This window comes from Salinibacillus aidingensis (assembly GCF_055393355.1).
The window spans coordinates 1,946,383-2,004,053 of sequence record NZ_AP043759.1; the positions used below are offsets into that span (position 1 = coordinate 1,946,383).

Annotated in this window: 58 protein-coding genes (2 of these 58 only partly in view); 10 read left to right on the top strand and 48 right to left on the bottom strand. The window is 41.3% G+C overall.

What is annotated here, in order from left to right; genetic code table 11:
• From spoVAD to ACZ5OK_RS10625, 17 genes are all read right to left on the bottom strand, one after another.
• Positions 1 to 104 carry the 5' portion of a stage V sporulation protein AD gene (spoVAD, locus tag ACZ5OK_RS10545; RefSeq protein ID WP_343836712.1) on the bottom strand. 910 nt of this gene lie to the left of the window's left edge, so the window shows 104 of its 1,014 coding nt (coding positions 1–104); its start codon is at positions 102 to 104; its stop codon lies off the left edge, out of view.
• 14 nt (positions 105 to 118) lie between these two features.
• The gene (spoVAC, locus tag ACZ5OK_RS10550) at positions 119 to 568 is read right to left on the bottom strand and encodes a stage V sporulation protein AC (RefSeq protein WP_343836715.1); all 450 of its coding nucleotides are present in this window, start codon (positions 566 to 568) and stop codon (positions 119 to 121) included.
• A gap of 17 nt (positions 569 to 585) precedes the next feature.
• Positions 586 to 1,005, bottom strand: a complete 420-nt coding sequence (locus tag ACZ5OK_RS10555) for a stage V sporulation protein AB (RefSeq protein ID WP_343836718.1) — start codon at positions 1,003 to 1,005, stop codon at positions 586 to 588.
• A complete protein-coding gene (locus ACZ5OK_RS10560) occupies positions 992 to 1,609 on the bottom strand; it encodes a stage V sporulation protein AA (protein WP_343836720.1) in 618 nt (205 codons plus the stop codon). Before ACZ5OK_RS10560 ends, ACZ5OK_RS10555 begins: the two co-directional genes overlap by 14 nt.
• Positions 1,610 to 2,423: 814 nt before the next feature.
• Positions 2,424 to 3,179, bottom strand: coding sequence for an RNA polymerase sporulation sigma factor SigF (gene sigF / locus ACZ5OK_RS10565; protein ID WP_343836723.1), 756 nt, complete (start codon positions 3,177 to 3,179; stop codon positions 2,424 to 2,426).
• A 16-nt stretch (positions 3,180 to 3,195) separates the two neighbouring features.
• On the bottom strand, positions 3,196 to 3,633 hold the full coding sequence (gene spoIIAB, locus ACZ5OK_RS10570) for an anti-sigma F factor (protein WP_044157900.1): 438 nt from the start codon (positions 3,631 to 3,633) through the stop codon (positions 3,196 to 3,198).
• Complete coding sequence (spoIIAA, locus tag ACZ5OK_RS10575) at positions 3,630 to 3,983, bottom strand: anti-sigma F factor antagonist (protein ID WP_044157902.1); 354 nt, start codon at positions 3,981 to 3,983, stop codon at positions 3,630 to 3,632. The genes spoIIAB and spoIIAA overlap by 4 nt, the downstream gene beginning before the upstream one ends.
• Before the next feature lie 114 nt (positions 3,984 to 4,097).
• The gene (locus ACZ5OK_RS10580) at positions 4,098 to 5,270 is read right to left on the bottom strand and encodes a D-alanyl-D-alanine carboxypeptidase family protein (RefSeq protein ID WP_343836726.1); all 1,173 of its coding nucleotides are present in this window, start codon (positions 5,268 to 5,270) and stop codon (positions 4,098 to 4,100) included.
• A 179-nt stretch (positions 5,271 to 5,449) separates the two neighbouring features.
• On the bottom strand, positions 5,450 to 6,751 hold the full coding sequence (locus tag ACZ5OK_RS10585; protein WP_343836728.1) for a pyrimidine-nucleoside phosphorylase: 1,302 nt from the start codon (positions 6,749 to 6,751) through the stop codon (positions 5,450 to 5,452).
• A 30-nt stretch (positions 6,752 to 6,781) separates the two neighbouring features.
• Positions 6,782 to 7,588 (bottom strand): purine-nucleoside phosphorylase, encoded by an 807-nt coding sequence (locus ACZ5OK_RS10590; protein ID WP_343837732.1) that lies wholly within the window; start codon positions 7,586 to 7,588, stop codon positions 6,782 to 6,784.
• A gap of 21 nt (positions 7,589 to 7,609) precedes the next feature.
• Entirely contained in the window at positions 7,610 to 8,788 is a 1,179-nt protein-coding gene (gene deoB, locus ACZ5OK_RS10595) for a phosphopentomutase (protein ID WP_343836729.1), read from the bottom strand.
• Between the two features lie 99 nt (positions 8,789 to 8,887).
• Entirely contained in the window at positions 8,888 to 9,775 is an 888-nt protein-coding gene (xerD, locus tag ACZ5OK_RS10600; RefSeq protein WP_343836731.1) for a site-specific tyrosine recombinase XerD, read from the bottom strand.
• A gap of 3 nt (positions 9,776 to 9,778) precedes the next feature.
• Positions 9,779 to 9,997 carry a DUF4227 family protein gene (locus ACZ5OK_RS10605; protein ID WP_343836732.1) on the bottom strand — a complete coding sequence of 73 codons (219 nt, stop codon included), beginning with the start codon at positions 9,995 to 9,997 and terminating at the stop codon, positions 9,779 to 9,781.
• Between the two features lie 235 nt (positions 9,998 to 10,232).
• Positions 10,233 to 10,700, bottom strand: a complete 468-nt coding sequence (gene fur / locus ACZ5OK_RS10610) for a ferric iron uptake transcriptional regulator (RefSeq protein WP_343836733.1) — start codon at positions 10,698 to 10,700, stop codon at positions 10,233 to 10,235.
• Between the two features lie 111 nt (positions 10,701 to 10,811).
• Positions 10,812 to 11,456, bottom strand: a complete 645-nt coding sequence (spoIIM, locus tag ACZ5OK_RS10615; RefSeq protein WP_343836735.1) for a stage II sporulation protein M — start codon at positions 11,454 to 11,456, stop codon at positions 10,812 to 10,814.
• Positions 11,457 to 11,565: 109 nt separating this feature from the next.
• Positions 11,566 to 12,741: an endonuclease Q family protein gene (locus ACZ5OK_RS10620; protein WP_343836738.1), complete on the bottom strand. Its 1,176-nt coding sequence runs from the start codon at positions 12,739 to 12,741 to the stop codon at positions 11,566 to 11,568.
• 3 nt (positions 12,742 to 12,744) lie between these two features.
• Complete coding sequence (locus ACZ5OK_RS10625) at positions 12,745 to 13,290, bottom strand: NUDIX hydrolase (protein ID WP_343836739.1); 546 nt, start codon at positions 13,288 to 13,290, stop codon at positions 12,745 to 12,747.
• 123 nt (positions 13,291 to 13,413) lie between these two features.
• Between ACZ5OK_RS10625 and ACZ5OK_RS10630 the strand changes: the two genes are divergently transcribed.
• Positions 13,414 to 14,334 carry an aldo/keto reductase gene (locus tag ACZ5OK_RS10630; protein ID WP_343836742.1) on the top strand — a complete coding sequence of 307 codons (921 nt, stop codon included), beginning with the start codon at positions 13,414 to 13,416 and terminating at the stop codon, positions 14,332 to 14,334.
• Between the two features lie 162 nt (positions 14,335 to 14,496).
• On the opposite strand, the gene ACZ5OK_RS10635 is transcribed toward ACZ5OK_RS10630, so the two are convergent.
• Positions 14,497 to 15,015, bottom strand: a complete 519-nt coding sequence (locus ACZ5OK_RS10635) for a YbaK/EbsC family protein (protein WP_343836744.1) — start codon at positions 15,013 to 15,015, stop codon at positions 14,497 to 14,499.
• A 148-nt stretch (positions 15,016 to 15,163) separates the two neighbouring features.
• Positions 15,164 to 16,447, bottom strand: coding sequence for a Y-family DNA polymerase (locus tag ACZ5OK_RS10640; protein WP_343836747.1), 1,284 nt, complete (start codon positions 16,445 to 16,447; stop codon positions 15,164 to 15,166).
• Positions 16,448 to 16,640: 193 nt separating this feature from the next.
• On the opposite strand from ACZ5OK_RS10640, the gene coaA reads away from it, so the two are divergent.
• Positions 16,641 to 17,570, top strand: coding sequence for a type I pantothenate kinase (coaA, locus tag ACZ5OK_RS10645; protein ID WP_343836750.1), 930 nt, complete (start codon positions 16,641 to 16,643; stop codon positions 17,568 to 17,570).
• 165 nt (positions 17,571 to 17,735) lie between these two features.
• Here the strand turns inward: coaA and ACZ5OK_RS10650 are convergent, their stop codons facing one another.
• The 4 genes from ACZ5OK_RS10650 to ACZ5OK_RS10665 all read right to left on the bottom strand — a co-directional run bounded on the left by ACZ5OK_RS10650 (position 17,736) and on the right by ACZ5OK_RS10665 (position 21,580).
• On the bottom strand, positions 17,736 to 17,912 hold the full coding sequence (locus ACZ5OK_RS10650) for a hypothetical protein (protein WP_343836752.1): 177 nt from the start codon (positions 17,910 to 17,912) through the stop codon (positions 17,736 to 17,738).
• 30 nt (positions 17,913 to 17,942) lie between these two features.
• Entirely contained in the window at positions 17,943 to 18,728 is a 786-nt protein-coding gene (locus tag ACZ5OK_RS10655) for an SDR family NAD(P)-dependent oxidoreductase (protein ID WP_343836754.1), read from the bottom strand.
• Between the two features lie 179 nt (positions 18,729 to 18,907).
• Positions 18,908 to 19,867: an MBL fold metallo-hydrolase gene (locus ACZ5OK_RS10660; protein ID WP_343836757.1), complete on the bottom strand. Its 960-nt coding sequence runs from the start codon at positions 19,865 to 19,867 to the stop codon at positions 18,908 to 18,910.
• Positions 19,868 to 19,918: 51 nt separating this feature from the next.
• Positions 19,919 to 21,580 (bottom strand): M20/M25/M40 family metallo-hydrolase, encoded by a 1,662-nt coding sequence (locus ACZ5OK_RS10665; protein ID WP_343836760.1) that lies wholly within the window; start codon positions 21,578 to 21,580, stop codon positions 19,919 to 19,921.
• Between the two features lie 110 nt (positions 21,581 to 21,690).
• On the opposite strand from ACZ5OK_RS10665, the gene ACZ5OK_RS10670 reads away from it, so the two are divergent.
• The 5 genes from ACZ5OK_RS10670 to ACZ5OK_RS10690 all read left to right on the top strand — a co-directional run bounded on the left by ACZ5OK_RS10670 (position 21,691) and on the right by ACZ5OK_RS10690 (position 27,484).
• Positions 21,691 to 22,467, top strand: coding sequence for a glycerophosphodiester phosphodiesterase (locus tag ACZ5OK_RS10670; RefSeq protein ID WP_343836763.1), 777 nt, complete (start codon positions 21,691 to 21,693; stop codon positions 22,465 to 22,467).
• A 136-nt stretch (positions 22,468 to 22,603) separates the two neighbouring features.
• Complete coding sequence (namA, locus tag ACZ5OK_RS10675) at positions 22,604 to 23,623, top strand: NADPH dehydrogenase NamA (RefSeq protein ID WP_343836765.1); 1,020 nt, start codon at positions 22,604 to 22,606, stop codon at positions 23,621 to 23,623.
• A 95-nt stretch (positions 23,624 to 23,718) separates the two neighbouring features.
• On the top strand, positions 23,719 to 24,636 hold the full coding sequence (gene rnz / locus ACZ5OK_RS10680) for a ribonuclease Z (protein ID WP_343836767.1): 918 nt from the start codon (positions 23,719 to 23,721) through the stop codon (positions 24,634 to 24,636).
• 10 nt (positions 24,637 to 24,646) lie between these two features.
• Positions 24,647 to 26,020, top strand: coding sequence for an aldehyde dehydrogenase (locus ACZ5OK_RS10685; protein WP_343836769.1), 1,374 nt, complete (start codon positions 24,647 to 24,649; stop codon positions 26,018 to 26,020).
• Positions 26,021 to 26,191: 171 nt separating this feature from the next.
• A complete protein-coding gene (locus ACZ5OK_RS10690) occupies positions 26,192 to 27,484 on the top strand; it encodes an NCS2 family permease (RefSeq protein WP_343836771.1) in 1,293 nt (430 codons plus the stop codon).
• 33 nt (positions 27,485 to 27,517) lie between these two features.
• On the opposite strand, the gene ACZ5OK_RS10695 is transcribed toward ACZ5OK_RS10690, so the two are convergent.
• Positions 27,518 to 28,111 (bottom strand): class I SAM-dependent methyltransferase, encoded by a 594-nt coding sequence (locus ACZ5OK_RS10695; protein WP_343836774.1) that lies wholly within the window; start codon positions 28,109 to 28,111, stop codon positions 27,518 to 27,520.
• 167 nt (positions 28,112 to 28,278) lie between these two features.
• Here ACZ5OK_RS10695 and ACZ5OK_RS10700 point away from each other — a divergent pair, with 167 nt between their 5' ends.
• Positions 28,279 to 28,998 carry a phosphoadenylyl-sulfate reductase gene (locus tag ACZ5OK_RS10700; RefSeq protein ID WP_343836776.1) on the top strand — a complete coding sequence of 240 codons (720 nt, stop codon included), beginning with the start codon at positions 28,279 to 28,281 and terminating at the stop codon, positions 28,996 to 28,998.
• 119 nt (positions 28,999 to 29,117) lie between these two features.
• Here ACZ5OK_RS10700 and ACZ5OK_RS10705 read toward each other — a convergent pair whose 3' ends face one another.
• Positions 29,118 to 31,298, bottom strand: a complete 2,181-nt coding sequence (locus ACZ5OK_RS10705; RefSeq protein ID WP_343836779.1) for a DNA topoisomerase III — start codon at positions 31,296 to 31,298, stop codon at positions 29,118 to 29,120.
• 212 nt (positions 31,299 to 31,510) lie between these two features.
• Positions 31,511 to 33,184: a peptide ABC transporter substrate-binding protein gene (locus ACZ5OK_RS10710; protein ID WP_343836781.1), complete on the bottom strand. Its 1,674-nt coding sequence runs from the start codon at positions 33,182 to 33,184 to the stop codon at positions 31,511 to 31,513.
• Positions 33,185 to 33,513: 329 nt separating this feature from the next.
• Between ACZ5OK_RS10710 and ACZ5OK_RS10715 the strand changes: the two genes are divergently transcribed.
• Complete coding sequence (locus ACZ5OK_RS10715) at positions 33,514 to 33,978, top strand: coiled-coil domain-containing 22 family protein (RefSeq protein WP_343836783.1); 465 nt, start codon at positions 33,514 to 33,516, stop codon at positions 33,976 to 33,978.
• A 47-nt stretch (positions 33,979 to 34,025) separates the two neighbouring features.
• Here ACZ5OK_RS10715 and ACZ5OK_RS10720 read toward each other — a convergent pair whose 3' ends face one another.
• The 11 genes from ACZ5OK_RS10720 to ACZ5OK_RS10770 form a co-directional block, all read right to left on the bottom strand.
• Positions 34,026 to 35,276: a DNA polymerase IV gene (locus ACZ5OK_RS10720; protein WP_343836786.1), complete on the bottom strand. Its 1,251-nt coding sequence runs from the start codon at positions 35,274 to 35,276 to the stop codon at positions 34,026 to 34,028.
• A gap of 130 nt (positions 35,277 to 35,406) precedes the next feature.
• Positions 35,407 to 36,531: a M20/M25/M40 family metallo-hydrolase gene (locus tag ACZ5OK_RS10725; RefSeq protein WP_343836788.1), complete on the bottom strand. Its 1,125-nt coding sequence runs from the start codon at positions 36,529 to 36,531 to the stop codon at positions 35,407 to 35,409.
• A 122-nt stretch (positions 36,532 to 36,653) separates the two neighbouring features.
• Positions 36,654 to 38,195 (bottom strand): acyl-CoA carboxylase subunit beta, encoded by a 1,542-nt coding sequence (locus ACZ5OK_RS10730; protein WP_343836790.1) that lies wholly within the window; start codon positions 38,193 to 38,195, stop codon positions 36,654 to 36,656.
• Entirely contained in the window at positions 38,195 to 39,019 is an 825-nt protein-coding gene (gene mce / locus ACZ5OK_RS10735) for a methylmalonyl-CoA epimerase (RefSeq protein ID WP_343836793.1), read from the bottom strand. Before mce ends, ACZ5OK_RS10730 begins: the two co-directional genes overlap by 1 nt.
• 43 nt (positions 39,020 to 39,062) lie before the next feature.
• Entirely contained in the window at positions 39,063 to 40,712 is a 1,650-nt protein-coding gene (locus tag ACZ5OK_RS10740) for an acyl-CoA mutase large subunit family protein (RefSeq protein ID WP_343836796.1), read from the bottom strand.
• Positions 40,713 to 40,923: 211 nt separating this feature from the next.
• Positions 40,924 to 42,069: an acyl-CoA dehydrogenase family protein gene (locus ACZ5OK_RS10745; protein WP_343836798.1), complete on the bottom strand. Its 1,146-nt coding sequence runs from the start codon at positions 42,067 to 42,069 to the stop codon at positions 40,924 to 40,926.
• A gap of 54 nt (positions 42,070 to 42,123) precedes the next feature.
• Entirely contained in the window at positions 42,124 to 43,104 is a 981-nt protein-coding gene (locus tag ACZ5OK_RS10750) for an NAD(P)H-dependent flavin oxidoreductase (RefSeq protein ID WP_343836800.1), read from the bottom strand.
• A 21-nt stretch (positions 43,105 to 43,125) separates the two neighbouring features.
• Positions 43,126 to 43,377 (bottom strand): CoA transferase, encoded by a 252-nt coding sequence (locus ACZ5OK_RS10755; RefSeq protein ID WP_343836803.1) that lies wholly within the window; start codon positions 43,375 to 43,377, stop codon positions 43,126 to 43,128.
• Positions 43,319 to 44,077 (bottom strand): CaiB/BaiF CoA transferase family protein, encoded by a 759-nt coding sequence (locus ACZ5OK_RS10760; protein ID WP_343836805.1) that lies wholly within the window; start codon positions 44,075 to 44,077, stop codon positions 43,319 to 43,321. Before ACZ5OK_RS10760 ends, ACZ5OK_RS10755 begins: the two co-directional genes overlap by 59 nt.
• An 88-nt stretch (positions 44,078 to 44,165) precedes the next feature.
• Entirely contained in the window at positions 44,166 to 45,323 is a 1,158-nt protein-coding gene (locus ACZ5OK_RS10765; protein ID WP_343836807.1) for a thiolase family protein, read from the bottom strand.
• A 46-nt stretch (positions 45,324 to 45,369) separates the two neighbouring features.
• On the bottom strand, positions 45,370 to 45,975 hold the full coding sequence (locus ACZ5OK_RS10770; RefSeq protein ID WP_464758177.1) for a TetR/AcrR family transcriptional regulator: 606 nt from the start codon (positions 45,973 to 45,975) through the stop codon (positions 45,370 to 45,372).
• Between the two features lie 203 nt (positions 45,976 to 46,178).
• Here ACZ5OK_RS10770 and prli42 point away from each other — a divergent pair, with 203 nt between their 5' ends.
• The gene (prli42, locus tag ACZ5OK_RS10775) at positions 46,179 to 46,340 is read left to right on the top strand and encodes a stressosome-associated protein Prli42 (protein ID WP_343836811.1); all 162 of its coding nucleotides are present in this window, start codon (positions 46,179 to 46,181) and stop codon (positions 46,338 to 46,340) included.
• A 58-nt stretch (positions 46,341 to 46,398) separates the two neighbouring features.
• Here the strand turns inward: prli42 and ACZ5OK_RS10780 are convergent, their stop codons facing one another.
• The 11 genes from ACZ5OK_RS10780 to ACZ5OK_RS10830 all read right to left on the bottom strand — a co-directional run.
• Positions 46,399 to 47,352, bottom strand: a complete 954-nt coding sequence (locus ACZ5OK_RS10780) for an aromatic acid exporter family protein (protein WP_343836813.1) — start codon at positions 47,350 to 47,352, stop codon at positions 46,399 to 46,401.
• Between the two features lie 106 nt (positions 47,353 to 47,458).
• Positions 47,459 to 47,896, bottom strand: coding sequence for a BrxA/BrxB family bacilliredoxin (locus ACZ5OK_RS10785; protein ID WP_343837734.1), 438 nt, complete (start codon positions 47,894 to 47,896; stop codon positions 47,459 to 47,461).
• A 565-nt stretch (positions 47,897 to 48,461) separates the two neighbouring features.
• Positions 48,462 to 48,641: a hypothetical protein gene (locus tag ACZ5OK_RS10790; protein ID WP_343836815.1), complete on the bottom strand. Its 180-nt coding sequence runs from the start codon at positions 48,639 to 48,641 to the stop codon at positions 48,462 to 48,464.
• Between the two features lie 108 nt (positions 48,642 to 48,749).
• A complete protein-coding gene (locus tag ACZ5OK_RS10795) occupies positions 48,750 to 50,027 on the bottom strand; it encodes a dihydrolipoamide acetyltransferase family protein (protein WP_343836818.1) in 1,278 nt (425 codons plus the stop codon).
• Positions 50,028 to 50,114: 87 nt separating this feature from the next.
• The gene (locus ACZ5OK_RS10800) at positions 50,115 to 51,098 is read right to left on the bottom strand and encodes an alpha-ketoacid dehydrogenase subunit beta (RefSeq protein WP_343836820.1); all 984 of its coding nucleotides are present in this window, start codon (positions 51,096 to 51,098) and stop codon (positions 50,115 to 50,117) included.
• 15 nt (positions 51,099 to 51,113) lie between these two features.
• Positions 51,114 to 52,106: a thiamine pyrophosphate-dependent dehydrogenase E1 component subunit alpha gene (locus ACZ5OK_RS10805; protein WP_343836822.1), complete on the bottom strand. Its 993-nt coding sequence runs from the start codon at positions 52,104 to 52,106 to the stop codon at positions 51,114 to 51,116.
• A 33-nt stretch (positions 52,107 to 52,139) separates the two neighbouring features.
• Positions 52,140 to 53,561, bottom strand: a complete 1,422-nt coding sequence (lpdA, locus tag ACZ5OK_RS10810; RefSeq protein WP_343836824.1) for a dihydrolipoyl dehydrogenase — start codon at positions 53,559 to 53,561, stop codon at positions 52,140 to 52,142.
• Positions 53,562 to 53,581: 20 nt separating this feature from the next.
• Positions 53,582 to 54,673: a butyrate kinase gene (gene buk / locus ACZ5OK_RS10815; RefSeq protein ID WP_343837737.1), complete on the bottom strand. Its 1,092-nt coding sequence runs from the start codon at positions 54,671 to 54,673 to the stop codon at positions 53,582 to 53,584.
• 41 nt (positions 54,674 to 54,714) lie between these two features.
• Entirely contained in the window at positions 54,715 to 55,809 is a 1,095-nt protein-coding gene (locus ACZ5OK_RS10820) for a Leu/Phe/Val dehydrogenase (RefSeq protein WP_343836826.1), read from the bottom strand.
• 15 nt (positions 55,810 to 55,824) lie between these two features.
• A complete protein-coding gene (yqiS, locus tag ACZ5OK_RS10825; RefSeq protein ID WP_343836829.1) occupies positions 55,825 to 56,736 on the bottom strand; it encodes a phosphate butyryltransferase in 912 nt (303 codons plus the stop codon).
• A gap of 122 nt (positions 56,737 to 56,858) precedes the next feature.
• On the bottom strand, positions 56,859 to 57,671 hold the final stretch of the coding sequence (locus tag ACZ5OK_RS10830; protein ID WP_343836831.1) for a sigma 54-interacting transcriptional regulator. Its footprint extends 1,269 nt past the window's final position; 813 of the gene's 2,082 nt are visible here — the last part of the coding sequence; the start codon falls outside the window, past its right edge; its stop codon occupies positions 56,859 to 56,861.

Sequence of the window (57,671 nt, forward strand, 5' to 3'; positions counted from 1 at the left end):
TCGCTAAGAGGACCCTGTGCTTCCATGGGACCTGCAACAGTTGCGGTTTCATTAATGTATACTTGATTTTCAAATATCCATGTCTGCTTCCCTAATTTACCCATGTAAATCCTCCTGTTTATTGCATGATTAAGTACCGGATAATCCCAACCAGATAAGCAGAAACCGTTCCATAAACAATAACAGAACCAGCCAATTTAAACATATTACCACCGACACCCAAAACTAAGCCTTCACTCTTATGCTCTAAAGCTGCACTTGTTATTGCATTGGCAAATCCAGTGATAGGCACAGCTGAACCTGCACCGGCAAACTGGGCTAACTTATCATATACACCAAAGCCGGTCAGAAGAGATGAAATCAGAATCAGCGTAGCAGCCGTTGGACTGGCTGCATCCTTTTCACTGTATCCAAAAACGCCAATATAAAAGTCGGTTAAGGCTTGACCAACGACACAAATTAATCCACCGATAATGAAGGCTTTAACACAATTAAGGAATAAATTTGGTTTGGGTTGATAAGATTTAACCGTATTTTTATAATTTTGCTTATCAAATTTTTTACTCATATCACCACTCCAATAACTCATTTCACAAAAATCATCCACTGGAATAGGGACCCTAAAACTTTTCCCAGAACAAGTGCCATTAAAAATCCCAAAATATACCCATCCATACCAACTCTTTTGGCAAGGATAGGAAATACATTAAGGACTTCTGTTAATGCAGCCGCCAGCATACCGATAAAAATGCCATGAAATAACCCCCACACCATTTCAATAAATACGGGGAGGCTGAAAACAAAAGAACTGAAGGATAAGAACGTGCCAAATAGTGCACCTGCAATCACGCTTGTTTCATAATATTGTGTAAAGACATGTGTTTTACTTAGCTGGATCAGCCTGGGAATTACTCCTAAAACCGTTAAAAAGGCGACAAATCCCGCTCCTACCGCTAGCCCGGAAGCAAGTCCAATCATCACTTCCAGCAGCTTAATCATGATCATCGTTTTTACTCATTTCGTTTTCATGTAGGATCACGTAATTATCCAATTCCTGCTGATATTTATGGATTTCTACTTCCAACGGACTTGGTTCTTCGTTAATTCGTTTCTTAAAGACATGATTAAAAAACAGGATCATGCCCAGCCCCAGGCCTATGGAATATGGGATTTGAAGCCACAGAGGATAAGGATTGCTCTTGCCTGTCAACAAATAATGGAGATGCTGCTGGACCTCCTGCATGCTCACATCATAGTGAAAGTTCATAATAGCCATTCCGGAACCAATAAATAACAATAGCCAGATAAAACCGACGATGAACAAACGAGGCTTTTTTGGCGAAACATCTATATAGGCAATGGTCTGATTAGGTCCAATCGATTGAAATTCCAAATTAGGGTGTTGATTTCCAAGAAGTTGAATAACCGAGTAAATGTCCAGTACCACTATGTTCTTATCGTCCTTTTTCACCTGATAGATAAAGGTATTTTCCAGAAGCTTTCGCCAATGATCATTTGCGGTTATAAAGGCTATATCCTTAAGCAGCAGCTTCTTTTCCTTAGGTATTTTAATTTTATGACGTAATCGTATATAAACCTGTTCCCCCATGGCACAACACTCCTCTCTTGTTGAGAAGTTTACGTTTATTATGTGTAACTGCCGGTTTGTTCATGCAAAAAGTTAGCAGGTGAAAAACAAAGGCGGAAGCGCCCGTTTGTCCAGCTGCGGCTCCTAGGTCAAGGCGGATATAAGTCAAAGCCATTTCGTGGCCAAAACCATGCCACTCCATGTCTTCGTCTTATCCCGCATGACCTGAACAGTCGCCTCCGCTTTTCTCTGTCCAGCTGCGGCTCCTAGGTCAACGCGGATATAAGCCAAAGCCATTTCGTGGCCAAAACCATGCCACTCCATGTCTTCGTCTTATCCCGCATGACCTGAACAGTCGCCTCCGCTTTTCTCTGTCCAGCTGCGCTCCCAGGCCCAAGCGGTCATAAGCAGAATCCCCTCGCCTCCATGGCCAAAAAGCGGCCACTCCGGATATTCTGCTTATGCCGTCGGGCCTAAACGGTCGCCTTCGCTTTTCTATTAGCGACGTACGGACTGGACTGAGCCGGAGGAGATAAAGTGAAACTTCAATCAGTGGGGGTTGTCCCCCAACTGATTGTTAGTTGAACAAATCGGGTGTTTACTGGCTGTTGACCTCCATTTATTTATTAACAGGGGGTCTTACAGCCAGTTAACACGCGGAAAAGGAAACACGACGAGACTTTGTTGAGTCGATGTTGACTTATCGGACGGAGGTGAAGGAAGTCTCGCTAGTCGCTGGACGCTGGAGCCGGACGTGGCCTCTCCTGATTTATTTTCCACGAGATTTTATAATTACCCACAAAAAATGCCAGCTTTTCAGCTGACATTTTTTAGTTTACGTTTTCATTTGATCACGTATATGATCCAATATTTTCTTTTCAAGCCTTGATACCTGCACTTGTGATATATCGAGTCGATGAGCGACTTCTGACTGTGTTTGATCTTTATAGTATCGCAAATAGATGATGAGTCGCTCTCTTTCGTCTAAATTTCGAATCACTTCTTTCAGAGCGATTTTATCAAACCACTTCGAATCTTCATCGGACATTTGATCCAAAAGTGTAATCGGGTCTCCATCATTTTCATAAACCGTTTCATGTATGGAATGAGGGGATTTTGATGCTTCCTGAGCGAACACAATATCTTCCGGTGAAATATCCATTTCATCTGCTAACTCCTGTATGGTTGGGGAGCGGCCGTATTCCTTGGATAATTCATCCCGTTTCTTCCTGATTTTGTTACCGGTCTCCTTTAATGAGCGGCTAACTTTGACACTTCCATCATCACGAATGAAACGTTGAATCTCACCAATAATCATAGGAACTGCATAAGTGGAAAATTTGACTTCATAAGAAAGATCAAACTTATCAATAGACTTTAACAGACCTATACTGCCGATTTGAAACAAATCATCCGGATCATATCCCCGGTTCAGAAAGCGCTGTACAACTGACCATACAAGTCGCGTATTTTTTTCCACCAGAAAATCTCTTGCATCCTGATCCCCTTGCTGACTTTCATGAATTAGCTGTTTCACCTCTTCATCCGACAACGGCTTGTCGCTATTGGAAGTTTTCAGTTCCACATCCATAGACATATCCCCTTATTCACACAAGGTTTTCGCTTTTTTGAAAATGTTTCCTCAGCTTAACCGTTGTGCCTCTACCTTTTTCAGATTGAATGTCAACTTCATCCATAAAGTTCTCCATGATGGTAAAACCCATTCCGGATCGCTCAAGTTCCGGTTTTGATGTATACAAAGGCTGCTTGGCCTCATCTAAATCGTCAATTCCTATTCCTTCATCCCGAATGGTGAGTTCCACAAATTGATCATGCAGAACACAATCCATATAAACTTTACCGTCTACATCCTTTTCATAGCCATGGATAATCGCATTTGTGACCGCCTCAGAGACAACGGTTTTAATTTCCGTAAGCTCGTCCATAGTTGGATCTACCTGGGCAATAAAAGATGCAATGGTAACCCTGGCAAAGGACTCATTTTCACTAATAGCTGAAAATTCGAGGTGCATCTCATTTTTCATGATGCCACCCCCAGATTTTTGAGCGCTTCAGCTTCATCTTCTTCCAGTCGGACAATTTTAAATAGACCTGACAGCTCAAACAGCCTTTTAACAGATGGAGAAATTGAACATACAACCATTTCTCCACCTAATTCCTGAACCTCTTTATATCTGCCAAGCATAACGCCCAAACCTGAACTATCCATAAAACTCAGATCTTCTAAGTTAACAACGACATGCTGAATATCACTCTTTTTCATTTCTGACTGCCATTGCTGTTTTAAATCTTCAGACGTATGGTGGTCTAATTCACCCGTTAACCTTACGAGCAATACTTGATGTTTACTTTCAAATTGCACAGAAAGACTCAAGATTGAATGCCTCCTTTTTGCTTGCTTTACTTCTCCTTGAGTCTTTCTTCTTTGTCCTTTTGATTTCCTGCTTGCTGACAAAAGAAGTGCAATTTCGTCAAAATGACTTACATTTTAAAACGGTTTGTAAAAATTACTCATTGTGCGCTTCATTAAGGTCCAGATCCCGGCCTGCTGAATATCCTGATTCACAATTAATGGGGTCTCGGATAAAACATCTTCATCATTCATTAATTTAAGGGTGCCCACTTCCTGTCCCTTTTTAAGCGGTAACGACAGCTCCTCTTTATATTCAATGACCTGCTCAAGGTTTTCAGCCTTTTCACCCTTTTTCATTAAGATGGAAACCTGATCACCTGTTACAACTTTAACATTAGCCTTGTCCGCTTTAAGCAGATTCATCTCATCCACTTGCTCAAACCGATCATAAACCGGTTTTGTGTTATATTGCTGAAATGCATAGTCCAGCATAGCTGAAATATCCTTGTTTCTCTTTTTGGTCGTTTCTGCACCCATGACTACAGCAATGACACGCATTTCATCCCTTTTTGCGGTCGCAGTCAGACAATATTTCGCCTCACTTGTATACCCCGTTTTTAATCCATCTACTCCTTTATAAAACTTTACGAGCTTGTTTGTGTTTACTAACCAGAACTCATCCTCTGTTCCTTTACGTAAATAATCATCATAAATGCTTGTATATTCCGTTATTTGTTCATGCTTCAGAAGTTCCTTCGCCATGACAGCCATATCCTGCGCTGTACTGTAGTGACCTTCTGCAGGCAGTCCCGTTGTATTTTTAAACTTTGTATTTTCTAATCCTAACTCCTTCGCCTTTTTATTCATTTGTTCAACAAAGGCTTTTTCCGAACCGGCAATCCGTTCAGCTAAAGCAACGGAAGCATCATTTCCGGATGCAACGGCAATCCCTTTTAAAAGGTCATCTACAGTCATTTCCTCGCCTTCTTCAAGGAAGATTTGCGAGCCACCCATAGATGCAGCATTCTCGCTGATCCGTACCTTTTCATCACGCTTAATTTTCCCACTTTCCAAGGCCTCCATAATGAGGATCATCGTCATGACCTTTGTCATACTGGCGGGTGGGAGACGTTCTTCACTATTTTTCTTATACAGAATCTCACCAGTGTCCTTTTCCATTAAAATAGCTGACTTTGAATTTTCTGCCAAATCCACTTCTGTTTTTTCTGATTGTTCTGCCTGTACGGGTAAAACCATAGTTGATGTGAGTAAACAAAAAATCGATAGCATTGTTGCCATTTTTCTCATTAGTTTCCCTCCATACCTGTTGCATAGGAATTTTTCTGATGCAAGTAAAGGACCTGCATTTTCAAACTGGAACATGGACAAGCTCTTTCATGATTCCTTTCATATTTTTTCCATGATGGATTAAATTTATAAGTATAAAAAAGAAAATCCCGACTGAATCGGGATTTTCTTTTTGAAGACTATTCAATAATTTTGCGTACGAGTTTTGGTTTGTTTACGGAGTCTTTTTGAATCTGGATATTTTTATAAAGCGTTTCTTTAATTTCTTCGATGTTTTCCTGGTTTGAATGAATGGTTACCAGCGACTCACCAGCTTCTGCGTAGTCACCGATTTTTTTGTTTAGCATTAAGCCTACAGCTAAATCAATTTCAGATTCCTTCGTTGCTCTGCCTGCACCTAAATGCATCGCAGCTTTGCCAATCTCATCGGCGGTCATTCCGCTCACATAACCGCTTTCCCGGGCAGGGAGTTCAATTTTATACTTGGCATGGGGCAGTAACTCAGGTTTTTCAACCACTTGACCATCTCCACCCTGAGATTCTAAAAAGGTACGGAATTTTTCAAGAGCATTTCCATTACGGATATTTTGTTCAAGCTTGCTTCTTGCTTCATCCAGAGTTTGAGCCTGGTTTCCTAAAACAGCCATCTGACTGCCCAGTGTCAGACATAGTTCTGTCAGATCATCAGGTCCTTCTCCTTTCAGAGTATCAATGGCTTCCTGAACTTCTAAGGCATTTCCAATGGCATGACCCAGCGGCTGATTCATGTCACTGATAACCGCCATTGTTCTGCGTCCAACCTGATTACCGATAGATACCATGGCTTTGGCTAATTCCTCCGACTCATCTTCTGTTTTCATAAAAGCCCCGGCACCTGTTTTCACATCTAAAACAATGGCATCGGCACCAGCCGCAATTTTTTTACTCATAATAGAGCTGGCTATTAAAGGTATGGAATTTACTGTTGCCGTTACATCGCGCAGACCATAAAGCTTTTTATCCGCAGGTGTAAGATTCCCTGATTGACCAATCACCGAAACCTTATTCTGATTTACTAGTTCTATGAATTCATCCTTGTCCATTTCAACATGGAATCCTGATACAGATTCCAATTTATCAATGGTACCACCGGTGTGGCCTAACCCCCGCCCGCTCATTTTGGCTACCGGAACACCTAGAGATGCTACCAGAGGAGCCAGAACCAGGGTTGTTGTATCTCCTACACCACCTGTAGAATGTTTATCCACTTTTATTCCTTCAATGGATGACAGGTCAATGGTATCTCCGGAGTTGACCATCGCCATCGTTAGATTCGCCCGTTCTTCTTCTGTCATGTCCTGAAAGAAGATGGCCATACACAGAGCGCTGGCCTGATAATCGGGAATATTCCCTTGTGTATATTCCTCAATAAAAAAATCAATTTCCTCTTTCGTCAGGGCTTTCCCATCTCGTTTTTTTGTAATCACATCATACATTCTCATATTCCGTCACCCTTTCAAATTGCGGGTTTATTAAGGTAAAGAACGAACAATTTCTTTTACAAAGGATAAAAAGTCCTGTTTTACTTTTTCCGTCGTTTCTATCACTTCCTGATGGGATAAAGGCTGATCCAGAATCCCCGCTGCCATGTTCGAAATACAGGAAATGCCCAGCACTTTAAGTCCTGCATGATTGGCAACGATAACCTCCGGGACTGTAGACATTCCTACTGCATCTCCCCCAAGGGTTCTCAGCATACGAATTTCGGCACCTGTTTCATAAGAAGGACCCGTATTTCCGACATAAACTCCTTTTTGGATATTTAAATGAAGCTTATCGGCACAGCCTTCTGCAAGTTTGATAAGGTCGTGATCATAGGCCTGAGACATATCCGGAAAACGGGGACCCATTTCATCTGCATTGGGACCAATCAGCGGATTGTCCCCCATCATATTTATATGATCCTGAATAAGCATTAAATCACCGGGCTGGAAGGATTCATTAATTCCTCCAGCAGCATTGGTTACCAACAATTTTTCAACGCCCAATTCCTTCATGACTCTTACAGGAAAGGTTACCTGCTCCATGGCATAGCCTTCATAATAATGAAAACGTCCCTGCATGGCTATGACTTCTTTTCCCTCAAGTGTTCCTATTACAAGCTGACCTTTATGTCCTGCAACTGTGGATTGTGGAAAATGAGGAATATCTTTATAATTAATAACGATAGGATCTTCAATTTCATCAGCTAACACTCCGAGGCCAGACCCCAAAATAAGGCCTGTATCCGGTTGCTTTCCTGTAATCTTATTCGTTATAAATGCTGCAGCTTCTTTCATTTGACTCACAGTGTTTTCCTCCTACTCAATATCCTTTAGAAAACTTTCTCCATGCTCCGGCATTTTAATCTGATAGTTTTCGGCAACGGTTGCACCGATATCAGCAAATGTTTTTCGAACAGAAAGCTCTTTCCCTTCTCCAATTTGATTATGGTAGACGAGAAGAGGAACAACTTCCCGGGTATGATCCGTTCCATGGTGCACAGGATCATTTCCATGATCGGCTGTAATGATAAGTAAGTCATCATCCCTTAATTTATTTAAGACTTCAGGTAGCCTTCTATCATAAGCTTCCAGTGCTTCTCCATATCCTTGCGGGTCCCGGCGATGACCATACTTCGCATCAAAGTCCACTAAATTCAAAAAGTTTAAGCCATGGAAATCTTCATCCATAGATTCAACCAATTTATCCATACCATCCATATTATCTTTTGTGCGAATGGCTTTTGTCACACCTTCCCCATCATAAATATCTGAAATTTTACCGAGTGCAATCACATCATACCCTTCATCCTTCAGGTCATTCATAACAGTTCTTCCAAATGGTTTTAAGGCATAATCGTGACGGTTGGAAGTACGCTCAAATGCTCCTGGTTCACCAACAAATGGACGGGCAATAACACGTCCAACCATGTATTTTTCATCTTTTGTTATTTCTCGGGCAATTTCACAAATTTCATAAAGTTCATCAAGGGAAACCACTTCTTCATGTGCAGCAATTTGTAAAACAGAATCAGCAGACGTATAGACAATAAGTGCTCCTGATTCCATATGTTCCTGACCAAGTTCTTTAATGATTTCCGTACCTGAGGCTGGTTTATTCCCGATAACTTTACGCCCGGTTTTCTCCTCTAATTGCTTGACCAGTTCAGGTGGGAATCCATCAGGAAACGTTCGAAAAGGCTTATCAATATATAAGCCCATAATCTCCCAGTGACCGGTCATCGTATCCTTACCATTAGAAGCTTCCTGCATAATTGTATAATGAGCTTCCGGCTGATTTGCTTGTTCGATTCCAGGAATTTGGCGAATATTACTTAAGCCGAGCTTTCCCATGTTTGGCATATTCAGTCCATTCATTCGCTCAGCAATATGTCCTAAAGTATCAGCACCTTTATCATTAAATTGTTGTGCATCTGGTGCTTCCCCGATTCCGACCGAATCCATGACAATTAAAAAAGTTCGCTTAAAAGTTTTCATCAATAATCCCTCCTATATTATGACATTCCCTAATTCAAGTAAGAATATAATTCAGGCAAGGTTGTAGGATGTCAGACAACCAAAAACAAAAATTAAGGTCTATGCTCTTGGATGATAGTTTTTATAAATATCTTTTAATCTTGCTTTCGTTACATGTGTATACACCTGCGTGGTTGAAATATCAGCATGTCCAAGCATCTCCTGAACCGCCCTTAAATCAGCGCCATTTTCAAGCAAGTGGGTTGCAAAGGAGTGCCTGAGAGTATGGGGAGTAATTTCTTTTTGAATTCCCTTCTCTCTCGCAATCGCTTTTAAAACCTTCCAAAATCCCTGTCTGGTCATCGCCTTTCCCCGATGATTCAAAAACAGTGCATCTTCTTTCTTTTCCTTTAATAAAAGGGAACGTGAATGATACAAGTAATGTTCGACGGCTTTTTCCGCATGAGAACCCAGGGGAATAATCCGTTCTTTGGATCCTTTCCCATAGCACCGGACAAAGCCCATCGTTAAATGCAGATCATTTAACGTCAGCGTTAATAGCTCTGTTACACGTAGTCCGGTTGCATATAACATTTCCAGCATGGCTCGATTTCGAATGGTTAATGCATCATTTCCCTGTAAATCCAGCAGATCTTCAACTTCTTTGCTGGACAGGATTTTAGGTAACTTTCGCTCCTTCTTTGGCGTTTCAATGTGCAGACTGGGATCATGCTCCATATCTGTTTCCCTTATCAGAAACTGATGAAACGCTCTTATTGTGGAAAGAATCCTTGCAGTCGTTGAAGCTGTGCGACCCTTATTATGTAAGTCGCTTAAAAATTGTAAAACATGAATACGCTGGATTTCCTTTGTGTCTGTAATCTCGCATTTTTCCTGTAAAAAAGTCGTATATTGATGTAAATCTCTTTCATAAGATCGAAGCGTATTTTCTGATAGGCCCCGCTCAACTTGCAAATAGTGTAAGAAATCCTTTGTTTCATGTCTCATATTCTATTCTCCTAATCGAAAAAAGATAGATAACCGATCCACCCAATGGGAATCCTCTAACTGAAAAACCTCAGCCGCATTCCCTTTTGGCTGGTCGTAGCGATGGAAATCCTCATATTCCTCATGCATCAATTTCAAGCCATAGTAAAAGAAAAAAGTACAGATTACAAAGACCAGAAAAACCTTTAAAAACTCCTTGAAATATTGGTACCATCCTGTCATCACTAAATCTCCTTTTATAGTTACTGTCTGGTAAAAAGAAACCTAGTACAAGATATGCCAATATCCAGAGGATTTATACGATTTTTCTAAGATTTCCACACAATTCTAACGTAACGGAAAACGGTTCATTTGTAAATAGATGAAACCCGACTACCACATAGTCTGGATTTTATAATTTCCCGGAAAACGAAAAACCTCTTTCCATATAACAGGAAACAGGTTTGCATGAATCTATTTATGAGGATACTTTTTCTTTCTCTTCTGCTTTAGACTGGCAGGCCCGGCAAATTCCGTGGAAGGTTAAACGGTGATCCTTTACTTTGAATCCCCAGTCACTTTCTACAATCCGTTCAACATCGTCGAGTAAATCGTCCTCTATTTCTTCTACAGAGCCGCACTCAATGCAGACTAAATGATGATGAAAATGCTCGGCACCTTCTTTACGAAGATCATATCTGGATACTCCATCACCAAAATTAATTTTATCGACAACTTTCAATTCAAATAACAGTTCCAACGTACGATAGACCGTAGCCAATCCGATTTCCGGAGCTTTTTCCTTTACGAGGAGGTAAACGTCTTCTGCACTTAAATGATCCTCTTCATTTTCCAATAATACACGTACAGTTGCTTCCCTTTGCGGTGTTAATTTATAGCTCTGGGAATGCAGCTGTTTTTTTATTTTTTCAAGACGATGTTCCATATGTATTCTCCCTCCCTCGTAACTCCACTATTATTATAAGCAGACATGTAAAAAGTGTCAAATTAAAATTATTATAATCTGGAGGGAATAATCATTATCATTTGGCTTCTATCATAACACCCATTGAGAGACCATCCTCATTGTGTAAGGGGAAATAAAGGTTTCAATTAAAGCCCCCATAAAGGCAATGACCAGTACAATGAGAAGAACAGTGGAATATTGCATGAATAAATTTCGTATCGATGTTTTTTGTATTCTTGCAGAAAAAAGTCTTCTTATTAAATGAAGAGAAAAAATCATTCCGAAGCTTCCCCCGATAATATAAGCCGGAATAATAAACAAGTTTTGCGGGGCAATGGATACTGTAGCCATTAAAAGCCCATACCAGCCCAGCTGATTAACTAAAAAACCGACTGAAAAACCAATCACAATTCCCTTCATAAATATAAAAATCCAAATGACAGGAATGCCAATAATGGATAGCCCTAGAATAAAAATGAGCAGTATATATTTAAAATGATAAAAAAAGCTTGACTGAAATAAATCCTTCGTTTGCAGGAGACGCTCTCCCTGAATATCTTCCAAAAATTGATGGAGGTAGAAGAATAGATCCTGCTTTTGAATAAAATTCATACTATTTACAAGTATCGCACCAAACACAATGCCGATTAACAGTAAGATAAACACAAACAAATAAATACTGCTATATTCACTTATCTGAATGTTTTTACGTATTCGTTTCCTGTTTTTCCCCATGCTTATCCTCCATTCAATAAGTCTGAAATCTCTATCAAATCCTTTTCTAGTTCTACTCTATGAGATGATTTCTGAAAATAGACCAATTGAATAGAGGAATTCTTTAAGATTAATCCGTCCTTACCCTTCCATATTTTCCTCCACCACCTGCCAGCAGGGAAAGGTTTCCCTCTCTCATTTCTTTAATCATGTGAACGATATGTTCTGAACAAACCGAAAGCAGCTCCCGGTCGGTGGCTTTATGCAGAATATACATTTCGGTACCCACGTTTGTAAGCATCTTTTCAAGTGTTTTGGGGCCAAGCTTTGGCAAATATTCTAAAGGTACCTGGTGAATATAGGGAGGTCTCTTCGGTTCCGGTGCAGTATCTTTTGCATCAGCTAGCTCACGGATACGCTCCGACACACCCTTAATGACTTTAGAGTGACCACAGTTTGGGCAGGGTTCACCAAAAGATGATGGCTGCAAACAATTTGCACATACTGTTGTATAGTATTTTCCAAGCAAAGGATTCATCCCGTAATTGGCTTCAATTGTTCGTTCGTCCTCAAAAGCTAAAGCACGTCGTAATTCATGAAACACAGGTGCCTTCATTCTGATTTTCTGGTACTCCCTGGCCATTTTTTTCAAGGAATGGGCATCTGAATTCGTTAAAAAGGGAAATGTATGCAATTCCGAAATTTGATCAGCCATACTCGTATCAGAGCTTAGTCCCAGCTCAACAGCGTCAATCTGTTCCGGGTTGAGAATTTCTGTCATGCTTTCTTTTACCCCTTTTCCGTATACACTTTTAAATGGAGTGAAGATATGAGCCGGTATAAACAAACCATCAAGCTCTTTGACTTTACTCTGAAGGTTATGGGCATTTTCATAAATTCGTTGTGAACTGAGCGTATAATTTTTAACCCGCTTCTGATACCACTGGGTAAACTGGTTCATTTTCTCCAGTGTTTCAAAAAAGCACAGTACGTGAATGGGGCCTTTGCAATTCTCATCATAAACTTCAATTTCAGACCCTAGAATCAGTGTTGCCTGCCCATATCTGATCCCCCCACCTTCAAGGGGATTGGCTTCCCCGCGGTCCATGAGCTTCAATAATTCTTCCTGAACTTCCGGGACATGTCCATCGATGATTCCAATCATATCCAAACCTTTGCGCTCAGATGCTTCATATAAAATATTGGTTAGTGTTAAAGAATTGGAAGCGGTAATTTTAACAGGACTTCCATACATCGTACGTCCAATATGTACATGTAAGTCAACAAAGTAATCCTTTAGTGTCATTCCTCATTCCATCCCTTGTGCATTGAGATAAGTAATGGCATAAGCGGTTTTTGCATCAAAAATTCTTTGTTCCTCTACTAGTCTGTTCGCTTCCTCCAGAGTACATTCCATTAGTTCCACAAATTCGTCCTCATCTGGTGATGCAGGGTTTTCTACTTTTTCCAGCTCTCTTGCTAAATAAATATGGATCAGTTCATCAGAAAATCCAGGTGAAGTATAGAAGGAAGTCACATGGGATAATTGAGGCGTTCTGTAACCTGTTTCCTCTTCCAGCTCGCGTATGGCGGACTTCTCAGGATCCTCACCCTTTTCCAATTTTCCAGCCGGGATTTCTACAAGGCTTCGTTCGAGAGGCTTGCGAAACTGTTCGACCATTACCAATTTATTTTCCTTTGTAATGGGAATGACAGCGACAGCTCCTGGATGTTTTACAATCTCCCTTTTTGACGTTTTTCCATTGGGCAGTTTCACATCCTCGTGAAAAATATCGATGATTTTTCCTTCAAAAATCGTTTTGGAGCCGATTGTCTTTTCCTCAAATTTTTTCATCTTACCATCTCCTCGTTCGTTTTCCTTTTCCACTGTATCATTTTTAGTATATATCAAAAAGATTTGTCATACTTGCTTTAACTTTTTAGAATGGATATATAAGGTTAAGAAGGAGGAGATTTGATGGAAAAACGGCAGATTGGGACTTCGGATTTATATGTATCGGAAATTTCGCTGGGATGTATGTCCCTGGGTACAGATGAGAAAAAAGCGTCAGAGATTATTGACCGTGCCCTCGATTCAGGCATCAATTATTTAGATACAGCAGATCTATATGACTTCGGAGCAAATGAATCCATTGTCGGTGCAGCCGTAAAAGGAAAACGTGATGAAGTGATTATTGGAACCAAGGTAGGTAACCATTTTGAACCAGGTAAGGAAGGCTGGTACTGGGATCCTTCCAAGGGATACATAAAGGAAGAAGTGAAGGAAAGCTTACGGCGTTTACAAACCGATTATATCGACCTCTACCAGCTTCATGGGGGTACGATAGAGGACCCTATTGATGAAACCATTGAGGCATTTGAAGAGCTTAAGCAGGAAGGACTCATTCGTTATTACGGAATTTCCTCCATACGTCCAAACGTCATTCGGGAGTATATTAAAAAATCCAATATTGTTAGTGTCATGATGCAATACAGTTTATTGGACCGCCGACCTGAAGAAGAAATGCTGGACCTTCTGCATCAGAACCAGGTCAGTGTGATTGCCAGAGGACCTATGGCTAAAGGGATGCTGACGAAAAAAGGGATCGAGCAGGTGGAAAAGAAGGCGCAGAACGGCTATTTGGATTATAGTTATGCAGAGCTTAAATACATTTTACCGAAGTTTCTAGAGCTTGCAAATGACGAAATTACGCCAAACGCCCTTGCCCTTTCTTATATTTTACACCATCCAGCGTTAGCAACCGCAACATTTGGCGCAAGCTCAGTTGATCAATTAAACGCTAACTTAACTTATACAGAATTGACGAACTGGAATAACGACATGTATAAGCAGCTCCAGGAATTAACAAGACCTGTTCAATATGATAAGCACCGTTAACTCGGGACTGTCCCTCACCACTTTAAAGTGATAAAGCGGCAAGGGGCAGTTATAGGGCCATCCCTTCCAGTAGAGGTGAAGGTGTGGCCCTTATGATTGTTCGAGTAACAAAATATTATCCCTCCATGATGACAGGTGAGCATTTCAAAATCTAAATGAGCCTTATTGGGAACGATGAGGAACAGGTTCAGCTTCTTGTTCAACCGCCCCTTCCCAGCCTTTACATACATCCACCCATTCTTTAGCGAAGGAGTACTCAAATAATTCGGAAGTGGACAGTTCAATCGCTGAATTCGTACTTCCACACGCCGGGAATATCGTATCAAATCGTTTCATGGAGACATCCAGATAAACATCCAGTTCCTGTTTTAATCCAAAAGGACAGACACCGCCGATAGCATGTCCTGTCTGTTCCAGCACCTCATCCGGACTTAGCATTCGTGCTTTATAGCCAAAGGTTTTGCGAAACTTTTTGTTATCAATTTTCGCATCTCCTGCAGCAACTACGAGAATGGCCTTTTCCTCCTGTCCGCGAAAAGAAAGTGTTTTTGCAATGCGAGCCGGGATAACACCTATTGTTTCCGCAGCTTCTCCTACGGTTGCACTCGAGGTATCAAATTCCATCACATCCTGTTCACGATCCCATTGTTTGAAATGAGCTTTTACACTTTCAAGAGACATCTGCTTCATCCTTTCTTATATTTGTATAGCATCATAACATAATTTACTCATTAAGATGAATAGAAATTGTTATAATTTATAGAAAACTCCCTTTATTAAGAAAAAATGTGATGTTATGTTGAAATTGCAAGCTATTATCATCGATCCACTAATGGTTTTCCCCTGCATAATGTCCTCCAACAAGTCCGCTTCGATGAACGGCAGTGCCGGCTTTTGTATAGGAAACCGCCCGCAGCAAAGCCGCACTTCCATATTTATTGCGAATATCATCCACTGTATAGGCTAACGCCCGTTTTTTATCCCGATCTTCATCAAACAGACTAAGTTGAATGTAATCATCCTCCATAATGTTCGAAAGTGCAATCGAAATTTTTCTGACCGTTTTCTGCTCATAGAATTGCTGAAAGAGCTGCATGCAAACAGAGAAAATATCTGAAGTGATATTCGTCGGTTCATCCATCGTTCTTGAACGATAAAAGCCTCCTCCCCCTTCATCTTTGCTATAACCGATTCCAAGGCTTACTGTCCGGCCAATTTTATGACTTTCCCGGGCACGTTTGGCCACCTCCTCACACATTTCTAAAATGACATAGCGCACTTCCTCGGGATCAGTATAATCGCGAAGTAAAATCTGGCTTTTTCCGAAGCTGATCTGTCCATCTAAAATGGGTGCTCCTAATTCCGATAGATCCACTCCATTGGCATGATAGAACAGCTGATTCCCCATGACTCCAAATGTTTTCTCCAATTTTTCGAGTGGATAATGAGCAAGCTGACGGACGTTTGTAATCCCCATTCGATTCAGTCTTCGCTCCAGCCTTGAGCCAATTCCCCACATTTGACTTAAGGGAGAAACCGGCCAAAGCCTCTCTGGAATATCCTCATAGGTCCATTCAGCAATCCCGGTTTTTTTGGCATCTAAATCCAGACACAGCTTTGCCATTAACATGTTGGGTCCAATTCCTACAGCTGACGGAATTTGAAAGGTCTCCAGCAGCTCCTGTTTAATCCGTCCGGCTAATTCCTGTGCGCTACCCCACATTTTCTCCGTCCCGGTCACATCAAGAAAGCTTTCGTCAACACTATAGGTATGAATGGATTCTTTCGGTACAAACTGGTGGAACAGACGGGTGATTTCCACAGAGATTTCCAGATACATCTTCATCTGTGCGGGGACAACAACAATCTTCGGGTCATCCGGAATTTCAAACAAACGATTCCCCGTGCGAATTCCAAAATCCTTTTTTAACGCAGGAGACGCTGCCAGCACCACACTGCCCGGACGATCCACATTTCCAACAACCGCAAGATGACAGGTCATTGGATCAAGACCACGGGCCACAGCGGCACAGCTGGCATAGAAGCTCTTCATATCGATACATAAAATTTTTCGCTCTGGAAAAGCACTATAATCAATGACTGGATTGCCCATAAATAACCGCTCCTTAGTAAATCATTATATGTTTATTATGCGAATATATGTTCGGTTTATCAAGTGCAGTTTTTTCCAAATCCATGAAAGCGCTATTTTTGGTAGTTGATGAAATTGTAAAGTTTGTATTATGATAGATTAGAAGTATCGTAAAATTTGACAAAAATATGACATAGATAAACGAGGTATATTTATGGAAAACTACTCACCTTACATGACATTTACGAAAGAGGAGTGGGCCAGGCTCCGATTTAACACACCGATGACCTTAACGGAATCTGAAATTGAGGAATTGCAGGGCGTCAATGAACAGCTATCCATGGAGGAAGTTTCAAATATTTATTTACCTTTAACCCGCTTATTTAATTTATACATAACCGGGTCCCAGCAGCTCCACTCCATTACGGATACGTTCTTTGGCAAGCAAACGAACAAGGTACCCTTTATTATTGGAATTGCGGGAAGCGTGGCGGTTGGGAAAAGCACAACAGCCCGTATTATCAGAGCCCTATTATCCCGATGGCCCAATCATCCAAAAGTGGAAATCATTACGACGGATGGTTATCTTTATCCGAACGCAGTCCTGGAAGAAAGAGGACTTATGAATCGCAAAGGATTTCCGGAAAGCTATAACACAAGAGCACTGGTAGATTGTTTAATTAAACTGAAATCCGGAGCACAACAGGTGAAGGTTCCCATTTATTCACATTTAACCTATGACATCATTCCGGGTGAATACAATACCCTGGAACAGCCGGACATCGTCATTGTTGAAGGAATTAATGTGCTGCAAACACCTAAACCGTCCAAGCACAGTGTGTTCGTTTCGGACTTTTTTGATTTATCCCTTTATGTTGATGCCAGTGAAGCCGATTTATTACGCTGGTATGTTGACCGGTTTAAAAAGCTGCGTTCAACAGCGTTTCGGGATCCAAAGTCTTATTTCAATCGTTATGCCAATCTGTCTGATGAGGAAGCGACCAGAGTAGCTACAGAAATCTGGAACAACATTAACAGTGTAAACCTGCAAAAAAACATAAAACCGACCAAGAACCGGGCAGATATTATTATGCGTAAGGAAGATGATCATATCATTAAAACGATTCAATTACGCAGAATCTAAGCATCCAAACGAAAGGCCCATTTATCCACTGAACTTATTCTATAAAATCAGAAAAGGCTCTGAGCTTTAAACAAAGCTCAGAGCCTTTTTTTCACACATTCGGCTTTAGTGCCTTTAGTCCTACTATAAAAGCTGTCTTAATTCTTCTGTCATCTGTTCTGTACCTCAGCCTTGGAAAAAATGCAGAAAGATGATTAATACGGTCATGATGAACATTCCGCCAAATAGAAAGTAACCTATGAAATTAATAGGTTTTGGCAGGCGCCCTCCCCTGCCAACTGGAGCCCCTTCTACACGCTGCATATGATCGATGGCATCATTAAAGGGCTTATGATGAGACATTTTATCCTCCTCCCTTTTCTTGTAGTTTTTTTATTTTTTCCGGAACTGTCCCTTTAACATTTTTTCTACTAAGTGGGGAAACAGTTTATGAATCCGGCTTCCAAGCTCCATCCACAAGGGCAGATTGATTTCCCTTACAGGCCTGTATATTTTATGAACAATTTTCTGAGCTACTTTATCTGCATCCAGCATATACCGGGCAACGGACTTTGCATAGCCTCCACCGGGGTCAGCTGTTTCAAAAAAGTTTGTTTTTACCGGTCCTAAATTGACAGCTGTCACCGAGACTCCCTGCTTTTCCACTTCCATCCGAAGACCATGAGTAAAGCCTACGACCGCATGCTTGGTTGCTGCATAACCCGCTGCTTTGGGCGTGGCCATCTTACCAGCCTGAGACGCAATGTTCATAATGTGACCTTCGCCAAACTCAGCCATGTGGGAAGCAAAAAATTGGGAGGCCTGGATAAGGGCATACACATTGACTCGGTACATATTTTCAAACTCGGTCAATTTCATATCGGAAACAGGCTGGAATAAACCAAAGCCAGCATTATTAATGAGGACATGGATTTGTCCAAAGTCCTCAACAATCTGGTTCATCGTTCCCTGCCATTCCTCCCCGTTCCCTACGTCGCAAACGTAATAATCCGCATCAAGTGAATTATTCTGCCTGATCTCCTCTGTTATTTTCTGTAATTTATCACGGGAACGAGCTACAAGAATAGGAAAGCCGCCATTCTCCGCTACATGCCACGCTATCCTGCTTCCAATTCCGCTCGATGCTCCTGTGATGACGATTCGTTTTCCATTGATCATGCAATCAACCCTTACTTTCTCATTGTCAATCTGCGGCTCCCGGGCCTAAACAGTCGCCTACGCTTTTCTTTGTCCAGCTACGGCTCCTAGGTCAAGGCGGATATAAGCCAAAGCCATTCCGTGGCCAAACCCGCGCCACTCCATGTCTTCGTCTTATCCCGCATGACCTAAACAGTCGCCTACGCTTTTCTATAAGTCATTTGATTTTCGTGTTGTTCTATTTTTACTTTGTTAATCGATTCTAAGTAATCCAATTGAGCCATTGTTTCTGATAATGTTAATTCGAACTGGGTCTCAAACTTCTTTGGAAATAGTCTCTGACATACTTCAAATGGTGTCAATGGACCATCCTCTAGCAGGAAATAAACTTTTTCGGCTCTTTTTTCCTGCCTTTTTAAGCGTTCTCTTATTATGGTATCTACCTGTTGAAACATAGGACCATGTCCAGGGTAAACCTGATTCACTTCATAAGTAAGCATTTTTTCCATCGATTCCCGGTATTGCAGCATAGGCTTTGGACGGGGCTGATGCTTTTCTATCGGCGGTTCCAGTAATGGATTGGAAGAAATATGATATAACGTGTGATCCCCGGTCATCAGATCATGAGTAGCCGGATTATAAAAGGATAAATGACTTTGTGCATGACCTGGAGTCTCCAGAACAGTCCAGTCCTCATGACCAGGCAATGGATCCTGATCCTTCAGAAAACCGGTTAGTTGTCCTTCACCGGCTAAATGCTGATTGCTTTTTATGGCTTTAAGTACAGCCTGGAAACGATCCGGCACTCCCCAGGTCTTATAGGAGTCCTCAAAAAACTGGAAATATCGCTCAAAATAATCCTGATCTTTTGTAAGCCATTTTTGCACAAGGGAGTGTGCATAAACATTCTGAACATGATCAAAACGACTGACCAGCCCAGTATGGTCCGGATGATGGTGGGTTAAAATAATTTGTTCAATATCCCTGAGCGAATACCCGGTCTGTTTGATTTGATCCTGAAAAGCTTCCCAGGCTTCATCAGTATTTACTCCTGCATCAATTAAGGACAACGTCTCTCCTTTTAATAAATACATATGCACATCGCCAACTGGAAACGGTGTTGGGACGGTTATTTGATACACTTTTTCTGTTTTAATCATGTCCTGACCTCCAAGCAAAAACTATACTGAATGAGTATTCATTTATTTATTTTACTCCTCTTTTACCGATTTGTCATTTTTCATATTGCCTGTTTGGTAAAAAATGCGTTCAATCCCATGAGTTAATACGTCTGGCAATACGTCAAATGAGTAAGTGAGTTCCAATCTTTCTGTCCATTGATGGGGATCCTTCCCGAAAGGCCCTATATTTAAAACAGGCATGGTTATTTCATGTAATGCGTCGTGGTCAAACGTATACCCCTTTTCATCAATAGGCATATTCATTTTTAATTGTCTGGTTTTTTGTTCGGACGTCATTGGCCCGATAAAGCTTAAATCCGAAAGACCCGGGAAAAATTCAATAGATTCAACAGCCATTTGGTGTCTTTCATGGAAAAGTTGCTGAACGAAATCAAGTACATCCTCAATAAGCGGATGACCCTTTGAAGAAACAGACGGATAAAATGGCGGACTGTAGAACAAAACCATCATCGGAGCCAGGTCTTTACATAAGTAGGCCAAATCCTGCACAAGGAGAGTGGAAAAATCCCGATCACCTTCCTCCCGATTATTCATGAGCAAGTTTTGACGTCTTAATACTTCCTGCTCCCCATGTCTGTCAACTGCTTCTTTATATAAGCCTTCATAAAGCATAACACGTACGTACAGATCAGAATGAAAATGGTTCCTGGACCTGTTGGAAAAAGCCGAAGCCTTACGCTCATAATGCTTTTCGATCTGCTCCTTCGCCCGATTAGCTGCTTGAAGAAGTTTATTGGTCATATCCTGAATGCTTTGCTTCATAAATAAAACGTTATACATCGAAATGGCAGATAACGGTGTCTGTACCGAATATTTTTCCTTTAAGTCCCGGTTCATCAGACTAACAGGCGGTGGTGTGGTTTCATCGCCTGCTGTTTCAATAAAGTCCTCCTGAAGCTCAAGTTCCTGATTTAAATAACTAATCATGAGGTTTGCATTAATGCCATTAAAAGGTTCACCTGCATGCGTTTCCTTCCCATAGCAATAAAATCCAGGCAGCACTTTTCCAATGGAACCCTTATAAATGTAATACCCCTCATCGCCTGGATGCCTGCGAAATACAGGCTCACAATTCAAACCAGCTTTAAAGCGAAGACCTTCTGCTTCCTTCCATTTTTTTAAAACAGGAAGAGCGGCAAGCATTCCTGATGAATTAGCCTCTTCGTCCGGAACGGCCAGTAAAAGGAGGTTACCGGTGAACTGTCCGTTCATTGCTTTTTCCAACATGGACAGTTGTAGAGTTAAGCCGGCTTTCATATCCATTGTTCCCCGTCCGAACAGCCAGTTTCCTGTTTGTATATCCTGTTGAGCATCCTTAGGTAACTGATTCAGGTTTTTATAAAGTTCCGCCGTTAACTCTTTCGGCCGAAAAGCAAGATTTACGTAAGGCCCATAGTCCTCCACATCAACCACATCAATGTGACTGATGAATACCAGGGTATCCCGGGTACCTGAATCTTTTTTTACCAAGGCGGATAATAGCTGTCTGCCATCATCCAGGGGATCCAAAGATAAATGCTCAGGATGATCCTGAAAGTACGTTCGTTCGGATAATAAATGATGAATATACTGCACAACCGCAATTTCAGCATCAGAACCGGTAATACTTGGATAATCAACAAGTGTACACAACAGATCCGTTAATTGCTCTTTGGTCTGCCATTTCTTCATGTCAGGCTCTCCCTTCAAAAATGATATTGACTTTTCCTTTGAAATCTCCCACAATCAAAAAAGAGTTTCCTACGCCCCACTGTTGAAACATTTTGGAAAGGGTGAAAAAAATGAAAACCAGGATATTCGCACATCGAGGCGCATCCCAATATGCTCCAGAGAACACAATGCCAGCTTTTGAACTTGCATATGAAATGAATGCAGATGGTATTGAAACCGATGTACAATTGACGAAAGATCATATCCCTGTTCTTATCCATGATGAAAATGTAAGGAGAACAACAAATGGAATTGGATTTGTACAGGATTACACATTACAGGAAATCATTCAGCTGGATGCAGGTTCCTGGTTTTCTTCATCCTTCACGAATACATCTATTGTAACATTAGAAAAATTCTTACAATGGATTTCTCCAAAATCTTTGAAACTGAATTTGGAGTTAAAAAACAATGTGATTGATTATAAAAATCTGGAGAGTATTGTATATAACATGGTTAAGGATTATGGTCTGCTGGAGAGAACCGTTTTTTCCAGCTTCAATCCGAAAAGTATGGAACGGATGTACAAACTTGACCCAGCTGCCAACACCGCATTTCTCACGACAAGTAAAATACGGCGATTAACTCAATTTACCCGGTCCATCGGCTGTAATGGATTACATATCAAATATCGAATCCTTTCCTCACAATTAGTAGAAGAGTGCCGGAAAACCGGACTGGACTTGCGTGTGTTTACGGTTAACCGACCAGCACAAATGGACCGGTGTTATAAATTCAAATGTGCAGGCCTGTTCACGGATGTTCCAGATTTCGCCTTAAAGCAACGGTCCAGCCTTCCGAACGAACGGACATCCAAACGAATCCATCCTTTTCAAAGAAGAAGGTAAGCAGGTCCTTTTCATATTCGTTATTTTTTCAGTAAAATAAAACCATCCTGCACACTACCTTTCAATCCAAGTGGCAAAAACAGAATATACAGAACCAAAACATAAAGATTTACCATTACATATAGGGGGTTATCATATGTCTGCCAAGTTATTCACACCATTCACCATCGGGGATGTAACACTAAAGAACCGCATTGTTATGTCACCAATGTGTATGTACTCTGTTGTATCTCAGGATGGGAAAGTTCAGCCCTTCCATATCACGCACTATGAAAGCCGTGCAGTTGGGCAGGCCGGCTTGATCATGGTCGAGTCTACAGCGGTTAAACCTGAAGGCCGCATATCCCTGAATGACTTAGGCATTTGGGAGGATGAACACATTGATGGTCTGCTGCAGATTACGGAAGCGGTTCATCGACATGGAGCAAAAGCTGCGATTCAACTGGGGCATGCCGGACGTAAAGCAGGTCTGCCATCAGAAATTTATTCATCCTCCCCTATGGCATTCAGCGATGACTATCAAACACCTGTGGAAATGGACCAGGCCGCTATTGATGACGCTGTAAAAGCCTTCAGGAATGGAGCTATGCGGGCTAAGAAAGCCGGTTTTGATATAATCGAAATTCATGGCGCCCATGGGTATTTAATTAATCAGTTTTTGTCACCATTAACTAATAAGCGCACGGATAAATACGGGGGATCAACGGAGAATCGCTACCGTTTCCTGCGTGAGATTATTGATGCCGTAAAAGAGGTTTGGAAGGCTCCATTATTTGTGAGAATTTCAGCTAATGAATATGATGAGAATGGTAATCAAAAGGAAGATTTTATATACTTTGCAAAGGAAATGAAGCAGCAGGGCATCGATTTGATTGACTGCAGCTCCGGCGGGGTGATTCCTGTAAAGGTCCCTTCCTACCCGGGTTATCAGGTTACATATGCAGAAGAGATCCGCAGAGGAGCGGACATTCCGACAGGTGCAGTTGGCCTCATTTCCCGTGGAGTACAGGCAGAAGAAATCTTGCAAAACGAACGTGCTGATCTCGTTTTCCTTGCCCGGGCCTTTTTACGCAATCCCTATTGGCCAAAACAAGCAGCTGATGAGCTGGGAGAAACGATCGAAGCACCTGCACAATATAAGCGTGGCTGGCGTTGATTATTTTAAATTCCTGATAAGTTCAACTAACCATCAGAGGGGGATGGAGCCCCCCCACTGATGGAAGTTTCACTTTATGGAGGAGGTTTTTTTATATGGAATTATTTTTTCTTGGAACAGGTGCCGGCGTACCCTCCAAACAACGAAATGTGTCATCAATTGCTTTGAAGCTCCTCCAGGAAAGGGGTTCTGTCTGGCTGTTTGATTGCGGAGAATCAACCCAGCATCAAATTTTGCATACCCATATAAAACCAGGTAAAATCGAAAAAATTTTTATAACCCACTTACACGGCGATCATATTTTTGGCTTACCAGGCCTGTTGGGGAGCCGTTCCTTTCAAGGTGGTGAATCAACGGTTGAACTATACGGACCACCGGGAATTAAGGAATTTGTTCAAACCTCTCTGGCCATTAGTCAAACCCACTTAAAATATAACATTCATTTTCATGAGATAAATGAAGAAGGCATCCTTTTTGAAGATGAGCAATTCAGGGTGAAAGTCCGCAGGCTCGATCATGGAGTATCATCCTATGGTTACCGTATTGAAGAAAAGGATAAGATTGGTGAGCTTCAGCCGGATAAATTAAAAAGTGCAGGCATTGAACCGGGACCTCTGTATAAGCAGATTAAAGAAAACCCTAAAGTTACTCTTCCTGATGGACGGATGATTCATCGGGAGGAATTTACAGGGCCACCAAAAAAAGGAAAAACCGTTTGTATATTCGGGGATACCCGCTATTCAAAAGCTTATGCTGAATTTGTCGAACATGCTGATGTCCTTATACATGAAGCTACGTTTGGAGCAGAAGATGAGCAGCTCGCCTATGAATATTATCATTCTTCAACGAAACAGGCAGCCACGCTCGCAGCAGAAGCTAAAGTCGGCAGGTTGCTCCTGACCCATATTTCATCACGGTATCTTGAGGAAGATATCCCTCAGCTATTGGAAGGAGCTGCAAATGTTTTTCCGAACACGACAATAGTAAATGACTTTGACCAGGTGAACGTTTAGGAGGGGTACTATGAACATCAGCGAAATCGTCCAAAAGCAAAGGGAAATGTACGAAGGCAGCAAAACCTTCACCTATACCTTTCGTAAACATCAGCTTGAAAAAATGAAGCGTATGCTGGAACGGTATGAAAAGGATATTTACCATGCTTTAAAACAGGATTTAAATAAATCAGAGTATGAAGTATTTGTTACAGAAATGGGCTTTCTGTTTACAGAGCTCACCGAAACGATGAAATTTTTTGGTGAATGGATGCGTCCGAAAAAGGTGAAAACTCCTCTCACTCATAAGGGCTCCAAAAGCTTTATTTATAAAGAACCTTATGGGGTTTCCCTGATTATTGGTCCCTGGAACTATCCCGTTCATTTAACACTGGCACCTTTAATTGGGGCTATTGCTGCCGGGAATTGCGCTGTCATTAAACCATCTGAATTTACTCCTAACGTTTCCAGCTTAATACGTCATATGATTAAAGAGACATTTGATGCAAATTTTGTAACGGTCATCGAAGGAGATAAAGAGGTAAGTGAAGAGCTTCTTAATGAACGTTTCGATTATATCTTTTTTACCGGCAGTGAACCCGTTGGTAAAATTGTGATGGAGAAAGCAAGTAAGCATTTAACACCGGTAACGTTGGAGTTAGGTGGAAAGAGCCCTTGTATCGTTGACCGCGATGCAAAGCTTGACCTTGCAGCAAAACGAATTGCCTGGGGAAAATTTACGAATGCAGGCCAGACATGTGTCGCACCAGATTACTTATATGTACATGAAGACGTTAAGGATGCGTTTCTCGAACGATTTAAAAATGAAGTAAAGAAATTGTATGGGGAAAATCCTATTGAAAATCAAGATTACACCCGAATCGTAAACGATAGACATTTTAACCGCCTAAAGGGGTTTCTGAATGAACAGAATGTCGTGTTTGGTGGAGATACAGATGAAAGCAAGCTCATGATCAGTCCTACATTACTGGAAGATCAAACATGGGATGACCCGGTTATGCAGGAGGAGATTTTCGGACCTATCCTCCCTATTTTTACGTTTAATCAGTTGCGTGAAGTGAAGGAAGAGGTCAAGAATGCATCAAGACCCCTTGCTTTGTACTACTTCTCAGAGAATACCACCAATCAAGAGTGGATGATTAAAAACATTACGTACGGCGGCGGTTGTATCAATGACACTCTGATGCATCTAGCCAACCCTTATCTTCCGTTTGGCGGTGTAGGCACGAGCGGGATGGGGAGCTATCATGGCAAAGCATCCTTTGATACATTTTCTCATCATAAAAGCGTCCTGAAGCAGACAACAGCCTTTGATCTGGCCTTCCGTTATCCGGGATCAAAGCTCGGCTTACGAATACTGCGTAATTTGATGAAGAAAAAATAAAATTCATTGAAATTTTATATACGTATATGATAATCCGGGAAGCTACTACCAATGGTACTGGCTTTCCGGATTTTTTGGTAATCCAAAAGAATTGACCCTTGAAATTTTAATAGAAAACGAATATTATAGGAATCGTTGGTTAAATTATACGGAAAAGAGATTGGTGATATTATGAATCTACAATTTAATCTTGAAAAAAATGGAACAAATACACGAACCGAAATAACAGCAGGGTTCACAACCTTCCTGACGATGGTCTATATTATCTTTGTCAACCCTAGTATACTTCAGGCTGCCGGAATTCCGTTTGATCAAGTCTTTATGGCTACGATTATCTCAGCAGGAATCGGTACACTTATTATGGCTTTATTCGCCAATTTCCCAATCGCAATAGCGCCCGGTATGGGGTTAAACGCGTACTTTGCAACGGTTGCCGGGGTACAGGGGCTCACCTATCAAACGATATTGGGCACTGTCTTTCTGGCAGGTATTTTGTTTATTCTATTAAGCTTAACTAAAGTAAGAGAAATGCTCATTGAAGCAATTCCTGCCTCTCTTAAGTTCGGAATTACAGCTGGAATCGGCTTATTTATTGCGTTTCTCGGTTTACGAATGTCAGGAATCGTAGTGGCAAACCCCGCAAATCTTGTAGCATTAGGTGATTTAACAAGTCCTGTCACTCTCCTTAGTATTGCAGGGTTGTTTGTAACATTAATTTTGATTGCACTGGATATCAAAGGAGCTTTATTTTTCGGAATGATTTTCACAGGAGTTATCGGCTATTTTACCGGTCATCTGGAATTTCAAAATGGATTCTTTTCCTTGCCCCCTGCCCCGGTATTTTTTGATTTAAATATTGCCGGTGTCTTTACTCAAGGGCTTTATGCAACGGTTTTTGTATTTCTTCTTATCACCTTGTTTGATACGACTGGCACTCTTATTGGGGTAACAGAACAAGCGGGGCTTATGAAGGACGGAAAGCTCCCTAAGGCTAAATCTGCCTTTATGGCGGATGCGATTGCGACAACCGTAGGCTCCACATTTGGTACGAGTCCTTCCACGGCTTATGTTGAATCGGCTTCAGGAGTTGGTGCTGGTGGACGAACAGGATTAACATCACTGGTTGTCGCTCTATTATTTTTCGCGGCTATGTTTTTCTCTCCTGTTGTCGAGGCCGTTTCCAGTCTATCAGCTATTACTGCACCTGTACTGATTATTGTAGGCTTTTATATGATGCAGGGGTTATCACAAGTAGAATGGAAGAACTTTATAGAAGCATTTCCTACGTTCGCCATCATTTTAACCATGCCTCTAACATCCAGCATAGCAACGGGAATTGCAGTCGGGTTTATTACCTACCCCCTTTTAAAGCTTGTTAAGGGTCAGGGAAAGAATGTTCACTGGATACTTTATCTGTTTGCCATTCTCTTCCTAATCCAATTAATCTTTTTCCCTATGCACTAAGAAAAGCACCTGGTCTAACCCAGGTGCTTTTGTTTATTTATCGTTTAAGCAGGTTATGGTTAAAAACAACCCTTTATAATATTCCTGAACGTTTTTGATTGTTACGTCATACGTTTTAATCATGCCTAACGTATCACGGTCCAGATGACAACCGTCACATACCTTTTTCCAAATGGGGGTAAGGACCTCCTGAGCTTTTGCCAGGCCAGGCTGGTCTAATTTTACATGCTCCAAGAACAGAAGCGCGGCTCCAGGTTTACTTACCCTCAGGATTTCCTTCATTGCCTGGTGAGGATCAGGTATCGTACAAAATACAAGGGTTGCCACAACTGTATCAAAGCTGTTATCCGAAAAAGGAAGCTGTTCTGCACTGGATGTAAAGGTTGTTATTGCTGCGTTCGATTTCATCAGATTTTTTTGTGACCGTTCAATCATGCGGGGGTTCGGTTCAATGGCATCAACACGGTCAGCATTTTTATAATAAGGGAAATTTACGCCGGTCCCAAAACCAATTTCCAACACTCTACCTGTTGCTTGGGAAAGTAAATTTCTTCTTATCCTCTTAAATCTTCTTTTTTCCAGGGGTTTCATGGCAAAATCATAAAACGTTGGAAACCATTTTCCCATCACGAATCACTCCAGACATTAATCTTCTAATAACTGATTATACCATGAATGATATATTTAATTATTGATTATGACCTGTAATCTGATTACTTCATTTGACAGAATATTAGAGGAAAAGATATTCTTTATAGAAGGATACTACCGTTATTTTCATGAGAGGTGTAAATGTGCTACAGTCTAAATATTTATCTTATGATTCACTTACAGATTCAGACTATCAGCAGCTCCATAATTCCTTAAACGGGAAAACAGCGACTGAGGTTATTCGTTGGGGTTATGATATGTTTGGTGATGACTTAATTTATTCCTGCAGTTTTGGTGCGGAATCTATGGTTCTTATAGATATGATTTATCAGATAAAGCCTGATGCTAAGCTTGTATTTTTAGATACAGACTTTCATTTTAAGGAAACCTATCAATTAATAGATGAAGTAAAAAAGAAATATCCAAAGCTGACGATTGAATTCGTAAAACCTCGATTAACACCTGAAGAGCAAGCTGAGAAGCATGGGGACAGACTCTGGGAAAAGAACCCGGATTTATGCTGTCAAATTCGGAAAATTGATCCTCTAAAGGATGTGTTATCCAATACCAGGGCATGGATCTCTGGATTACGAAGGGATCAGTCTCCTTTACGTGCAAATACTAATTTTGTGAATAAAGACGATAAATTTCAATCCATTAAATTGTGTCCCCTTATCCATTGGACCTGGGATGAAATCTGGGATTATATTAAATCCAACGGCGTCCCCTACAATGAACTGCATGATCAGAATTATCCAAGCATTGGCTGTACATATTGCACCTCCCCAACTAAAAATGGCGCAGACTCCAGGGAAGGCAGATGGGCCGGCCTGAACAAAACCGAATGCGGCCTGCATTTTTAACAGAAAAGCGGAGGCGACTGTTCAGGTCATGCGCGGGATAAGACGAAGACTGGCCGAATAGATTTAAAACATAAAACACCTCTAAATTGCTTCTTTGCAATTTAGAGGTGTTTTATCATCTACTCTTTTTTCAGTTTTGCTAAAGCTTCCGCTAATGCCGGATTGGTAAATTCGTCATTTTGCTGTTTTTTCATATATTTCTGTACATCTTTTTTCGATGCTTTATTTTGCTTTTCTTTTCTCTTTCTCTCGTTAAACGTTGAAAGCTTTTCACGATGACCGCATTTACATACAAAGATCTGTCCTTCTCCTTCACCACGAAGTTCCAGTTTTTTATGACAGTTCGGGCATCTTGCATTGGTCTGTTTCGCAATATTTTTTTTATGACCGCATGAACGATCCTGGCAGACGAGCATTCTACCCTTTTTCGTATTGACTTCAAGCATTTGCTTACCACAATCAGGACACTTGGTTCCTGTTATATTGTGGTGCTTATACTTGGCATCACTGTTTTTTATTTCCTTTACAACCGATGCCGCATAGTCCTTCATATCTTTAATAAATTCCTGCTTATTAAGTTTTCCTTTTTCAATTGCAGACAGCTTCTGTTCCCACTCAGCGGTTAATGCCGGAGAGCGTAAATCAGAAGGAACCAGATCTAATAGCTGCTTTCCTTTAGCTGTTAAAGTAATGTATTTTCCTTTTTTCTCGATATAGTAGTTGTTAAATAGCTTTTCAATAATGTCCGCGCGGGTGGCTACTGTTCCCAGTCCGCCGGTTTGATTCATGGTCTTTGCTAATTTCTCGTCCTTCTGCTCCATAAATTTCACGGGATTTTCCATAGCCTGAAGCAGACTTCCTTCTGTAAAGTGCTCAGGAGGCTTTGTTTCACCAGTCGTCTGATGAATCGTAATGTTTTTGATGTGATCGCCTTGTTTAAGCTCAGGGATGTGTTGTTCGAACTGTTCATCACGATCATCCTGCTGATTTTGATAAATGTTCTTCCAACCTGATTTTTTTATCGACTTTCCTTTGGCCACAAATGTTTCATTTCCGATTTTCGCCGTTATCGTCCGCTGTTCATATTCAAATGGATCGGACAGAACAGCTAAGAATCTTTTGACAACCAGGTCATAGATTTTCCGTTCGTTAGAATTTAAATCACTCAGATGCACTCGCTGCTCGGTAGGAATAATCGCATGGTGATCGGACACCTTTCGATCATCCACAAAGTGCTTATTTGGTTTAATATTCTTTTGTAAAAGCTGATTGACAATCGTTTTATATTCATCCACACTGCATGCCTTAATTCGATCTTTTAAGGTAGGAACGATATCTGTGGATAGGTGCCTGGAATCGGTTCTTGGATAAGTTAACACTTTATGCTGCTCATAAAGCTTTTGCATGGCAGATAAGGTTTCCTTACCAGAAAATCCAAATATACGGTTCGCATCCCTTTGAAGCTCTGTTAAATCATACAGCTGTGGAGCAAAGCTTTTCTTCTGTTTTGTTTCGACGTTTGTGATGTCGGCAGGCTGATGGTCTACTTTCTCCATCAATTTATCGGCTGTCTCTCTTGAAAAAATGCGAGAGTTATTAGATTTATGATCCTGCCATGTAAATGTTATTCCTTTAGGTGAAGAAGCCTGTATTCCATAGAAAGTACGGGGCTTAAACTGCTTAATTTCCTCTTCCCTTTTGGCAATCATCGCTAAAGTCGGCGTCTGAACACGTCCACTGGATAGCTGGGCGTTAAATTTTGTTGTTAACGCACGTGTCGCATTTAATCCTACATACCAATCTGCTTCTGCCCTGGCCTGAGCGGATGCATATAAATTTTCATATTGTCTGCCGTTTTTTAAATTTTTGAATCCATCACGAATGGCTTTATCAGTAACTGATGAGATCCATAACCGTTTGATTGGCTTTTTTACCCGTGCCTTCTCAATAATCCAGCGGGCCACCAGTTCTCCTTCCCTGCCAGCATCCGTTGCAATGACAATATCATTTACATCCTTACGATTTAATTGCTGTTTCACTGTACTGAATTGTTTTCCTGTCTTTTTCATAACCACAAGCTTCAGACGATTTGGAAGCATAGGAAGATCCTCCATTTTCCACTCCTTATACTTGTCATCGTACACAGCAGGATCTGCCAGTGTAACCAAGTGCCCCAGTGCCCAGGTTACTATATATTTAGTACCTTCAAAGAAGCCGTTTCCTTTTTTCTTACAATTTAAAACTCTTGCAATATCCCGTCCTACTGAAGGTTTTTCCGCTAAAACTACTGTTTTGCTCATATTAACATTCCTCTCATTCATACCATTCAATCTCAACATTATTGCCTATTCTTTATAGTTTATCAGTCAACAAACAAGCTGTCTATTTGGGATACTCCATACTTGTTCTTTCATTCACAAATCTGCTACTTTAAACCTTCCTGGACAGCAAAAAGACCGTATCCCATCATAATGAGATACAGCCTTTTATCAGTTGAAATCATATATTTAGATTACTCTGCTGAACCAACGTTTGCATACTTATACTCATACGTAGCACCAAATGGATTTACGTATACTCCTTCTACTCTTGGAGAAACCAGCTGTGCTCTTGATGCCTGATAAATAGGTGCAATCGCAGCATCTTCAAATAGAACCTTTTCTGCTTCCAGGAAGTTTTCGTAACGGGCAACATTATCCTGAGCATATTTGGTGCCTGTTTCTTTTACCAACTGGTCATATTCAGGGTTGGAGTAACCCATGTTGTTATTTCCACTCTCTGTTGTCCATAGATTCATATACGTATAAGGATCAAGGAAATCCGGTCCCCATCTGGATACCTGAACTTCATAATTCATATTCGTATCAAGATCAAGACGCTGTTCTTTCGGTACACGTTTTAAATCAATGGTAAGTCCAGGCAGATTTTCTTCCAGCTGGTTCGCAATGTACTCTACCATTAATTTTGTTGTCTCATCATCATCAGTCAGGAGTTCCAGCTCAATTTCTTCTTTACCTAGTTCATCCAATCCTTGATTCCATAATTCTTTCGCTTTTTCCACATCGTAGGTAACAAGGTCTCCATTTGCTGCACGGAAATCTTCTCCTGTTTCAGGAAGTGGCGTGAAATCAGCAGGAACAAGGCCATTGGCAACGATAGACCCATTATTTAAAATTTCATCAACCAAAGCCTGTTTATTAAATGCTCTGCTCATCGCAGCACGAATATTGCGATTGGCCAGCACATCGTTCGCTTTTTGATTGAACTTAATAAAATAAACAAAGGTATCAGGCGTCACCTTATAATCGTCATGAGATTGATATTGATCCACCAGAGATGAAGTTAAGTCGATTCGGTCAACATTTCCCTGTTCATATAAATTTACACCTGTTTGTGGATCCTTTACGACTTCAAAGGTTAACTTATCCATTTTAACGGCTTCTTTATCCCAATAGTTTTCATTTTTTACAAGATCCCATGATGTACTTGTGCTTTCCCAGTTTGCCATCTTGTATGGCCCATTGGACAGTAATGAATCTGCGCTTAATGCAAAATCTTCTCCCTGTTCTTCAACAAAGGATTGATTTAAAGGGAAAAACGTACCGAATGTTGTTAAAGATTCAAAGTATGGAGTTGGATTTTCTAATTCAACAACGAGCGTATAATCATCTTTTGCAGAAACACCAAGATCTTCTACAGGGAGGTCTCCACTGCTTACAGCGGTTGCATTTTTAATAACCCCATTCATCATATACGGGCCATACTCAGAACCTGTATCCGGATTAACAGCTCTTCTCCATGAAAAAACAAAATCATGTGCGGTTACAGAATCTCCATTTGACCATTTCGCATCCTCACGTAATGTGAATGTCCAGGTCTTCCCATCTTTACTTACTTTGTGTTCCTTGGCAATTCCCGGTTCGGTTTCTCCATCTTCACCTAAGCGATACAAACCTTCCATTGTAGCCGATAAGTTATTAAATGAGGCCTCATCTGTAGTAATCGATGGATCCATGGAAGCGATCGCTACATTTGTTGTGAAATTAAGTACTTGTCCCTCATCACTATCAGAAGAACTTTCAGAATCTGTAGTTCCAGCCTCCTCTGTGTTTTCGTCAGAACAAGCTGCGACTACACTCAAAAATAGACCAAGCAAAAGCAACAGCAGCCAATTTTTTCTCTTCATGTCTTTTTACCCCCTGTTTGTCAAAACTGATCAATAGTCAGTAAATTTTAATAATTATCACTAATAAAAATTTACTGAATGAAGGTATTATACTTGAACATTACGAAAATTGTAAAGATTATTTAATAAATTAATCCTTTTGAACTATTGAGAAAATAGACGTTAATACCTACCTTCCTTTACTTCAATAAGGATTGAGAAAATATTGGGTAAAAAAGACCTTCATATTCCTATTCAACAGGGTGACTTCTTACATAAGAATTGTCATTTTTTGTTTAAAAATAGGTATCGGGGAAAAACTGGATATAAAGGTAATAGGAGGTGGATTTATGAATAAAGTATTGTACATCACAGGAACACTTCTGCTTCTTGCTGCTATCCTTGTCGGCTTTTCCACAAGTGGGAACGAGCAGCCAAGTCAGACGGGTGATCACCAGATGGAAACAGAAGACACAGAAGCTGTTGGGGTAGCGAATGAAGAGGAAAGAAACTTAGTCACTCATTTAGATACGGTGCTCACTTCTGTAGATGAGTTAGAGAAAGTCATTGAGGAAACACCAGATGAGGTAAGGACAATCAATGAAAAAGGAGAAGTTCTCGAAAAAAATTGGGATGAGATTGAAAAACAGGTGGAAGAGCTGGATCCTGATGCTTATGCAAACATCGAGAGAAGCCTATATCCATTAATGGCTGAGGCCCAAAAAGAAAATCCTGATATTGAGAAGATGAAATCCTTAAGTGAAGAAGTTACCGAGAAGTTAGAAGACTTTAAACAACAAGTATCGAATCAATAACGAAACAGAACCCCAATTGGTATATGGTTTATAACCAGCATGGGGTTCTACTTATGCTTAAAATCATCTAAAAAATCCTTCTGAAAGCTAGTAGAAATAGACTGCCTGTTATCATTAGCCATGGTTTTCTTAAACACATCTTTTCCATATTTCTCTGATAAATCGTCCACAACCTGATACAGCTTTTCATTTTTTGCCTCGTTTTCATAGGTAAATAAATCGAGCTGCTTTGTGATTTCATCCTTCTCGGTCAGCTGCTGGGCAGTAACTCCTAACAAACGAATAGGTGAACCATTCCAGTTGGCATAAAAAAGCTCGGAGGAAATACTAAAGATTTCATCCTTTAATTCAACATAATCATGGAGCTGTTGACTGCGGGTGATGGTCTTCCTGTCATGGTAACGTATCATCACCTGTATATTTTCTGAAACCACAGATTTCCGCTGCATACGTTCAGAGACTTTTTCAGACAAGGAATATAAAAGACGATCAATTTCCCGTTCATCAGTCGTATCATGGGGAAGCGTCTGTGAATTTCCTATACTTTTAAAAATACTGACTGCATCAGGATCAACTGGAGTTGGGTCATAGCCATTGGCCCGATTTTTCAATCTTTCTCCATTGACCCCTAATAATGTTTTCAGCTGATAGACATCATAGGCAGCCAAGTCACCAATCGTATTAATCTTTAAATTTTGCAGCTTTACAGCGGTTTTCTTTCCTACCCCATACATCTCTTCAATCGGTAAAGGCCATAATTTTTCTTCCAGTTCCCGTTTTCTGAGAACGGTTATTCCCATTGGCTTTTTCATATCGGAGGCCATTTTAGCGAGAAACTTATTGGGAGCAATTCCAATACTGCAGGGCAAATCCAGCTCATCTTTGATTTTCATTTGTATCCGTTCGGCAATTTCCAAAGGTGTTCCCAAATCAGCACATTCCGTAATATCCATGTAACCCTCATCAATGGATACAGGCTGGATATAAGGTGTGATGTCAGCCAAAATAGCAAACATATTGCGTGATGCTTCACGGTAGCGGTCAAAGTTCGGTGTTTTTACAATTAATTCCGGGCATAATTCCTTTGCCTGCCATAAAGGCATTGTTGTTTTGACTCCTTTTGCTCTTGCCTCATAACTGCTGGTTACAATAATCCCTTTTCGATGCTCGGGGTTACCGGCTATCGCTAAAGGCTTTCCCTTAAGATCAGGATTGTAAGCCGCTTCAACTGAGGCATAAAAGCTGTTCATATCCACATGAAAAATAATTCGACCCTTCGTAGGGAAGCGATTTGACATCCTAACACCTGCTTACAAAACATTTGTTCTTTGTTCATTATAACATATTTTTTTTCAGGTTTAATTTGGTCAAACCACAAAAAACAAGTACATGACCAGAATGTCACATACTTGTTTTTTATACAGTCAATTATTTTGCAGCTTCTTCTATAATCGCCGCGACCAGTTCTGCAGCATTGACCAATTCGCTGACCGGCATGCGTTCATCTGTTGTATGAATTTCTTCATAACCAACAGCAAGGTTTACTGTAGGAATCCCATATCCTGAGATAACATTGGCATCACTTCCACCGCCACTTTTACGGGGAGTACTTGAACGACCAATTTTTTCGGCAGCACTTTTCACCACTTGAACAATCTGATCGTCTTCTTTATGCTTGAATCCCGGGTAAGCGACTTTTACTTCGACTTCTGCTTTTCCACCCATTTTTTCTGCCGTTTCTTCAAAAGCCGTTTTCATTTTCTCGACCTGTTCTTCCATTTTTTCTTTTTGAAGAGAGCGAGCCTCTGCGGAAATAGCTACATGGTCTGCAACAACATTCGTAGCCCCGCCGCCTTCAAATCGGCCAATATTAGCAGTTGTTTCCTCATCAATTCGGCCAAGAGGCATTTTGGCAATAGCCTTTGCAGCAATGGTGATAGCCGAAACTCCCTTTTCAGGTGCCACACCAGCATGAGCCTTTTTGCCAATAATGTCTGCATTAACCTTCGCCTGGGTCGGCGCAGCTATGACAACATCCCCTACCTGACCATCACTGTCAAGAGCGTACCCATATTTGGCTTTGACTAGTGAAGAATCCAAAGCTTTAGATCCCACTAATCCCGATTCCTCTCCTACTGTAATGACAAATTGGATATCTCCATGTTCAATGTTATTTTCTTTTATATTGCGAATGGCTTCAAACATCACTGCAAGCCCTGTTTTATCATCCGCTCCCAGGACAGTGGTTCCATCAGATACGATATACCCATCCTTGACAGAAGGTTTCACGCCTTTACCTGGGGCAACAGTATCCATATGTGAAGTGAAATAAATCGGTTCCGCTTCAGGCTTGGTACCTTTTAATGTACATATTAAATTATTTGAACCAAAACCTGTTTTTTCCTTTGCCTGATCTTCAGTGATTTCCAGGCCTAAATCTGAAAATTTCTTTTTTAATATATTGGAAATCTCTTCTTCGTGCTTAGTCTCAGAGTCGATTTGGACAAGCTCCAAAAACTCATTCAAAATCCGTTCCTGATCGACTGCTGTCATTTTGTTTTCCTCCTTAGGTAATCCCATTCCTGTTAAATAGTATTTGTAATTTAGTCCTTATCACTCTTTACTTTGCGTGATTAAGAATATATAAAATGAACGAATAAGTCAATTCATACCACTTATAATGGCATATTTCCATGTTTTTTCTTCGGTCTTTCCTCCGTTTTATTCTTTAACATGTCCAATGACTTAATCAGCGCTTGTCTTGTTTCTCTTGGTTCAATGACATCATCGACCATACCAAGCCCGGCTGCAACATAAGGATTGGCAAATTTCGCCCTGTATTCTGCAATTTTTGCCTGTCGTGTCGCCTCAGGGTCATCACTCTCTTTTATTTCTTTGGCAAAAATAATGTTAGCCGCGCCATCCGGTCCCATAACAGCAATCTCAGCGTTCGGCCATGCAAACACTAAATCCGCACCAATCGATTTACTATTTAAAGCTACATATGCCCCTCCATATGCTTTACGTGTGATAATCGTGATTTTTGGTACAGTCGCCTCTGAATACGCATACAAAATTTTAGCCCCATGTCGAATGATGCCTCCATGCTCCTGCTTAATTCCCGGGAAAAATCCGGTGACATCTTCAAACGTAATCAAAGGGATGTTAAAGGCATCACACATCCGGATAAATCTTGAAGCTTTGTCACTTGAGTCAATATCCAAACCACCAGCCATAAATTTAGGTTGATTGCAAACTAAACCAACAGGCTTTCCTTTCACCCTTGCAAATCCTACTACAATATTTTTGGCAAACTCCGGGTGAATCTCAAAAAAGGAATCCTGATCCACTACTTCTTCTACAATCGTTCGTACATCATATGGACGTACAGGATCAAAAGGAATTTTTTCATTAAGATCAGGTAAATCTTCCTCCTGGTCATCTACTTCTTTAACTGGAGGTTTTTCCTGATAATTAGATGGTAAGTAACTCATGAGCTTACGAACGCAATCGAGGGCCTCTTCTTCATTTTCAGCCTTTAAATGAGCATTTCCACTCTTTGTATTATGAACCTTAGCTCCCCCTAAATCCTCGGAGCTGATTTGTTCGCCTGTTACAGTTTCAATTACCTTTGGTCCCGTAATAAACATTTTTGAGGTTTTTTCCACCATAATGACAAAATCGGTAATGGCCGGGGAATAAACAGCTCCTCCCGCACTAGGACCCATAATGACAGAAATCTGCGGAATGACGCCGGAGTATATAGAATTTCGGTAAAAAACATGACCATATCCATCTAAGGATGCGACGCCTTCCTGAATTCTGGCACCACCTGAATCATTCAGACCTATAAAAGGGGTTCCATTTTTAGCGGCTAAATCCATGACAGCCGCAATCTTTTTCCCGTGCATTTCTCCAAGAGCCCCGCCATATACCGTGAAATCCTGGGCAAATAAATAGACATCACGCCCGTCGATTTTACCAAAACCAGTTACGACGCCTTCACCAGGTGCATCTTTCATGCCGAAATCACTTGTACGTGGTTCCATAAAAGGATTAAGCTCGACAAATGAGCCCTCATCCAGTAGGTAATCAATCCGTTCTCGTGCTGTCAATTTCCCCTTGTCCCGCTGTTTCTGAATTTTTTCATCACCCCCGCCAAGCTCAACTGATCGCCGTTTATCATAGAGTTCATTGATTTTATCAAAGATATCCATTACGAGTCCCCCTTGTGATTGCAAAGTTCGTATAATACGCCATTAGCTGCTTTCGGGTGAAGAAAGGCAATCTCTGCTCCATTCGCTCCCTTTTTGGGTTCCTCATTGATTAAAGGAATATTTTGATTACGGTAATGCTGTAAACGCTCACTTAAATCAGTTACCTCAAGAGCTATATGATGAATACCTTCCCCTTTTTTCTCAATAAATGAATGAATAGGAGAGGCATCCGATAAAGGTTCCAATAGTTCTATTGAGGTTTCCCCGATTTTAAAAAAGGCAACTTTTACACCTTCTGATGGAACCTTCTCAACACCGTGCAATTTCAAGCCTAAAACCTGATCATAAAAGGGCATCGTTTTCTCCAGGCTTTTTACCGCAATTCCGATATGAGAGATCTTCTCAGGAGGCTCCGTTCCCTTCATATCTTGCGGCGTAACCAGCTGCTTTATATAATTTGCAATATATTCCGTCGGTGTTCCCGGGGTAAATACCTTTTGAACCCCTTTTTCTTCTAAAAAAGGAATATCTTCTGCAGGAATAACACCACCGCCAATGACAGGTATATCCTCAGCCTGTCTTTCCTTTAATTGCTCGACTACTTTAGGAAACAACGACCGGTGGGCTCCTGACAGTGAGGAAAGACCCACAACATCTGCATCCTCCTGTACAGCAGCCTGTGCAATTTGTGCAGGTGACTGTCGCAGTCCTGTATAAATCACTTCCATCCCATGGTCACGTAAAACCTGCGCAATAATCAGTGCTCCCCGGTCATGTCCATCCAGGCCCGGTTTTGCAATCAGTGCGCGAATTTTTTTAGTCATGTGTATATCTCCCCTTTTGTCTCCATCCATGATTATTCAATGTTTAGCCCACGTATTCACCGAATTCTTGTCTTAAAACATTACAAATTTCACCGACAGAAGCGTAGGCTTTGACGGCATTTAAAATATATGGAATTAGATTTTCATTTGTGTTTTGGGCTGCTTCTTCCAAGTCATTTAAAGCTTGATTTACGTGTACCTGATTGCGTTCTTCTTTAACGTTTTGCAGGCTTTGAATTTGACTGCTCTCCAGTTCATCATCCACTTTAAGTAAATCAGGATTAACCTCTTCGTCCACTTGAAATTCGTTCAAACCAACAACAATTTCCTCTTCATTTTCTATGTTTTTCTGGGTTTCATAGGCAGCCTGATGAATTTCCCGTTGCATGTAGCCTTCTTCTACTGCCTGTACAGCGCCACCAAGCTCTTCAATTTTATCTAAATATTTTTCGACTTCTTCTTCCATCTGATCTGTCAACGATTCGACATAATAGGAACCTGCCAGTGGGTCAACAGTATCAGCGACACCGCTTTCATGAGCAATAATCTGCTGGGTACGAAGCGCAATTCGAGCAGACTCTTCAGTCGGTAAAGCCAAGGCTTCATCCCTGGAATTGGTGTGCAGGCTCTGTGTTCCGCCTAACACAGCTGATAGTGCCTGTAAAGTTACTCGTACAATGTTATTATCCGGCTGCTGAGCTGTAAGCGTTGAGCCACCTGTCTGTGTATGAAAACGGAGCTTCCAGCTTTTCGGGTTTTCTGCTCCATAGCGTTCCTTCATGATTTTTGCCCATAGTCTTCTTGCCACTCTAAATTTCGCCACCTCTTCAAAAAAGTTGTTATGCGCATTGAAAAAGAAAGCTAAACGTGGGGCAAACTGGTCTACTTCCAGTCCACTGTTTAAAGCCGCGTCCACATAGGCCATACCATTTGCCAGTGTAAAAGCGACTTCTTGAACAGCAGTCGAGCCTGCTTCCCGGATATGATAGCCGGAAATGCTGATGGTATTAAACTTAGGCACATACTGCTGACAATACTCAAAAATATTCGTAATCAAACGCATAGAAGGCTTAGGCGGAAAAATATATGTACCTCTGGCTATATATTCCTTTAAAATGTCATTTTGAATCGTTCCGGTTAATGCTTCCTTAGAAACCCCCTGTTTTTCCCCAACAGCTATGTACATGCACAATAAAACAGAGGCCGGTGCATTAATCGTCATCGATGTACTGACCTGATCCAAAGGAATTTTGTCTAATAAATCCTCCATATCTTTAAGGGTATCAATCGCAACCCCCACTTTTCCGACTTCCCCCTCAGACATCGGATCGTCGGAGTCATAACCAATCTGTGTAGGTAAATCAAATGCCACAGAAAGGCCGGTTTGTCCCTGATCCAGCAAATAACGAAAACGCTCGTTTGTTTCCTTTGCAGAACCAAAGCCGGCGTATTGACGCATGGTCCAGAACCTGCTCCGGTACATGGTAGGCTGTATCCCTCTTGTGTACGGGTATTGCCCAGGAAATCCCAATTTTTCTACATATTTCTCATCTTTATTTTCCGGTGTGTATAATCGTTCTACTTCGATGTCAGAACTGGTTTGAAATGAGTCTTTTCGTTCGGGAAAACGATGAGTAGCCTTTTCAACCGCTTTTTCCCATTCCTGTTGAGCCTGTTTAGGATCTTTATTCATCATGGAACCTCCTTCACGTTGTCCTAATCCTAATAAATTCGATAAAAAATCATAAATTCCTATTAACTAGAGGAAATCTATTCTATTTTATTTGTCAAAATGGGCTTGCATCATTTTGTTTAAAATAACTGAACCAAACCAAGGTGCCTCTTCACATGAGTGTAATGCGTCATGTAAACGAGGCACCTTAAAAATTCACATCCTTATATCGTTATAACCCCATATTTTTCGCAATAATATTTTTCATGATTTCATTGGTGCCGGCGTAAATCGAAGTGACTGCAACATCCCGATATCTGCGGGCGATCTCATATTCTTCCATATACCCAAAGCCCCCAAAAAGCTGCATGCATTCAACAGCTGCCTTCTGGGCCAGGTCTGTCGTCCACCATTTTGCCATCGATACTTCATCAACAATTTCCTCTCCGGCCATGTGCTCTTCCACTAATCGATCCACAAAGGTTCTTCCAATCGAAAGCTCGGTGTTCAGTTCGGCCAGCTTAAATTGGGTGTTTTGAAATTTGCTGATCCTTCTGCCAAAGGCTTCCCGCTCTCTGACATAATCAATCGTCAGATCCAGCATTCTTTCAATTCCGGCTACTGTCTGTATAGCCACCATTAAACGTTCCTGCTGTAATTGATTCATTAAATAATAGAACCCTTTTCCTTCTTCACCTAATAAATTTGCAGCGGGAACACGGGCATCTTCAAAAATGAGTTCACTGGTATCATTGGCATGCTGACCGACTTTGTTCAATTTTTTCCCTCGTTTAAAACCTGGCGTACCCCTTTCAACAACAATCAGACTAATCCCTTTATGGGGCGGATATGCTTTAGGATCAGTTTTGCATACCACTACGGCTAAATCTGCAGAATGCCCGTTTGTAATAAAGGTTTTTTCCCCATTAATGATGTAGTCATCACCATCACGGATGGCTGTTGTTTTGACAGCTGCTAAATCCGAACCCGCACCTGGTTCAGTCATAGCGATTGCGGAAATCATTTCACCCGTTGTTGCTTTGGGCAGCCAGCGATTTTTCTGTTCCGCATTCCCGTATGTTTCAATATATGGAATGACGATATCATTATGAAGGCCAAATCCTGTCATAGCCGTCCCGATTTTCTCAAATTCCTCAGATATGACAACGGAATAACCGAAATCAGCGTTTAACCCTCCATACTTTTCGTCAACTTGCGGACATAAAAAGCCTTGCTCCCCTGCCTTTTTCCAAAAGGATCGCGGAACCTGTTTATCCTGTTCCCATTGTTGATAGAAAGGAGCGGCTTCTTTTGCCAGAAACTTCTGTAAGGACTCTCTGAAAATCTCATGTTCCTCTTTTAAAAATGGTCTTTTCATAAAATCCCCCCTGTCTTCAGTAAGATGGTGATAGGGACTCCAAAATCACGCGGATTACACGGTCTCTTCTTTTTTCCGGGATACTTTTTCAATAGCACTTTTATATTCCGTTTTTAATTCTTCTACGATGTCCGCAACAGGCTGGGTTCGATTAATGGCACCCACTCCTTGACCTGCACCCCAGATATCCTTCCAGGCTTTTACGTCCTTATTTCGTAATTCCGAGAAATCTATGGTTTCTTTTTTCTTAAGATTTGCAGGATCCATACCTGCCTTTTCAATACTTGGTACGAGGTAATTGGCATTCACACCGCTAAAAGCGTCTGTATAGATAATGTCCTCAATGGATGAATCAACAATCATATCTTTATAAGCATCCTGAGCTGAGCTTTCCACTGATGGAATAAAACGGGTTCCCATATAGGAAAAATCAGCACCAAGCACTTCCGTTGCCAGAATATCTTCACCTTTTGTCATTCCGCCTGATAAAGCGATGGGACCATCAAAAAATTCCCGAACCTCATGCACAAACGAAATCGGATTAAAGGTTCCGGCATGCCCGCCTGCACCACTGGCAACAAGAACAAGACCATCTGCCCCTTTTTCTATCGCCTTCTCAGCATACTTAATATTAATCACATCCGAGAACACAACTCCTCCGTATTGATGAACAATTTCAGCTACAGGTCCCGGATCTCCCAAAGAAGTAATCACGACTGGCGGCTGATACTTTTCGATTAAATTTAAATCTTCCACATAACGTTTATTCGACCTATGTACAATAAAGTTGATTCCCCAAGGTCCTATTTTCTGATGAGGGTTTTCTTCTTTTAATTGTTGAAGTTCAGAGGTAATTTCCTTCATCCAATCCTCTAAAATTTCACCAGTTCGAGCGTTTAAGGCTGGAAAAGTACTAATAACTCCTGATGCACAACCATTAATCACCATTTTTGGATTATTAATTAAAAACATAGGGGCAATCATTACAGGAATATCTACGGAACCCCTCAATTCTTTTACAGTCTGATTAACCATTTCAATCACCTTTCTATAAGTTTATTTCTTTTTCACACCGAATTGACATAAAATTTGCTTTGTATGCTCTCCATGTTCAGGCGCTTGCGATCGAATTGTACCTGGTGTTTCAGATAGCTTTATCGGTATACCTGGGTGCTGAACGGAATTCGTTTGCTGAGGAATATTCTGAAGCATTTGCCGGGCTGAAACCTGCGGGCTGGCAATCACTTCATTAAAGGTATGAACCGGACTGACACAACCAGCGATCATCCTTTGTTTGATAAACTTCATAGCAGGCAAGGGCACCACTTAACGTCTGTTTGCCCCTTTCCGGCTCGATATGGTTTGTTAAGTATCCAGGAAGCAGTATTTGCAGCCAGGATAGAACTCCATCTAGCATAGAGATATCAACAAATTGCCCTCTTCCTGACTTTCCTCTTTCAATTAAAGCAAGTAATATGCCAATTGCTGCAGGCAGTGCACCTCCACCAATATCCGCGATTTGAGCTGCAGGGACGACGGGCTTTCCATCTCGCTCCCCCATCAAATTTAATAAACCGGCATAGCTTATATAATTAATATCATGACCTGGTTTATCCCTATAAGGACCTGTTTGCCCATAACCTGTAATGGAACAGTAAATTAATCCCGGGTTAATATCCCTTAGGGTTTGATAATCCAGACCCAGTTTTTCCATCACACCGGGTCGAAAGGACTCCACAACGATATCGGTTTCTTCCACTAAGCGTAGAAAGTATTGCTTTTCTTCAGGACTTTTTAAATTTAAACAGATGCTTTTTTTATTTCTGTTCAGAGAATGAAAAAAGGCGCTTTTCTCATCAATTTTTGGCTCATAAGCTCTGGCATAATCCCCCATCATTGGATCCTCAACCTTTATGACTTCAGCGCCAAAGTCGGCTAACAGCATCGTACAGTATGGACCAGGTAATAATCGTGTTAAGTCGAGAACACGAATCGATTTTAATGGCACTATCTGTCCCCCTTACTCTTATTTCCTATGTCCGTGTGAACACCTAAGCATTTCTTTGTCCTGCTAAGTCTTCCGGATTGTCTTCGCTTTACTGTTCATCCAGTCTTTCTATAATGGTTGCATTTGCCATTCCATGACCTTCGCACATCGTCTGCAGTCCATATCGACCGCCTGTTCTTTCCAGTTCATGCAATAACGTAATCATCAAGCGTCCTCCGCTGGCCCCTAATGGATGCCCTAAAGCAATGGCCCCTCCACTCACATTTAATTTATCCGGATCTGCTCCGGTTTCCTTGAGCCACGCCAACGGAACGGAAGCAAAGGCCTCATTCACCTCAAATAAATCAATATCATGAATCGATAGCCCGGCTTTTTCCAATACCTTTTCCGTCGCGGGGATAGGTCCTGTTAACATAAGGGTCGGATCAGAACCGGTTACGGATCTGGCAACGACACGAAACCGCGGTTTTAATCCCAGTTCCTCTGCTTTTTCTCTGGACATCATAAGAATTGCATTTGCCCCGTCACTTATCTGACTGGAATTCCCTGCTGTAATATTCCCTTCTTCTTTAAAGGATGGCTTTAAAGAACTCAGCTTCTCCAGACTTGTATTCTCTCTCGGTCCTTCATCATCTTTCATAGCTGCAGAAGTTCCATCTGGGAGGTTTACTTCTAATGGCATAATCTCCTTATCAAACCGTCCCTCTTTTCTCGCCTGTACGGCCTTTCGATGACTTTCCAGAGAAAATTCATCGAGCTCCTTACGGCTAAATTCCCATTTCTCTGCAATTCGGTCAGCGGATAAGCCCTGATGGATCATTTCATACTTAGAAGTCAATTCCTCACTAAAGTCAGCATCCAGACGATTCGAGCCTATAGGAACCCGTGACATACTTTCCACACCACCTGCCACGACGATATCCATATCTCCACTTAAAATAGCCTGTGCAGCAAAATGTACAGCTTGCTGGCTGGAACCGCACTGACGATCAATGGTTGTACCTGGAACCTCCATGGGATAGTCAGCCATTAACGCGGATATTCTGGCTATATCCAGCGCCTGTTCGCCGACCTGGGATACACAGCCTAAGATGACGTCATCTATCAGTTCTGCTGAAATCCCAGCCCTTTTCACCACTTCCTTAAGCGGTTTTGCAGCCAGTTCATCTGCCCGAATCCCGCTTAATAGTCCGTTACGTTTACCTACAGGAGTTCTTACTGCTTCTACAATCACCGCTTCTCTCATAAGCATTCTCCCCTCTCTCTGTAATCTCTTTCATTTTTCTGAATAGTTATGGCTGTGAAGAACCCTTTTTCAGGATACGAAGCAAATAATCACTAATCAGATCAGCTATTTCTGTTTTACTTTTTTGTCCCTCAAAGGAGTACCACTCAATGACCGAATTTAATGCCCCCAGAATAAGATTGCGAACAATTTTTACATTTACATTTTGAAAGACTCCTGCCTCAATACCTTTCAGAATAAGCTGGTCAATATAACGACTATATTGATCACGCAGGGACAGAATTTCTTTTAACGGATCACCGGAAAACAACTGTTCAGGCTTGGCGCCAATTTCAAAACCAGTGCGCTCTTTCAGCAGATATTCAACATGAAGCGTTAACACTTTATGCAATTTTTCCTGTAATTCACTTTTTTCCTCTATGATGGTTTCTATATTATGTATGCTCTGCTCCAAAAGCATTTTTTGGCTCTGGTAAAGAAGGTCCTGCTTATCCTTAAAGTAGTAATATACAGATCCTTTTGTCATCAGCAGCTTTGAAGCAATCTCCTCCATTGTTGTCGCATGAAAGCCTCTTTCGCCAATGATGCTCACGGCTGACTGAATAATCTCTTTCTTTTTCTTTGCGGCTTTTCGTTCACGTAATGACAACATGCTCACTTCCCTGAAAAATCAAATAATTTAGTTAATTCGATTCTATATATTCATTTTTTGACTGTCAAGTTAATTTTCTAAAAATTAACTCACCTTTCAATAATTATATACCTGAAGCAGGACCATTTTTCAGAGTCACATCTTGTCCTTTCTGCCGTTTCACTGTAAAATATAAGAAGGATTATGTAAGGGGGACGAAAAGAATGGCAAAAGCGAAGAAGAAAAAGAATAATCAAAATACAGCTGTTCAAACGAAACCGAAAAAGTCAAAAAGAGAAAAGCGTATGAAAGTCGTTATATATTTAATGGTTATTGCCATGCTTTTAAGCTCATTGCTTGCCGGTGCAGGAATGTGGTTAACCTAAGTACTCCGGAAAAAAACAAGCCCTTAACGTTTTCACTAAAAACGATAAGGGCTTTTGTTTATTTTAAAATGTGTTTTGTATGTTTTTTAATAATCAGGTATTGTTCAATTTCGTTTAACAAGGTAAATAAACTGGCACGAACTTCGAATTCTTCTCTTGTTTTTGGCAGCTCTGTATGTCTGAACGTTTCACGTAATTTCTTCAATCTATCTAAATAAATATGCGCCGTGTTCCCAGGGTGAATACCCTCTGCCAAATCATCAAAAAAACCAGCCATTTCTTTTGCCTGATCATTTACACTGGAAATCCGGCTAATCAGCGGGAGCATTCTTTCCAATACCTCGAATTGCTTAGAACGCATACGAAAGTAATAATGATACGTATGATGGCTTCGTAATAAATGATTTTCAACATCCTGGTAGGCTAAAGCACTCGCCTTTTCAAGATCATTGGCAGCTTCATTAAACTCTTTTCCTGTCCAGCTCTCATCGCCTGTTTCTAAAAACCTGGCAATTTCTTTTAAAATGATTCTAAAGTTCTCTTCCACTCTTTGTTGCATATTCTTTAAATTATCCTCAAGGGAAGGCATATATAAATTCAGGATTAATGCCGTTCCTATTCCGACAGAAATTAACACAACTTCATTCCAGATCAAATCTAAGGTAATGGAATTAGAACCATATAAATGCAAAATAATAACTGAACTCGTTACAATACCTTCAGTAATTTTTAATTTGACTGTGGCAGGTATAAATAATAACAGCAAAATTCCAATAGCAATTGGATGATAGCCAATAAGTAGTTCAAAGACAGCAAAACTGAATACCATGGCTAACAGACAGGCTGCATAACGATGCCAGGAAGCCAGCACAGAGCGTTTTCTCGTCACTTTAATACATAAAATAACCAATATACCCGCAGAGATATAGTTTTCCAATTGAAGTAATTGTGCGATGAAGATAGCAATCGGTGTACCAATTGCTGTTTTTAATGTTCGGTAGCCAATTTTCACTGCAAAGTTGACCCCTTTTGTTTATTTTTTTCTTACCTATTATTTGGTATCTATAAGCCGTTTACTCCTCAACAAAAGAAAAAGGGATGGCTGTTAACCATCACCTTTATACTTCTTCACAATATTCATCAAACAGGTTCTGCAGCTGGTTGACAACTTCATGAGGCTCTGAAGATTCAATTTCATGACGCTCGACCATTTTTAAAATCTTTCCATCTTTAAGTAATGCAAAGGATGGAGAAGATGGTTCATATCCTTCAAAGTACTCTCGAGCTCTGGATGTGGCTTCCCGGTCCTGTCCCGCAAATACTGTATACAGGTGCTCCGGACGCTTATCATAATGAACAGCGTTTGCTGCTGCCGGACGGGCTACTCCTCCTGCACAACCACATGTTGAATTTACCATAACCATTGCTGTACCATTCTGTTTCATTGCTGCGTCAACTTCTTCAGGAGTCTTCAGTTCTTCATACCCCACAGAAGTTACTTCTTCTCTGGCTTTATCTACAATGTCCTGCATAAATAGGTTAAAATCCATAAGTATTCATCTCCTTCCAGATGATCTAAGTATACCAATATCATACCAACATTGGATAAAACTTTCAAATAGAAGGTATAACAAAGGCGGAAGCGCCCGTTTGTCCAGCTGCGGCTCCTAGGTCAAGGCGGATATAAGACAAAGACATTACGTGGCCAAAAACATGCCACTCCATGTCTTCGTCTTATCCCGCATGACCTGAACAGTCGCCTCCGCTTTTCTATTAGCGACGTACAGACTGGACTGAGCCGGAGGAGATAAAGTGAAACTTCAATCCGTGGGGGTTCATCCCCCACGGATTGCTAGTTGAACAAATCGGGTGTTTACTGGCTGTTGACCCCCACTTATTTCTTACAGGGGGTCTTACAGCCAGTTAACACGCGGAAAAGGAAACACGGCGAACAGCGTGAGTCGATGTTGACATATCGGACGAGGTGAAGGAAGTCTCGCTAGTCGGTGGAGCCGGACGTGGCCTATCATGATTCCTTATCTACAATAAGCTGTTTTTAATTACAATTCCATATAAACAAAAGGGCAGATTCCTCAGTAAGAATCTGCCCTAATTAAATCATTAAGATAACTGGCTGGTCTGATGGTTTTGTGTCTGGTTCTGACTTTGGCCGCCCATTCCAGTCATTTTCTGAGCCATTTTACCCACGCCATTACCTTGACGCATACTGTAAAAAGCAGCAGCACCAATTCCAACGGATGCAAGGATTGGTAACCAATTTCTTCTTTGTTGATTGGCCATCCCTATCAACCTCCTTCATCCATTTAGAATTCCCAGTGAGTGATAAAACATTTGAAGATAAATTTGTTAATTTCTGTTGTTTTATAGAAGGCTATATGACAACATTTGTTAATAAACGGAAGTACTATCCGATGACATATTTTCCAGAATTTCTTTCAACCGCTTCAAGAAGTTTCCACAGACCAGACCATCTAAAATACGGTGATCAAGGGATAAACAAAGGTTTACCATATGTCTGGCAGCAAACATTCCATTGATAATCACAGGCTTCTCAACAATGGATTCAACCTGTAATATGGCTGCCTGAGGATGGTTAATAACCCCCATGGACTGTACGGATCCAAACGAACCGGTATTATTAACTGTAAATGTTCCACCTTGCATATCATCCTGAGTCAGTTTTCCGCTCCTGGCCTTAGAAGCAAGGTTGTGGATATCTTTAGCAATGCCTTTAATACTCTTCTCATCCGCATTTTTAATAACCGGTACAAACAATTCCTGATCCTTTGCTACAGCAATTGATAGATGAATGTCCTTTCGCTGAATAATTTTATCTCCAGCCCAGGTACTGTTTAATTGCGGATATTCCTTAAGCGCCTGTGCAACAGCTTTTACAAAAAAGGCAAAGTAAGTAAGACTGAAGCCTTCCTTCTGTTTAAACTCATTTTTCAGTTCATCTCTTGCCTTTACTAAGTCTGTTACATCAGCCTCAACCATCATCCATGCATGAGGAATCTCCTGCTTAGACCGGACCATGTTTTGAGCAATGGCTTTACGCACTCCTGTTACAGGAATTTCGATATCTCCATCTCCTGAAGTAACAGAATCCGTCGGAGATACTGTCTGTTTTTCGGAATCCTTAACAGGCTCTGTGACATCTCTGTCTGATTTTCCCGAGCCTGGCTGAGAGGCTGGTTTAGGTATATCACCTGTTTGAATGATCTTTTCTAAATCTTTTCGTGTAATACGTCCTCCACGACCAGACCCTTCAACATGATTCAAATCAATATCATGCTCCTGTGCTAAGCGAAGTACAGCTGGTGAATAGCGTTTTTTCATCGGCTTTTCCTCAAAATGATCCACTGCTTCCTCTGTTTGTGCAGCTGTAGTTTCTTCCGCTTGCGTTTCAGTAGCTTCTGAACTTCCTTCCGTCTCTATATAACACATTAAGTCCCCAACAGAAATCGTATCGCCTTCTGATGCAACGAGCTCTGTTATTTTTCCTGTAAAGGATGATGGTACTTCCGCATTCACTTTATCCGTCATAACCTCAGCTATCGGATCATATTTATTCACCTGGTCACCTTCACTCACAAGCCAGGTACTGATTGTTCCCTCAGTTACACTCTCTCCAAGCTGAGGCATGTGTATTCTTTCCGTTGCCATCTTATCCCTCCTTTTGTTTTCAGACTAAACGGTCGCCTTCGCTTTTCTTTGTCCAGCTGCGGCTCCCGGTCGCCTCCGCTTTTCTACCTAAAATTCTGCTAGTTCCCGCATGGCTTTTTCGGTTTTTTCCGGGTTGATCATAAAATACTTTTCCATTGGAGGCGCAAAAGGCATCGCGGGTACATCTGGTCCTGCGAGTCGTTGTACGGGTGCATCTAAATCAAACAAGCAGTTTTCCGAAATGATTGCTGAAACTTCACTTAGTATACTGCCTTCTTTATTATCTTCAGTGACCAGCAGCACTTTTCCCGTTTTTCTCGCTGCCTCAATAATCGCTTCTTTATCGAGAGGATAAACCGTCCGCAAATCTAAAATGTGTGGGGAAATCCCCTCTTCCTCTAGCTTTTCAGAAGCCTGAAGAGCAAAATGAACACCGAGGCCATATGTAATGACGGTAATATCTGTTCCTTCTCGTTTAACATCGGCTTTTCCAATAGGCAATACATAATCATCCTCAGGTACATCACCTTTTAATAGTCGATAGGCACGCTTATGTTCAAAAAATAAAACAGGATCTTCATCCCTTATAGCTGCTTTAAGTAGTCCTTTTGCATCATACGGGGTGGATGGCATGACGATTTTAAGGCCGGGCTGATTGGCAAACACCGATTCCACTGACTGGGAATGATATAAAGCACCGTGCACGCCCCCGCCATAAGGAGCTCGAATAGTAATCGGGCAATGCCAGTCATTGTTTGAACGATAACGAATTTTGGCTGCTTCGGATATAATCTGATTGACAGCAGGCATAATAAAGTCTGCAAATTGCATTTCGGCAACAGGCCTCATGCCATACATAGCTGCTCCAATCCCCACTCCGGCAATAGCCGATTCTGCCAGAGGTGTATCGATCACCCGTTCTTCGCCAAACTCGTCATAGAGACCGTCAGTGGCCCTGAACACGCCACCTTTTTTCCCGACGTCCTCACCTAAAACAAAAACCTTCTCGTTTCGCCTCATTTCCTCCTGCATCGCTTGAGTCACAGCTTGAATATATGATATTACAGGCATCGTTATCCCCCTCCTTTACTCTGCATAGACATAACGCAGGGTGCTTTCCGAATCAGCATACGGTGCGTTTTCTGCGTATTCCGTGGCTTCATTTACCATTTTATCTATTTCTGAATGAAGCTCGTTTTCGATGTCATCGGTTAAAATGCCATTTTGCTTTAAATAGTCGCCAAATGTAATTAAAGCATCCTTCTTTTTAGCTTCTTCCACTTCTTCCTTTTCACGGTAGGTCCGGTCGTCATCATCACTTGAATGGGCAGTAAACCTGTAGGATACCGTTTCAATTAAAGTTGGTCCCTCTCCATTCACAGCACGTTGTCTGGCATCCCGGACAGCTTCATAAACAGCTAATGGATCATTGCCATCTATGGTTACTCCCGGCATACCGTATCCCTGGGCTCGATCGGAGACAGATTTACTTCCAAGCTGTTTTTCTAATGGGACGGATATGGCATATTTATTATTTTCGACCATAGTAATCACAGGTAATTTGTGGACACCAGCAAAATTTAAGCCTTCGTGGAAATCGCCCTGGTTAGAAGATCCCTCTCCTAACGTTACAAAGGAAGCAATGTCTTTCTTTTCCATCTTGGCTGCTAAAGCAACTCCTACAGCATGGGGAACCTGGGTGGTTACCGGCGATGATCCAGTTAAAATCCGGTTTTTCCTTTGACCAAAATGACCTGGCATCTGACGTCCGCCGGAATTAGGGTCTTCAGCTTTCGCAAATCCTGACAGCATTAATTCTTTTGCAGTCATTCCAAAAGCCAATACCACTCCCAGATCACGATAATAAGGAGCAACATAATCCTGATCACGATCCAATGCAAAGGATGCTCCCACCTGTGCGGCTTCCTGTCCCTGACAGGAGATAACAAACGGAATCTTTCCTGCCCGATTTAACAGCCACATTCTTTCATCTATTTTTCTGGCCAGAAGCATGTGCCTATAGATATCCAGCACCTGCTCATCTGTCAATCCCAATGATTTGTGGCGATTTTGTGTCATCAATACCCCTCCTTTAATAACTTCTGCTTATCATTATCCGTGTATCTGCTTTCCATCAACGGCTAAAGCTGCTTCTCCCATCCCCTCTGTTAAGGATGGATGAGGATGAATCGTTTCGGATAACTCCCATGGTGTGGCATCCAGCACTTTGGCAAGCGTCCCTTCCGTAATCATGTCTGTCACATGAGGACCAATCATATGAACGCCCAACAGATCATCACTGTTTCTATCAGCTACAATTTTTACAAAACCATCTGATTCACCTTGAACGAGGGCTTTCCCAATGGCTTTAAAAGGAAATTTCCCGATTTTAACTTCATACCCTTGATCTTTCGCTTCCTGTTCTGTCAGACCAACACTGGTTGCCTCAGGATTTGAGTAAATACAGGTTGGTATTTCCTCCTGTTTCAATGGATAAGGTTCTTCGTTTGCCATATGCTCAACAGCAAGCTTCCCTTCATGTGATGCCACATGGGCCAGCTGCAAGCCGCCAATCACATCTCCAATGGCATAAATATGGGATTCTTTAGTCTGATAGTATGAATTCGTTTGTATAACTCCCTGCTCAGCTTGAATATCAGTATTTTCCAGACCAATGTTCTCGATATTGGCTGAACGGCCGACTGACACCAGCAGCTTACTGGCAGTAAAGTCTTTTCTCTGCCCCTTCTTTTCTGCTGAAATTTGAACACCATTCTCCTTCTTTAGCGTGTCTGGAAGGACTTTAGCACCCGTTTCAATTTTAATTCCTTTCTTCTTCAGTAATCGGGTCATTTCTTTAGATATATCCTGATCCTCAGCAGGGAGAATACGGTCTGCATATTCAAGAATCGTCACGTCAACACCAAAGTCGGCAAGCATAGATGCCCATTCGATGCCGATTACGCCTCCACCTACAATAATCATTGATTCCGGAAGCTCCTCAAGTTCCAATGCTTCATCTGAAGTTAAGACAAATTTTCCATCAATATCTAAACCGGGAAGTGTATTCGGCCTGGATCCCGTTGCAATGAGTACATTTTTAGGAACGAGCATGGCATTTTCCTCGCCATTGTTCATTTCAACGGATATCGTTCCAGGGACTGGTGAAAAAATACTCGGACCTAATATACGGCCAAATCCTTCAAAAATATCGATTTTACCTCTTTTCATCAGCGACTGGACACCTGTATGTAATTGATCGACAATTCTTTGTTTTCGTTCTTGAACTTTAACGAAATTTATTTTGGGGGATGTTAGTTCAATTCCGTATTCGGCTGCCTCTTTAGCCTGACGAAATACCTCAGCACTGCGCAATAAGGCCTTGGATGGAATACAACCTTTATGAAGACACGTTCCTCCAAGGTTGCCCTTCTCAACGATAGCGGTTTTTAATCCTAGTTGACTGGCCCTTATAGCAGCCACATATCCCCCTGTTCCACCACCAAGAATGACTAAATCATAGTCTTCTGCCATTTTCTTTCACTCCTTTCTATCTATATAGACTGTGGATAAGTCTTAGGGTCCTCTTCCCCATTTAAAACGCGTAAGGTCCCTTCAGCCAACGCCAGCAGTTCATCCTCTCCTGGGTACGTCCAAATATCCGCAATCCATTTCACCCGTTTTTTAATCATATCTACAAAGGATTCATCATAAGCGAGTCCGCCTGTAAGGACAATTGCATCTACTTTACCTTCTAATACCACCGATGCACTGCCGATTTCCTTAGCTACCTGATAGGCCATAGCCTCATAAACTTCTTCCGCTTCCTTATCACCGTGCTTGATTCGCTTTTCCACTTCCCGGGCATCATTGGTTTTCAGGTACCCCATCAGACCACCATGACCAACAATTTTTTTCATCATTTCGTCTATAAAATACTCCCCGCTGAAGCTTAAGGAAATTAAATCACCGGCAGGTACTGTACCTGCTCTTTCTGGTGAAAACGGTCCATCACCATGGAGACCATTATTCACATCCACAACCCGGCCTTTTTTATGGGCACCTACTGTAATACCCCCACCCATATGTGTGACAACAAGATTCGTTTCCTCGTACCGCTTATTTAAATCTACGGCAGCTTTACGGGCCACAGCTTTTTGATTCAATGCATGAAAAATACTTTTACGTGGAATTTCCGGAACACCTGAATATCTCGCCAGGTCTTCCAATTCATCAACCACAACAGGGTCTACGATAAATGCCGGAATGTTTAAGCCTAAAGCTATTTCATGGGCTATAATCCCTCCCAGGTTAGAAGCATGCTTTCCATTATAGCCTTCCTTTAAATCCTTGAGCATCTGGTTATTAACAGTATAAGTTCCTCCTTTGATGGGGCGCAGAAGTCCCCCTCGCCCGCAAACGGCATCCAGCCTGGAAATATTTATCCCTTCATAATCCAGATGCTCTAAGATCATTTGCTTTCTGAAATCATATTGATCAAACAGGTTTGGAAAGGAATTTATTTCATCGGATGAATGTCTGATGGTTTTTTCAAATATACACTGATGATTATCAAAAACACCCATCTTTGTAGAGGTTGAGCCTGGGTTGATCACTAAAATTCGAAAGTTCTTTTGCTGCAACATAATAACCTCCAATGATTTCACATGCGTACATACATCATTCGTTATCTCCTGGATATCACGTGGTGTTCATCCTGTAAAAAAGTACTTCTGGATTTGTGCAGACCTGAAATTCTTTCTTCTGCCATACGGTCAGCAGCAACATTGGCTGGAATATGATCACGTTTGGAAATCTCAAACACTTTTGTAATGTTGTCATAAAGGGTCTCGATTTTTTTCATTGCCCTTTCCCGATTATATCCATAAAGCTCATCAGCAACATTGATGACCCCTCCAGCATTAATTACATAATCAGGTGCATAGACAATTCCCTTTTCATATAAAACATCTCCATGTCTCGACTCTGCTAATTGATTGTTAGCTGAGCCAGCAACTACTTTAGCTGACAACCTGGGTATGGTTTCATCATTAATTGTTGCGCCTAAAGCACATGGAGCATAAATATCACAGTCCACATCATATATATCATCTGGATCGACAGCTTTTGCCTCAAAATCATCCACAGCTCTCTGAACGGCATTCTTATCAATATCTGTAACGACCAGCTGTGCTCCTTCTTCATGAAGATGCCTGCAGAGCTGATAAGCAACATTACCGACTCCTTGTACGGCGACAACTCTTCCTTCAAGACTGTCTGTTCCAAAGGCTTCCTTTGCTGCAGCCTTCATTCCCCGATAAACACCATAAGCAGTTGCCGGAGAAGGATTTCCGGATGAACCAAAGGCAGGGGAAATTCCTGTTACATAATTGGTTTCCTGATATATAGTATCCATATCGTGTACCGTCGTCCCTACGTCTTCTGCTGTGATATAACGGCCACCCAGCCCCTGAATATAACGACCGAATGCTCGAAACATCGCTTCATTTTTATCCTTTTTAGGGTCACCTATAATGACCGTTTTACCTCCGCCAAGATTCAGTCCTGCAGCCGCATTCTTATAGGTCATCCCCTTTGACAGTCTTAATGCATCAATCAAAGCATCTTCCTCTGATTCATAGGTCCACATTCTCGTTCCCCCAAGTGCCGGACCCAGTGATGTATCATGGATGGCAATGATTGCTTTCAAACCTGATGCCTGATCCTGACAAAACAGAACCTGTTCATACTCATCATGTTCCATATACTTAAATAATTCCATAAAGATATCCCCCTCTTATTTGTTGTGATCGGCTGTTAATAGCCCCAGTATGATTGAATAGAGCTTACTTTCATGTGTATCTGAACGGGAGGTAAGCACGATTGGTGCAGCGGCTCCACTGATCACAGATGCAACCTTTGCTCCTGCAAAATAAATAAATGACTTATATAAAGCATTCCCTGTTTCTAATTCAGGTACCACCAGTATGTCTGCCTGACCTGCAACCTCAGACTTAATACCTTTTTCATGAACGGATTCCATAGAGAATGCATTATCAAACGCCAGAGGTCCATCCACGATACAATCCTTTATTTGCCCTCTTTTTTGCATTTGTGATAAGGCAGCTGCATCTACAGTTGCCGGCATAGAAGGGTTCACAACCTCCACTGCCGCAAGAGCTGCTACCTTAGGTGTGTTCTGATCGACTTTTCGGTAAACATCAACGGCATTTTGAATGATTTCAGCTTTCGTTTTTAAATCAGGTGTAAGATTCATAGCTGCATCTGTCAGATAAATCAATCGATTCTGTTCAGGTATTTCAAAAACAGCTACATGGCTCAATACACGTGAAGTTCTTAAACCATGTTCCTTGTTCAATACCTGTTTTAAGAGCTGTTTTGTCGAAAGGTTACCTTTCATTAAAACGTCTGCTTTTTTGTGATGAACATCCTGAACTGCACGTTGAGCGGCTTCCCCAAAATTTTCTGTATGGAAGACTTCAATGTTGTCTTGATTTAAATCCAGACCAACCTCTTCAGCATAGGCTCGAATATGTCCAATATCGCCAAATAATCTAAATCCAGCAACCTTCATTTCAAGTGTATGCTTGACAGCCTTTAGTACTTCCGGATCTGCTGCTTGTGCTAAAGCAATGGTTCTTTCTGCTTTATCCCGGGTTAATTTTTCATGCAACGCTGTTAATTTCATGTTCCTCACCTCTGTATCTATCGCGAAACAGCCTCCATTATAAATACATGCAAAAGCCATGCCAACCCTTTTTTATGAAAACGCTTCATTTTATGTGGAAAACTGTCTGCAACTTTTTGCATTCATGAATGATTTTGCATGTTACTTTTGTCAATATTATGCTTGTCCAGCTTGTAATAAAGATTTCGAATAGAGATTCCCAATCGCCTTGCAGTTTTTGTTTTATTATATTGATTTTCTTCCAGCACCCTAATTAAAACCTGTTTTTCATATTCGTTCAGCGCATCCTGAAGAGTCATGTTCTTAAGGTTAGGAGCAGGAAGCTTTTCCTCGGTCGATTCAGACTTTATCTGACTTGTAAATTTGGGAATGTGTTCTGCTATAATTTCATCTTCTGTATGATTCATATAAATCATGGCACGACCAATAATATTCTCTAACTCTCGAACATTTCCCGGAAAATGATAATTGGTTAAACTCTGAATGGCCTCCTGACTAATAGCTTTCACCTGACGTCCATAATCCTGATTTAATTTCTGAATAAGGTGATGAATCAGTGCCGGTAAATCATCCAGGCGTTCTCTTAGGGGCGGGATATAAATCGGTAATCGGTTTAAACGATAATACAAATCCTCACGAAATTCTCCCTGCATAATCGCTTTTTCCAGATTTACATTTGTCGCAGCAATAATCCTTGTGTCAATCGTTACTGGATTCGTACCCCCTACCCGAACAATTTCTCCCTCCTGTAACACACGCAAAAGCTTGGCCTGTGTGTTGAGAGACAACTCACCAATTTCATCCAGGAATATGCTGCCATTGTGTGCTTCTTCAAATAAACCTCGTTTCCCATTTTGCTTCGCTCCAGAGAATGCGCCTGCTTCATAACCAAATAGTTCACTCTCCAATAATGATTCTGCAATAGCTGCACAATT

Coding starts and splice junctions, on each gene's coding strand:
- ACZ5OK_RS10555 (WP_343836718.1), bottom strand. CDS start 1,005: ATGATCATGATTAAGCTGCTGGAAGTGATGATTGGACTTGCTTCCGGG.
- ACZ5OK_RS10770 (WP_464758177.1), bottom strand. CDS start 45,975: ATGTTGTCATTACGTGAACGAAAAGCCGCAAAGAAAAAGAAAGAGATT.
- prli42 (WP_343836811.1), top strand. CDS start 46,179: ATGGCAAAAGCGAAGAAGAAAAAGAATAATCAAAATACAGCTGTTCAA.
- ACZ5OK_RS10790 (WP_343836815.1), bottom strand. CDS start 48,641: ATGGCCAATCAACAAAGAAGAAATTGGTTACCAATCCTTGCATCCGTT.
- ACZ5OK_RS10730 (WP_343836790.1), bottom strand. CDS start 38,195: ATGGATATCTTTGATAAAATCAATGAACTCTATGATAAACGGCGATCA.
- ACZ5OK_RS10580 (WP_343836726.1), bottom strand. CDS start 5,270: ATGAGAAAAATGGCAACAATGCTATCGATTTTTTGTTTACTCACATCA.
- mce (WP_343836793.1), bottom strand. CDS start 39,019: ATGACTAAAAAAATTCGCGCACTGATTGCAAAACCGGGCCTGGATGGA.
- ACZ5OK_RS10720 (WP_343836786.1), bottom strand. CDS start 35,276: ATGTCAAATCGCTTCCCTACGAAGGGTCGAATTATTTTTCATGTGGAT.
- ACZ5OK_RS10640 (WP_343836747.1), bottom strand. CDS start 16,447: ATGGGCAATCCAGTCATTGATTATAGTGCTTTTCCAGAGCGAAAAATT.
- ACZ5OK_RS10710 (WP_343836781.1), bottom strand. CDS start 33,184: ATGAAGAGAAAAAATTGGCTGCTGTTGCTTTTGCTTGGTCTATTTTTG.
- xerD (WP_343836731.1), bottom strand. CDS start 9,775: ATGAGACATGAAACAAAGGATTTCTTACACTATTTGCAAGTTGAGCGG.
- ACZ5OK_RS10800 (WP_343836820.1), bottom strand. CDS start 51,098: ATGCCTGTAATATCATATATTCAAGCTGTGACTCAAGCGATGCAGGAG.
- ACZ5OK_RS10725 (WP_343836788.1), bottom strand. CDS start 36,531: ATGACAGCAGTCGATCAGGAACGGATTTTGAATGAGTTTTTGGAGCTT.
- spoVAC (WP_343836715.1), bottom strand. CDS start 568: ATGAGTAAAAAATTTGATAAGCAAAATTATAAAAATACGGTTAAATCT.
- ACZ5OK_RS10630 (WP_343836742.1), top strand. CDS start 13,414: ATGGAAAAACGGCAGATTGGGACTTCGGATTTATATGTATCGGAAATT.
- ACZ5OK_RS10665 (WP_343836760.1), bottom strand. CDS start 21,580: ATGAAGAAATGGCAGACCAAAGAGCAATTAACGGATCTGTTGTGTACA.
- namA (WP_343836765.1), top strand. CDS start 22,604: ATGTCTGCCAAGTTATTCACACCATTCACCATCGGGGATGTAACACTA.
- ACZ5OK_RS10705 (WP_343836779.1), bottom strand. CDS start 31,298: ATGAGCAAAACAGTAGTTTTAGCGGAAAAACCTTCAGTAGGACGGGAT.
- ACZ5OK_RS10765 (WP_343836807.1), bottom strand. CDS start 45,323: ATGAGAGAAGCGGTGATTGTAGAAGCAGTAAGAACTCCTGTAGGTAAA.
- ACZ5OK_RS10650 (WP_343836752.1), bottom strand. CDS start 17,912: ATGTCTCATCATAAGCCCTTTAATGATGCCATCGATCATATGCAGCGT.
- ACZ5OK_RS10605 (WP_343836732.1), bottom strand. CDS start 9,997: ATGACAGGATGGTACCAATATTTCAAGGAGTTTTTAAAGGTTTTTCTG.
- ACZ5OK_RS10655 (WP_343836754.1), bottom strand. CDS start 18,728: ATGATCAATGGAAAACGAATCGTCATCACAGGAGCATCGAGCGGAATT.
- ACZ5OK_RS10635 (WP_343836744.1), bottom strand. CDS start 15,015: ATGTCTCTTGAAAGTGTAAAAGCTCATTTCAAACAATGGGATCGTGAA.
- spoIIAB (WP_044157900.1), bottom strand. CDS start 3,633: ATGAAAAATGAGATGCACCTCGAATTTTCAGCTATTAGTGAAAATGAG.
- ACZ5OK_RS10685 (WP_343836769.1), top strand. CDS start 24,647: ATGAACATCAGCGAAATCGTCCAAAAGCAAAGGGAAATGTACGAAGGC.
- ACZ5OK_RS10660 (WP_343836757.1), bottom strand. CDS start 19,867: ATGATTAAAACAGAAAAAGTGTATCAAATAACCGTCCCAACACCGTTT.
- ACZ5OK_RS10620 (WP_343836738.1), bottom strand. CDS start 12,741: ATGACACTAAAGGATTACTTTGTTGACTTACATGTACATATTGGACGT.
- ACZ5OK_RS10585 (WP_343836728.1), bottom strand. CDS start 6,751: ATGAGAATGTATGATGTGATTACAAAAAAACGAGATGGGAAAGCCCTG.
- ACZ5OK_RS10750 (WP_343836800.1), bottom strand. CDS start 43,104: ATGGTTAATCAGACTGTAAAAGAATTGAGGGGTTCCGTAGATATTCCT.
- ACZ5OK_RS10795 (WP_343836818.1), bottom strand. CDS start 50,027: ATGGCAACGGAAAGAATACACATGCCTCAGCTTGGAGAGAGTGTAACT.
- ACZ5OK_RS10715 (WP_343836783.1), top strand. CDS start 33,514: ATGAATAAAGTATTGTACATCACAGGAACACTTCTGCTTCTTGCTGCT.
- rnz (WP_343836767.1), top strand. CDS start 23,719: ATGGAATTATTTTTTCTTGGAACAGGTGCCGGCGTACCCTCCAAACAA.
- buk (WP_343837737.1), bottom strand. CDS start 54,673: ATGTTGCAGCAAAAGAACTTTCGAATTTTAGTGATCAACCCAGGCTCA.
- ACZ5OK_RS10745 (WP_343836798.1), bottom strand. CDS start 42,069: ATGAAAAGACCATTTTTAAAAGAGGAACATGAGATTTTCAGAGAGTCC.
- sigF (WP_343836723.1), bottom strand. CDS start 3,179: ATGGATGTGGAACTGAAAACTTCCAATAGCGACAAGCCGTTGTCGGAT.
- coaA (WP_343836750.1), top strand. CDS start 16,641: ATGGAAAACTACTCACCTTACATGACATTTACGAAAGAGGAGTGGGCC.
- ACZ5OK_RS10690 (WP_343836771.1), top strand. CDS start 26,192: ATGAATCTACAATTTAATCTTGAAAAAAATGGAACAAATACACGAACC.
- spoIIM (WP_343836735.1), bottom strand. CDS start 11,456: ATGGGGAAAAACAGGAAACGAATACGTAAAAACATTCAGATAAGTGAA.
- ACZ5OK_RS10820 (WP_343836826.1), bottom strand. CDS start 55,809: ATGGAATTATTTAAGTATATGGAACATGATGAGTATGAACAGGTTCTG.
- ACZ5OK_RS10590 (WP_343837732.1), bottom strand. CDS start 7,588: ATGAAAGAAGCTGCAGCATTTATAACGAATAAGATTACAGGAAAGCAA.
- ACZ5OK_RS10670 (WP_343836763.1), top strand. CDS start 21,691: ATGAAAACCAGGATATTCGCACATCGAGGCGCATCCCAATATGCTCCA.
- ACZ5OK_RS10740 (WP_343836796.1), bottom strand. CDS start 40,712: ATGAATAAAGATCCTAAACAGGCTCAACAGGAATGGGAAAAAGCGGTT.
- deoB (WP_343836729.1), bottom strand. CDS start 8,788: ATGAAAACTTTTAAGCGAACTTTTTTAATTGTCATGGATTCGGTCGGA.
- fur (WP_343836733.1), bottom strand. CDS start 10,700: ATGGAACATCGTCTTGAAAAAATAAAAAAACAGCTGCATTCCCAGAGC.
- yqiS (WP_343836829.1), bottom strand. CDS start 56,736: ATGAAATTAACAGCGTTGCATGAAAAATTAACCCGGGATAAAGCAGAA.
- ACZ5OK_RS10805 (WP_343836822.1), bottom strand. CDS start 52,106: ATGACACAAAATCGCCACAAATCATTGGGATTGACAGATGAGCAGGTG.
- ACZ5OK_RS10755 (WP_343836803.1), bottom strand. CDS start 43,377: ATGAAGTTTATCAAACAAAGGATGATCGCTGGTTGTGTCAGTCCGGTT.
- lpdA (WP_343836824.1), bottom strand. CDS start 53,561: ATGGCAGAAGACTATGATTTAGTCATTCTTGGTGGTGGAACAGGGGGA.
- ACZ5OK_RS10560 (WP_343836720.1), bottom strand. CDS start 1,609: ATGGGGGAACAGGTTTATATACGATTACGTCATAAAATTAAAATACCT.
- ACZ5OK_RS10625 (WP_343836739.1), bottom strand. CDS start 13,290: ATGAAAAAATTTGAGGAAAAGACAATCGGCTCCAAAACGATTTTTGAA.
- ACZ5OK_RS10695 (WP_343836774.1), bottom strand. CDS start 28,111: ATGGGAAAATGGTTTCCAACGTTTTATGATTTTGCCATGAAACCCCTG.